53 protein-coding genes (2 of these 53 only partly in view) are annotated in these 56,118 nt (G+C 67.0%); 25 read left to right on the top strand and 28 right to left on the bottom strand.

Going from position 1 to position 56,118, the window contains the following annotated elements:
* Positions 1–962 carry the 5' portion of a zinc-binding dehydrogenase gene (locus tag AC5P5X_RS04355; RefSeq protein WP_111189336.1) on the bottom strand. It extends 16 nt beyond the left edge of the window, so the window shows 962 of its 978 coding nt (coding positions 1–962); it begins with the start codon at positions 960–962; its stop codon lies beyond the left edge, outside the window.
* 430 nt (positions 963–1,392) lie between these two features.
* Here AC5P5X_RS04355 and AC5P5X_RS04350 point away from each other — a divergent pair, with 430 nt between their 5' ends.
* The 4 genes from AC5P5X_RS04350 (at position 1,393) to AC5P5X_RS04335 (ending at position 5,697) form a co-directional block, all read left to right on the top strand.
* Positions 1,393–3,756, top strand: coding sequence for a ribonucleoside-diphosphate reductase subunit alpha (locus AC5P5X_RS04350; RefSeq protein ID WP_099527633.1), 2,364 nt, complete (start codon positions 1,393–1,395; stop codon positions 3,754–3,756).
* 109 nt (positions 3,757–3,865) lie between these two features.
* Positions 3,866–4,906: a ribonucleotide-diphosphate reductase subunit beta gene (locus AC5P5X_RS04345; protein WP_024957408.1), complete on the top strand. Its 1,041-nt coding sequence runs from the start codon at positions 3,866–3,868 to the stop codon at positions 4,904–4,906.
* A gap of 25 nt (positions 4,907–4,931) precedes the next feature.
* A complete protein-coding gene (locus tag AC5P5X_RS04340; protein WP_080334823.1) occupies positions 4,932–5,399 on the top strand; it encodes a flavodoxin in 468 nt (155 codons plus the stop codon).
* Positions 5,371–5,697, top strand: a complete 327-nt coding sequence (locus tag AC5P5X_RS04335) for a thioredoxin family protein (RefSeq protein WP_495215909.1) — start codon at positions 5,371–5,373, stop codon at positions 5,695–5,697. The genes AC5P5X_RS04340 and AC5P5X_RS04335 overlap by 29 nt, the downstream gene beginning before the upstream one ends.
* Before the next feature lie 112 nt (positions 5,698–5,809).
* Here the strand turns inward: AC5P5X_RS04335 and AC5P5X_RS04330 are convergent, their stop codons facing one another.
* A complete protein-coding gene (locus tag AC5P5X_RS04330; protein ID WP_043035263.1) occupies positions 5,810–7,141 on the bottom strand; it encodes an Nramp family divalent metal transporter in 1,332 nt (443 codons plus the stop codon).
* 117 nt (positions 7,142–7,258) lie between these two features.
* On the opposite strand from AC5P5X_RS04330, the gene mntR reads away from it, so the two are divergent.
* Positions 7,259–7,729, top strand: coding sequence for a manganese-binding transcriptional regulator MntR (gene mntR, locus AC5P5X_RS04325; protein WP_005413716.1), 471 nt, complete (start codon positions 7,259–7,261; stop codon positions 7,727–7,729).
* A 40-nt stretch (positions 7,730–7,769) separates the two neighbouring features.
* Here the strand turns inward: mntR and AC5P5X_RS04320 are convergent, their stop codons facing one another.
* The 4 genes from AC5P5X_RS04320 to fabR form a co-directional block, all read right to left on the bottom strand.
* Complete coding sequence (locus tag AC5P5X_RS04320; RefSeq protein ID WP_049396543.1) at positions 7,770–8,318, bottom strand: thioredoxin-like domain-containing protein; 549 nt, start codon at positions 8,316–8,318, stop codon at positions 7,770–7,772.
* On the bottom strand, positions 8,308–10,467 hold the full coding sequence (locus AC5P5X_RS04315) for a TonB-dependent receptor plug domain-containing protein (RefSeq protein WP_044570396.1): 2,160 nt from the start codon (positions 10,465–10,467) through the stop codon (positions 8,308–8,310). Before AC5P5X_RS04315 ends, AC5P5X_RS04320 begins: the two co-directional genes overlap by 11 nt.
* Before the next feature lie 260 nt (positions 10,468–10,727).
* Positions 10,728–13,061: an autotransporter family protein gene (locus tag AC5P5X_RS04310; RefSeq protein WP_111189335.1), complete on the bottom strand. Its 2,334-nt coding sequence runs from the start codon at positions 13,059–13,061 to the stop codon at positions 10,728–10,730.
* Positions 13,062–13,427: 366 nt separating this feature from the next.
* Positions 13,428–14,084: an HTH-type transcriptional repressor FabR gene (fabR, locus tag AC5P5X_RS04305; RefSeq protein WP_111189334.1), complete on the bottom strand. Its 657-nt coding sequence runs from the start codon at positions 14,082–14,084 to the stop codon at positions 13,428–13,430.
* A gap of 92 nt (positions 14,085–14,176) precedes the next feature.
* Here fabR and AC5P5X_RS04300 point away from each other — a divergent pair, with 92 nt between their 5' ends.
* Together AC5P5X_RS04300 and AC5P5X_RS04295 are read left to right on the top strand one after the other, a co-directional pair.
* The gene (locus AC5P5X_RS04300) at positions 14,177–15,247 is read left to right on the top strand and encodes a ferredoxin reductase (protein WP_329762681.1); all 1,071 of its coding nucleotides are present in this window, start codon (positions 14,177–14,179) and stop codon (positions 15,245–15,247) included.
* Between the two features lie 11 nt (positions 15,248–15,258).
* The gene (locus AC5P5X_RS04295) at positions 15,259–16,407 is read left to right on the top strand and encodes a fatty acid desaturase family protein (RefSeq protein ID WP_005413710.1); all 1,149 of its coding nucleotides are present in this window, start codon (positions 15,259–15,261) and stop codon (positions 16,405–16,407) included.
* A gap of 5 nt (positions 16,408–16,412) precedes the next feature.
* On the opposite strand, the gene AC5P5X_RS04290 is transcribed toward AC5P5X_RS04295, so the two are convergent.
* The 5 genes from AC5P5X_RS04290 to AC5P5X_RS04270 form a co-directional block, all read right to left on the bottom strand.
* On the bottom strand, positions 16,413–16,748 hold the full coding sequence (locus tag AC5P5X_RS04290) for a tetratricopeptide repeat protein (RefSeq protein ID WP_005409958.1): 336 nt from the start codon (positions 16,746–16,748) through the stop codon (positions 16,413–16,415).
* Positions 16,748–17,323, bottom strand: a complete 576-nt coding sequence (locus AC5P5X_RS04285; protein ID WP_060380633.1) for a flavin reductase family protein — start codon at positions 17,321–17,323, stop codon at positions 16,748–16,750. Before AC5P5X_RS04285 ends, AC5P5X_RS04290 begins: the two co-directional genes overlap by 1 nt.
* A complete protein-coding gene (locus AC5P5X_RS04280) occupies positions 17,320–17,949 on the bottom strand; it encodes a superoxide dismutase (protein WP_062606210.1) in 630 nt (209 codons plus the stop codon). The genes AC5P5X_RS04285 and AC5P5X_RS04280 overlap by 4 nt, the downstream gene beginning before the upstream one ends.
* A gap of 242 nt (positions 17,950–18,191) precedes the next feature.
* Positions 18,192–19,712 carry a thioredoxin family protein gene (locus tag AC5P5X_RS04275; RefSeq protein ID WP_032965899.1) on the bottom strand — a complete coding sequence of 507 codons (1,521 nt, stop codon included), beginning with the start codon at positions 19,710–19,712 and terminating at the stop codon, positions 18,192–18,194.
* Between the two features lie 129 nt (positions 19,713–19,841).
* Positions 19,842–20,291 (bottom strand): GNAT family N-acetyltransferase, encoded by a 450-nt coding sequence (locus tag AC5P5X_RS04270; RefSeq protein WP_005409954.1) that lies wholly within the window; start codon positions 20,289–20,291, stop codon positions 19,842–19,844.
* 66 nt (positions 20,292–20,357) lie between these two features.
* Here AC5P5X_RS04270 and AC5P5X_RS04265 point away from each other — a divergent pair, with 66 nt between their 5' ends.
* The 10 genes from AC5P5X_RS04265 (at position 20,358) to AC5P5X_RS04220 (ending at position 32,020) form a co-directional block, all read left to right on the top strand.
* Complete coding sequence (locus AC5P5X_RS04265; protein ID WP_111189332.1) at positions 20,358–21,293, top strand: TIGR03571 family LLM class oxidoreductase; 936 nt, start codon at positions 20,358–20,360, stop codon at positions 21,291–21,293.
* 121 nt (positions 21,294–21,414) lie between these two features.
* Complete coding sequence (locus AC5P5X_RS04260; RefSeq protein WP_005413704.1) at positions 21,415–21,726, top strand: DUF3817 domain-containing protein; 312 nt, start codon at positions 21,415–21,417, stop codon at positions 21,724–21,726.
* Between the two features lie 153 nt (positions 21,727–21,879).
* Positions 21,880–23,076 (top strand): MFS transporter, encoded by a 1,197-nt coding sequence (locus tag AC5P5X_RS04255; protein WP_111189331.1) that lies wholly within the window; start codon positions 21,880–21,882, stop codon positions 23,074–23,076.
* On the top strand, positions 23,073–24,266 hold the full coding sequence (locus AC5P5X_RS04250; RefSeq protein ID WP_111189330.1) for an isochorismate synthase: 1,194 nt from the start codon (positions 23,073–23,075) through the stop codon (positions 24,264–24,266). The genes AC5P5X_RS04255 and AC5P5X_RS04250 overlap by 4 nt, the downstream gene beginning before the upstream one ends.
* Complete coding sequence (locus AC5P5X_RS04245; protein WP_111189329.1) at positions 24,263–25,915, top strand: (2,3-dihydroxybenzoyl)adenylate synthase; 1,653 nt, start codon at positions 24,263–24,265, stop codon at positions 25,913–25,915. The genes AC5P5X_RS04250 and AC5P5X_RS04245 overlap by 4 nt, the downstream gene beginning before the upstream one ends.
* Entirely contained in the window at positions 25,915–26,547 is a 633-nt protein-coding gene (locus AC5P5X_RS04240) for an isochorismatase family protein (protein WP_111189328.1), read from the top strand. Before AC5P5X_RS04245 ends, AC5P5X_RS04240 begins: the two co-directional genes overlap by 1 nt.
* Entirely contained in the window at positions 26,547–26,804 is a 258-nt protein-coding gene (locus AC5P5X_RS04235) for a phosphopantetheine-binding protein (protein ID WP_111189327.1), read from the top strand. The genes AC5P5X_RS04240 and AC5P5X_RS04235 overlap by 1 nt, the downstream gene beginning before the upstream one ends.
* Positions 26,801–30,691, top strand: a complete 3,891-nt coding sequence (locus tag AC5P5X_RS04230) for an enterobactin synthase subunit F (protein WP_111189326.1) — start codon at positions 26,801–26,803, stop codon at positions 30,689–30,691. Before AC5P5X_RS04235 ends, AC5P5X_RS04230 begins: the two co-directional genes overlap by 4 nt.
* Positions 30,682–31,440, top strand: coding sequence for a 2,3-dihydro-2,3-dihydroxybenzoate dehydrogenase (locus AC5P5X_RS04225; RefSeq protein WP_111189325.1), 759 nt, complete (start codon positions 30,682–30,684; stop codon positions 31,438–31,440). Before AC5P5X_RS04230 ends, AC5P5X_RS04225 begins: the two co-directional genes overlap by 10 nt.
* Positions 31,441–31,573: 133 nt before the next feature.
* Entirely contained in the window at positions 31,574–32,020 is a 447-nt protein-coding gene (locus tag AC5P5X_RS04220; RefSeq protein WP_099523706.1) for an REP-associated tyrosine transposase, read from the top strand.
* Positions 32,021–32,752: 732 nt separating this feature from the next.
* Here the strand turns inward: AC5P5X_RS04220 and AC5P5X_RS04215 are convergent.
* The 4 genes from AC5P5X_RS04215 to AC5P5X_RS04200 are packed head-to-tail and all read right to left on the bottom strand — an operon-like array spanning position 32,753 to position 36,674.
* Positions 32,753–33,187, bottom strand: a complete 435-nt coding sequence (locus AC5P5X_RS04215) for a DUF2894 domain-containing protein (protein ID WP_414488583.1) — start codon at positions 33,185–33,187, stop codon at positions 32,753–32,755.
* Positions 33,111–33,749, bottom strand: coding sequence for an OmpA family protein (locus tag AC5P5X_RS04210; RefSeq protein WP_099481283.1), 639 nt, complete (start codon positions 33,747–33,749; stop codon positions 33,111–33,113). Before AC5P5X_RS04210 ends, AC5P5X_RS04215 begins: the two co-directional genes overlap by 77 nt.
* Positions 33,746–36,010, bottom strand: coding sequence for a DUF802 domain-containing protein (locus tag AC5P5X_RS04205; protein ID WP_111189324.1), 2,265 nt, complete (start codon positions 36,008–36,010; stop codon positions 33,746–33,748). Before AC5P5X_RS04205 ends, AC5P5X_RS04210 begins: the two co-directional genes overlap by 4 nt.
* A 10-nt stretch (positions 36,011–36,020) precedes the next feature.
* Entirely contained in the window at positions 36,021–36,674 is a 654-nt protein-coding gene (locus tag AC5P5X_RS04200; protein WP_049397965.1) for a DUF3348 family protein, read from the bottom strand.
* A gap of 145 nt (positions 36,675–36,819) precedes the next feature.
* On the opposite strand from AC5P5X_RS04200, the gene AC5P5X_RS04195 reads away from it, so the two are divergent.
* Positions 36,820–37,740, top strand: coding sequence for a M14 family metallopeptidase (locus tag AC5P5X_RS04195; RefSeq protein ID WP_005409936.1), 921 nt, complete (start codon positions 36,820–36,822; stop codon positions 37,738–37,740).
* On the opposite strand, the gene AC5P5X_RS04190 is transcribed toward AC5P5X_RS04195, so the two are convergent.
* From AC5P5X_RS04190 to AC5P5X_RS04145, 10 genes are all read right to left on the bottom strand, one after another.
* Positions 37,644–39,455: a phosphoethanolamine transferase gene (locus AC5P5X_RS04190; protein ID WP_111189323.1), complete on the bottom strand. Its 1,812-nt coding sequence runs from the start codon at positions 39,453–39,455 to the stop codon at positions 37,644–37,646. The two genes, AC5P5X_RS04195 and AC5P5X_RS04190, sit on opposite strands and share 97 nt — an antisense overlap.
* Positions 39,456–39,528: 73 nt before the next feature.
* Positions 39,529–39,915 carry a diacylglycerol kinase gene (locus AC5P5X_RS04185; RefSeq protein WP_012480499.1) on the bottom strand — a complete coding sequence of 129 codons (387 nt, stop codon included), beginning with the start codon at positions 39,913–39,915 and terminating at the stop codon, positions 39,529–39,531.
* 59 nt (positions 39,916–39,974) lie between these two features.
* Positions 39,975–41,207: a sensor histidine kinase gene (locus AC5P5X_RS04180; RefSeq protein ID WP_049397968.1), complete on the bottom strand. Its 1,233-nt coding sequence runs from the start codon at positions 41,205–41,207 to the stop codon at positions 39,975–39,977.
* Positions 41,204–41,878, bottom strand: a complete 675-nt coding sequence (locus tag AC5P5X_RS04175; protein WP_032962486.1) for a response regulator transcription factor — start codon at positions 41,876–41,878, stop codon at positions 41,204–41,206. The genes AC5P5X_RS04180 and AC5P5X_RS04175 overlap by 4 nt, the downstream gene beginning before the upstream one ends.
* 103 nt (positions 41,879–41,981) lie before the next feature.
* The gene (locus AC5P5X_RS04170; protein WP_111189322.1) at positions 41,982–42,512 is read right to left on the bottom strand and encodes a nuclear transport factor 2 family protein; all 531 of its coding nucleotides are present in this window, start codon (positions 42,510–42,512) and stop codon (positions 41,982–41,984) included.
* A 71-nt stretch (positions 42,513–42,583) separates the two neighbouring features.
* Positions 42,584–42,931 (bottom strand): RcnB family protein, encoded by a 348-nt coding sequence (locus tag AC5P5X_RS04165; protein WP_005409930.1) that lies wholly within the window; start codon positions 42,929–42,931, stop codon positions 42,584–42,586.
* Positions 42,932–43,065: 134 nt separating this feature from the next.
* Positions 43,066–44,502 (bottom strand): efflux transporter outer membrane subunit, encoded by a 1,437-nt coding sequence (locus AC5P5X_RS04160; protein ID WP_065183848.1) that lies wholly within the window; start codon positions 44,500–44,502, stop codon positions 43,066–43,068.
* On the bottom strand, positions 44,499–45,383 hold the full coding sequence (locus AC5P5X_RS04155; RefSeq protein WP_065183849.1) for an HlyD family secretion protein: 885 nt from the start codon (positions 45,381–45,383) through the stop codon (positions 44,499–44,501). The genes AC5P5X_RS04160 and AC5P5X_RS04155 overlap by 4 nt, the downstream gene beginning before the upstream one ends.
* Before the next feature lies 1 nt (position 45,384).
* On the bottom strand, positions 45,385–45,594 hold the full coding sequence (locus AC5P5X_RS04150) for a DUF1656 domain-containing protein (RefSeq protein ID WP_049471367.1): 210 nt from the start codon (positions 45,592–45,594) through the stop codon (positions 45,385–45,387).
* A 4-nt stretch (positions 45,595–45,598) separates the two neighbouring features.
* On the bottom strand, positions 45,599–47,473 hold the full coding sequence (locus tag AC5P5X_RS04145) for an FUSC family protein (RefSeq protein ID WP_111189321.1): 1,875 nt from the start codon (positions 47,471–47,473) through the stop codon (positions 45,599–45,601).
* Positions 47,474–47,639: 166 nt separating this feature from the next.
* Between AC5P5X_RS04145 and AC5P5X_RS04140 the strand changes: the two genes are divergently transcribed.
* Positions 47,640–48,434, top strand: coding sequence for an AraC family transcriptional regulator (locus tag AC5P5X_RS04140; RefSeq protein WP_012480491.1), 795 nt, complete (start codon positions 47,640–47,642; stop codon positions 48,432–48,434).
* Between the two features lie 35 nt (positions 48,435–48,469).
* Here the strand turns inward: AC5P5X_RS04140 and AC5P5X_RS04135 are convergent, their stop codons facing one another.
* On the bottom strand, positions 48,470–49,291 hold the full coding sequence (locus AC5P5X_RS04135) for an alpha/beta fold hydrolase (RefSeq protein WP_012480490.1): 822 nt from the start codon (positions 49,289–49,291) through the stop codon (positions 48,470–48,472).
* A 1,124-nt stretch (positions 49,292–50,415) separates the two neighbouring features.
* Here AC5P5X_RS04135 and AC5P5X_RS04130 point away from each other — a divergent pair.
* Entirely contained in the window at positions 50,416–50,805 is a 390-nt protein-coding gene (locus tag AC5P5X_RS04130) for a hypothetical protein (RefSeq protein WP_062606554.1), read from the top strand.
* A 10-nt stretch (positions 50,806–50,815) separates the two neighbouring features.
* On the top strand, positions 50,816–51,151 hold the full coding sequence (locus AC5P5X_RS04125; RefSeq protein WP_049403413.1) for a DUF6984 family protein: 336 nt from the start codon (positions 50,816–50,818) through the stop codon (positions 51,149–51,151).
* Between the two features lie 45 nt (positions 51,152–51,196).
* On the opposite strand, the gene AC5P5X_RS04120 is transcribed toward AC5P5X_RS04125, so the two are convergent.
* Complete coding sequence (locus AC5P5X_RS04120) at positions 51,197–51,571, bottom strand: hypothetical protein (protein WP_044570359.1); 375 nt, start codon at positions 51,569–51,571, stop codon at positions 51,197–51,199.
* A 572-nt stretch (positions 51,572–52,143) separates the two neighbouring features.
* Between AC5P5X_RS04120 and AC5P5X_RS04115 the strand changes: the two genes are divergently transcribed.
* Positions 52,144–52,473, top strand: coding sequence for a hypothetical protein (locus tag AC5P5X_RS04115; RefSeq protein ID WP_005416862.1), 330 nt, complete (start codon positions 52,144–52,146; stop codon positions 52,471–52,473).
* Here the strand turns inward: AC5P5X_RS04115 and AC5P5X_RS04110 are convergent.
* Complete coding sequence (locus AC5P5X_RS04110; RefSeq protein WP_012480480.1) at positions 52,467–52,871, bottom strand: hypothetical protein; 405 nt, start codon at positions 52,869–52,871, stop codon at positions 52,467–52,469. The genes AC5P5X_RS04115 and AC5P5X_RS04110 overlap by 7 nt on opposite strands.
* A 194-nt stretch (positions 52,872–53,065) precedes the next feature.
* Between AC5P5X_RS04110 and moaA the strand changes: the two genes are divergently transcribed.
* The 3 genes in view from moaA to AC5P5X_RS04095 are tightly spaced (at most 8 nt apart) and all read left to right on the top strand, a layout consistent with a single transcriptional unit that may run on beyond the window.
* Complete coding sequence (moaA, locus tag AC5P5X_RS04105) at positions 53,066–54,046, top strand: GTP 3',8-cyclase MoaA (RefSeq protein ID WP_012480479.1); 981 nt, start codon at positions 53,066–53,068, stop codon at positions 54,044–54,046.
* A gap of 8 nt (positions 54,047–54,054) precedes the next feature.
* The gene (gene moaCB / locus AC5P5X_RS04100; protein ID WP_043033279.1) at positions 54,055–55,050 is read left to right on the top strand and encodes a bifunctional molybdenum cofactor biosynthesis protein MoaC/MoaB; all 996 of its coding nucleotides are present in this window, start codon (positions 54,055–54,057) and stop codon (positions 55,048–55,050) included.
* Positions 55,050–56,118, top strand: the 5' portion of a protein-coding gene (locus AC5P5X_RS04095) for a molybdopterin molybdotransferase MoeA (protein ID WP_062606550.1). 185 nt of this gene lie beyond the right edge of the window; 1,069 of the gene's 1,254 nt are visible here — the first part of the coding sequence; it begins with the start codon at positions 55,050–55,052; its stop codon lies beyond the right edge, outside the window. Before moaCB ends, AC5P5X_RS04095 begins: the two co-directional genes overlap by 1 nt.

The raw sequence follows: 56,118 nt of genomic DNA, 5'->3' as shown, positions 1-56,118 counted from the left end.
ACCTTGCCATTGCGTCCCGACCCAGCGCCAGCCTTCACTGCCTCGGCGATATCATCCAGCGCGAAGATCTGCTCCACCGGCAGGGTCAGTTCGCCGCTCGCCGCACGCTTCAGCAGTTCGCCAACCAGCCGGCGCTTGTCCTCCACCGCCATCGCCTGGCTGACCTTGCTGCCCCAGAAGCCCTTCACCGTGGCCTCCTTGTAGATCAGGCCGCCGGACGGGATGCGCATCGGTTCGCCGCTCATCACACCGAACGACACCAGCGTGCCGTGGTGGCCGAGCAGGTCGACCAGGTCACCGCTGGCGTCGCCGCCGATGGAATCCACCGCGGCCGCGGCCTGTGCTTCGCCGGTCGCCTCACGCACGCGATCCTTCCAGCCGTCCAGCGAGGTGTCGAATACATGATCGATGCCCAGCGCCTGCAGCTGCGCGACCGCATCAGCATTGCGCACCAGGTTGGCCACATGCACGCCACGCGCCCGCGCCAGCATCGCCAGCGACTTGCCCACCGCGCCGTTGGCGGTGTTCTGCACGATCCACTGGCCCGGCTCGACGTGCAGGAACTCCAGCAGCATCAGCGCGCTCAGCGGCATGGCAATCAGCTGCGCGGCCATTTCGTCGGGGATCGCCTCCGGCATCGGAATCACCATGCGTGCCGGTGCGATGAACGCCTCGGCCCAGGTTCCGTGTACCGAGGCGGCGGCCACCCGCTGGCCGATCTGCAGGCCGTCGACGCCGTCGCCGAGTGCGTCGACCACACCCAGTGCTTCACTGCCACCGATTGCCGGCAGCGTCGGCTTGTAGCCGTAGAGGCCACGCACGGTCAGCAGGTCGTGGTTATGGATCGAGGCCAGCACGGTGCGGATGCGCACCTCGCCGGGGCCGGGCTCGGGCAGCGGCGCATCGGCAATGGCAAGGACGTCGGCCGGGTCGCCGAAGGAGGGGTACTGGGCAGCGCGCATGGGCGGTGTTCCGGGGAAAGTTGATGTTGTACCGAACTGGGGACGCAGGCGTTGTCGACAAGGCGCCGCAGGTGCAACACGGCATCCTGCGACTGATCGTCGCGACATGTGCTGATTACCGCATCTTGTGTTGACGACTCGAGGTATCCCCACTATGTTGTGGCCGTCACTCCCGGTCAGCCGCCGCCGCCGGACATGCAGCAAACGTCCCGCGGCCCGCCCCTGAGGCTTGCCGTGTCGACGCGGCCGCCATCGTGCGGACGCAGGTCGCCCCCACGGCCCGGATACCGGCCGCAGGCGCAGGCAGATGCCGACGACCTACGTTCCCGTGCCCTGGCAATCCACCCGTTCGCCCCGTGCGCCGGTATCGCGTGCAGGGCCGCCATGGCATCGACCGCCAACGCGCGTGCGAGCCTGGAGTTTCACCACCATGACCGACAGTACCTTCCGCGTGGCCGATCTGGCCGGCGCTGGCGACGCCTTGCGCGCCGGTGGCGAGCGCGTGCCGACCTGGATCACCAAGGAGGCCGGCAACCGTCGCCTGCCGTTCGAGGCCGAGCGCCTGCAGCGCAGCATCGACGCCGTGCATGCCGAGTTCCCGCAGCTGGACGTGAGCGACTATCGCCGTGTAGTGCAGTCGATGGTCGAACGCAAACCGAGCATCAGCGCCGATGACCTGGTCGATCTGCTGATCCGCGAGGCCGAGTCGCGGGTGGACCTGGTTGCACCCGAGTGGGAACAGTTTGCCGCGCGCATCTACCTGCGCCGCCTGTACAAGCGCGCCAGCCGCAACCGTTTCTATGACGTCGGCCTGAAGTACGGCTCCTACGTGGGTCTGCAGGAAAGCCTGGCTGACCGCGGCATCTACAGCAATGACATCCTGCGCTGCTATTCGAAGGAAGAGCTGCAGCAGGCCGGCGAGATGATCGATCCGGAACGCGACCGCCTGTTCGCCTACAACGGCCTGTACCTGCTGGCCACGCGCTATCTGGCCAGCGACCGCAGCCGCGAGGTCTACGAGCTGCCACAGGAGCGTTGGCTGACCATCGCGCTGTACCTCATGCAGGAGGAAAAGCCGCGTGAGCGGCGCATGCAGCTGGTCGGCGAGGCGTACTGGGCGCTGTCCAACCTGTACATGACCGTGGCCACACCGACCCTGGCCAATGCCGGCAAGGTGGGGGGGCAACTGTCCAGCTGCTTCATCGACACGGTGGACGACAGCCTGCAGGGCATCTATGACTCCAACACCGATATCGCCCGCGTGTCCAAGCATGGCGGCGGCGTTGGCGCCTACCTGGGCTATGTGCGCAGCAGCGGCGCACCGATCCGCGGCGTGGCCAATTCGTCCGGCGGCGTCGTGCCGTGGATCAAGCAGCTCAACAACACCGCGGTGTCGGTTGATCAGCTTGGCCAGCGCAAGGGCGCGGTGGCGGTTTACCTGGACATCTGGCACCGCGATATCGAAGCCTTCATGGACCTGCGCCTCAACAACGGCGACCAGCGCCTGCGCGCGCACGATGTGTTCACCTCGGTGTGCGTGCCCGACCTGTTCATGGAAGCGGTGGAGCGCCGCGCCGACTGGTACCTGTTCGACCCGCACGAGGTGAAGCAGGCCAAGGGCTGGTACCTGCAGGACTTCTACGACGAGAAGCGCGGCGCGGGCAGCTTCCGCCACCGCTACGCCGAACTGGTGGCCGACGAGCGCATCAGCCGCCGCACGGTGAAGGCCATCGATCTGTTCAAGCGGATCATGCTCAGCCAGCTGGAGACCGGCAACCCGTTCCTGTTCTACCGCGACGAGGTCAACCGCCGGAACCCGAACAAGCACGCGGGCATGATCTATTCCAGCAACCTGTGCACCGAGATCCTGCAGAACATGAGCCCGACGCGGATGATCCAGGAGATCGTCAGCGGCGACCAGATCGTCACCACACGCCGCGCCGGTGACTTCGTGGTCTGCAACCTGTCCTCGATCAACCTCGGCCGGGCGATCAGTGCGCCGGATGACCTGCTGGCCACCGACGTGCTGGAGCGCCTGATCCCGATCCAGGTGCGCATGCTCGACAACGTGATCGATCTCAATGCGCTGCCGGTGCCGCAGGCCACGATCACCAACCGCAAGTACCGCGCCATCGGCCTGGGCACGTTCGGTTGGCACCACCTGCTGGCGCAGCAGGCAATCCAGTGGGAATCACCGGATGCCGAAGAATTGGCCGACCGCCTCTACGAACGCATCAACTTCCTGACCATCCAGGCCAGCGCGCAACTGGCGAAGGAGAAGGGCAGCTACCCGATGTTCGCGGGCAGCGACTGGCACAACGGGCGTTACTTCCGTGACCGCGACTACAGTGGCGCCGCGTGGGACAGCCTGGCCCGCGAAGTGGCCACGCACGGCCTGCGCAACGGCTGGCTGCTGGCGGTGGCGCCGAACATGAGCACCGCGCAGATTGCAGGCTCCACGGCCTCGATCGACCCGATCTACAGCGCGTTCTACTACGAGGAAAAGAAGGACTTCCGGCGGCCGGTGGCGGCGCCGGGCCTGTCGCTGGAAACCTGGCCGTACTACGAGAAGGGTGCCTACAAGGTCGACCAGTTCGCCAGCGTGCGCCAGAACGCGCGCCGCCAGCGCCATGTCGACCAGTCGATCAGCTTCAACCTGTACGTGCCCAGCACCATCCGCGCCAGCACGTTGCTGGAGCTGCACCTGAGCGCCTGGCGCGAGGGCCTGAAGACCACCTACTACGTGCGCTCCAACGACATCGACATCAGCGAATGCGAATGGTGCTCCAGCTGATCGCCGGCGACCCACGGCAATGCCGGCCGCTGCCCGGCAACCCCGTGATCTTCGGTAGTGCCGGCCGCTGGCCGGCAACACGATAGAAAGAGAACGAAGGCAGAAAACCATGGCAACTCCCCTCGACCGCATCAAGATCCTCGAACCGCGCCATCCCAACCGCAGCACCGGCATCATCAACGGCCGCACCAGCGGCATCCTCAACTGGAACGACATACCGTACCCGTCGTTCTATCGGGCCTACAAGGAGCTGTCGACCAACTTCTGGATTCCCGACGAGGTCGACATGAAGCTGGACGCGCGCCAGTACGGCGAGCTCAACGCGCGCGAGAAGAACGCCTACGACTCGATCATCGGCCTGCTCGCCACGCTCGACTCACCGCAGACCCGCTTCATCTACAACGTGGCCGAGTACATCACCGACCCGGCCGCGCACGCCAATGCGGCGATCATCGGGCAGCAGGAAGTGATCCACAACGAGAGCTACAGCTACGTGCTGGCCTCGATCACCGACCTGCCGAACCAGAACCGCATCTTCGAGATCGCCCGCACCCACCCGACCATCATCAAGCGCAATGCACCGATCATGGGGGCGTATGACGATTTCATGCGCGAGAAGACCGCCGAGACTCTGCTCAAGTCGTTGATCCAGTCCTCGATCCTGGAGGGCATCAATTTCTATTCCGGGTTCGCGTACTTCTACAACATGGTGCGGCAGAACCGCATGAACGGCACCGGCAAGATCATCAGCTTCATCAACCGCGACGAGCTGGCGCATACCAAATTCATCAGCGAGCTGATCCGCGCCATCATCGGCGAGAACCCGGAGTTGCAGACCAATGAACTGACCGCCTACGTACACCAATCGTTCGAGCATGCCATCGAGCTGGAGACGCAGTGGTCGTCGGAGGTGCTGGATGGCATCGACGGCATCGACGTGGACGAGATGGTGCGCTACGTGAAGTACCGCGCCAACAAGATGGCCGGCATGCTCGGCATCGAACGCCTGTACAGCGATACCACCGACAACGTGATGCCGTGGATCAAGGCCTACGCCGACAACTTCACCGAAACCAAGACCGACTTCTTCGAGATGCGCAATGCAAGTTACAAGAAGACCAACGTCGACAACGGCTTCGACGACCTGTGAGTCCGGCGCCGCGCTGAGCATCCTGGTGGTGGTCGCCTCGTTGAGCGGCAATACCCGCGAACTTGGCCGGCAGATTGCCGAGCGCTGCCGCGCTGCCGGTCATGCGGTTCACTGGCAGGACGCTGACGACCTGCGCCAGGCGCCGCCGCTGGCGGCCGACGAGGCCGACCTGGTGCTGCTGGGCTGCTGGACCGACAACGCCGGCCGCACGCCGTCGGAGATGAAGGCATGGGTGGCCGGCATCGCCGAACGCGGCGAGCGGCCGCGGCAGCTGGCGGTGTTCGGCACCGGCGAAACGCAGTGGGGGCAGGAGTACTACTGCGGCGCCGTGCACCGCCTGATCCGCTACTTCCGCAGCGACTATCCGCCGCTGGAAATCGAACAGATGCCGCATGGGCAACGCCATGCGGGGGCCATCGAGGCCTGGACCGACGCGGTCCTGGCCCACTATTGGAGCAACACCGATGCAGATCATCGACGCCACCACGCCTGAGCAGTTCCAGCAGCTGCTGGCCGAGCACCCGCGGGTGCTGGTGGATTTCGACAAGGACCAGTGCCCGGGGTGCCGGATGCTGGAGATGTCGTTGCGCCGGGTGGCCAACAGCGCGGCGGGGCAGGGAACGACCCTGCTGCGCGTGCAGCTGGAAGTGCTGGGTGAGGCGTTCTTCAGGGAGCTGGGGCTGCGGCAGACGCCGACGCTGTCGCTGTTCCGTGACGGTGACGAACGTACGCGCCTGGCCGGATTCCAGTCGCCGCAACAGATCGAGGCCGCGATCGCGTTGCATCTGTAGCGTGGAGATGGTGGGTCGGATCCCTTGCCAGAGGCAAGGGCTCTGACCCCGCATCGTGTAAAGGCATCCACGCATGGCGTGGATCTACTGGGTCCAACCCCTGGATCTGGCATCACCCGCCGCTGAAGGTATCCACCAGCAGCTTCACGTTCAATACCACGATCACCAGCGCGATCACCCAGGCAATCGCACCCAGCAAGCGCGGTGCGACCAACGCGCCCATCGTCATCTTGTCGGTTACGATCCGCACCAGTGGGATGATCGCGAACGGCAGCTGCATCGACAGCACCACCTGGCTCAGCACCAGCAGCTTTACCGCGCCCTGGTCGCCGAACAGCATGATCACCACCACCACCGGAATGATTGCCAGTGCGCGCGTGATCAGCCGCCGCAGCCACGGCGGCAGGCGCAGGTGCAGGAAACCTTCCATCACGATCTGGCCGGCCAGCGTGGCGGTTACTGTCGAATTCAGGCCCGACGCCAGCAGGGCCACTGCGAACAACGTCGCCGCCGCGCCCACCCCCAGCATCGGCGCCAGCAGCTGGTGGGCTTGTTCGATGTCTTCCACATCAAATCGGCCATTGGCATGGAACACCGCCGCCGCCAGGATCAGGATGCTGGCGTTGATGAACAGTGCCAGGGTCAGCGCAAGGGTGCTGTCGGTCACCGCCCAGCGCAGCGCGCTGCGACGGCCCTCATCGGTGCGCGGGTAGGCACGGGTCTGCACGATCGACGAATGCAGGTACAGGTTGTGCGGCATCACCGTGGCACCAATGATGCCGATCGCGATGTACAGCGCGTGCGGATCGGTCACTACCTGCGCGCGCGGAATGAAGCCGCCCAGCACGTCCATCACCGGCGGTGCGGCCAGCGCGATCTGCACCATGAAGCAGCCGAAGATCACCATCAGCAGCGCGATCACGAAGGCTTCCAGCGCCCGGAAGCCGCGGTTCATCAGCAGCAGCACCAGCAGCGTGTCCAGGGCGGTGATCACCGCGCCCCACAGCAGCGGCAGGTCGAACAGCAGCTTCAATGCGATCGCGGTGCCGATCACTTCGGCCAGGTCGCAGGCGATGATCGCCGCCTCGCACAGCGCCCACAGCGCCAGGTTCACCGGCTTCGGGTAACGCGCGCGGCAGGCCTGGGCCAGGTCCATGCCGGTGGCGATACCGAGCCGCGCAGACAGCGCCTGCAGGATCACCGCCATCAGGTTGGAAATGAGGATGACCGACAACAACAGGTAGCCGAAGCGCGAACCGCCGGCGAGGTCGGTGGCCCAGTTGCCCGGGTCCATGTAGCCGACCGAGATCATGTAGCCCGGGCCGAGGAAGGCCAGCAGGCGGAACCACCAGTGACCCTTGTCGGGCACCGCCACCGAGGCGTTGAGCGCACCCAGGCTGGCCGCAGTGGAGGCCGAAGGGTCGCGGGGCGCCAGGGTGTTCATGGGTCCGAATATAGCTCCTGCTATAGTCATTAGCAATGTGAAACAATCGTCTTTATCGCGTTACTGGTCCAGAATTCAGGTTCAACACCGGATCACCCCGGAAGGACAGGCGCAGGCGTGGGCAAGACCGACGATTCGACATCGCTGAAAAGCACCCCCTTGATCGAGGCCGAGCGCCAGGTCGAGAGCTTCCGGCAAGTGCGCGAGGCGCACCGGATGGAGCTGGTGGAGGACTATGTCGAGCTGATCTCGGACCTGCTGGCCGACGGCGGCGAGGCCCGCCAAGTCGACATCGCCACCCGCCTGGGCGTGGCCCAGCCCACCGTGGCGAAGATGCTGCGGCGCCTGGCCCGTGATGGCTGGGTGGTGCAGCGGCCGTACCGCGGTGTGTTCCTGACCCCGGAAGGCGAGGCGCTGGCACATGCCAGCCGCCAGCGCCACCAGACCGTGGAGCGATTCCTGCTGGCGCTGGGCGTGGACGCGGATACCGCGCGGCGCGATGCCGAGGGCATCGAGCACCATGTGAGCGAGCAGACGCTGGCCTTGTTCGAAGCGTTCGTGCGCAAGGCCGAGGGCGGGGCGCCGTAGCGGTGGCGCCGGGCCATGCCCGGCGGCATTTCGCGCGACCCTACAATCCAGGCGGGCAGCGTGCCTGTTCCTGCGCGCACGCCCGTTTCGTCCATTCCTTCAACACCGGCTGCAGGCCTTCATAGCGCCGGCCTTGCCAGCCATTGGCCAACACCGCGCCGTCGGCATCGATCAGCACCAGATTCGGCGGTGCCAGCCCAGCCAACGCCTGCAGTGCCGGCATGCGCGCGGCGCGGCGCGGGTCCAATACCGGCCACGGCATGTCCTGTGCATGCATGTAGCGGCGCAGTGCGCTCTCGCTCTCATCCAGGCTGACGTACACCACTTCGGTATCGGCGCCGGCCTCGCGCAACGCGTCGCGCACGCTGCGCAGCGTGGGTACGAAGGCATGGCACGGTGCACACCAGTCGGCGCCGAAGTACAGCGCCACCAGTTTCGGCGGCGGCGTCCACTGCATCGGTCGCAGCGAGCGCTGTTCCGGCCGCATCAGCGAGGCCGAAACCTGTGCGTGCAGGTCCGCAGCCACCGCCGGTGCGGCCAGCAGCGCGGCACAGGCCAGCAACAGCGCTCGCAGTGCTTCAGAACGCATAGCGCAGGTTGACGTACCACGAGCGCGCGAAACGCGGCCCGTAGACATAGTCGCTGTCACGCAGCGCGCCCATCTCCAGATCCTTCTGGCGCTGATCGAACACGTTCTTGACGCCTGCGGCTACCGACACTTCCTGCTGCGCCTGCGCGCCCAGATGCCGGTGCCAGCGCGCACCAAGATCGGTGACCAGGAACGAGCGCGTACGGTGCAGCTCGCCCAGCCGGTTGTTCAGCACCGCCATCGGGCCGGTGTGGCGCAGCGCGACGAAGGTTTCCCACGGCTCGGCGGGCATCCAGCTGAGCTGGGCCAGGCCGGTCCAGCGCGGGGTCTTCAGGTAGTCGCGGCTTTCGATCACGGTGTCGCCGCCATCGCCGGTGTCGTCGAAGATGCGCTGCGGTTCGCGGAAGCGTGAGCGGTACCACGAGGCACCGGCGGTCAGGCGCCACTGCGGCGACGGCTGCCAGCCGAGGTTGGTTTCCGCGCCCAGCACGTTGGAGCCGGAGGCGTTGTAGCGCAGCTGGCTCAGCTGTCCGTCATCGCCACGCTGGATCTCGCCCAGCGCGAAGGTGTCGCGGATGCGTGCATAGGAGGCAGTGGCATCCCAGCTCCACACCGGATTGGCCGGGTCCGAGCGCCAGTCGAAGCCGAACAGGGTGGTCAACGCGCGCTCTTCCTTCAGGCCATCGGTGTTGCGCACGCGCACCTGTTCGCCACCCAGCGTGTCGACATGCACGTCCTCGACGAAGATCTCGGGAGCACGGAAGCCGGTGGCGATGCCGGCACGCCACTTCAGGTTGGGCGTGGCCTGCCAGGCCAGCGCGATGCGCGGCGAGAACACCGCGCTGTCCAGTTCCGAGCTCTTGTCCACGCGTGCACCCAACACCAGGTCGACGTTGTCGCGCAGGCTCCACTCGTCCTGGATGAAGGCGCCCAGGTTGTGGAAGGTCGCATCCTCCAGTACCGCAAGACGCTGGCCGTCACCGGTGCGGTTGTCGTCGCGCAGCGCCTCGTGCTTGTACTGCACGCCGAAGGCCAGCGCGTGCGCACCCAACCGCCAGTTCAACTGGCTGTCGATGTAGTGCAGCGGGTTGTGGGTGCGGCCGTACTGGCGCCACGAACGCGAGGCCGCGCTGCCGGCCACGTTCGGGTCCAGCTGCGACGGGTCATAGCCCGGCGCGGACGGATCGGTGACTACGTCGCCCAGACCGCCATAGAAGCTGTCGCGGTCAATGTCGGCGAAGGCGTAGGCCAGGCGGAAATCGACGTCGGCATTGATTTCCTGGTCCCACGACACGCTGCCGCGGCGGTATTTCGTATCCAGCGATTCGGCGATGTTGGCCAGGTATTCCGGCTGGTCCAGGCGGTTGCCGCCACGCCGGGTTTCATCGGTCACCTGCAGGTCCAGGCGCAGCCGCGTTCCCGGCGTCGGTGCGTACCAGGCCTGCAGCCCGCCGACCTTGAGGTTCTTGCGGGTGATTTCGGTGTAGCCGTCACCGTTGTAGTCGATGCCGCTGTTCCAGTTGCGCTGGGCAATCACCGACAGGCCGGCGTCTGCTTCCTTGGCCACCAGGTCCAGCCGCACGTCGGCGTTCTTCTGCGGCGTGCCTTTCAGGACATCCACGCCGGCCTGCACATGGCCACCGCTGCGCGCCGGCAGCGGCGGAATCAGGTTGATCACACCGGCAACCGCACCCGGGCCGTACAGCGCCGAGCCACCGCCCTTGACCACTTCGATGCGGTCGACGAACCCGGCCGGGATCTGTTCCAGGCCGTACACGCTGCCCAGCGTGGACAGCAGCGGGATGCCATCGAACAGCAGCTGGTTGTAGGCACCGGGCAGGCCCAGCAGCTGTACTTCGCTGGTGTTGCAGTTCTGGCAGTTGCTTTCCACGCGCAGGCCGTTGATCAGCTCGGCGGCACGGGAGAAGTCGGTGGCCGCGCGCAACGCGATGTCTTCCTTGCGCAGCACTTCGGTGCGGATCGGGACATCGGACAGCAGGCGTTCGCTGCGGGTGGCGGTGCTGACTTTCACCTGCACGCGGTCCAGCTCGGTCGGCTTCGGTGTGGCGGCCAGTGCGGGCAGCGGCAGGGTCAGGGCGATGGCGGCGGCCAGGGGCAGCCGATGGAAGAGGGGTGTGGCAACGGGCATGAAGGCGTCGTCCTTGGGAGAGGAAAGGCGGCGAGGGCGACCTGGCTGACGGATATGAAAGCAGAGGGTTATAAATATAGCAACGGCTATATAAATAAGTCAGTGCAATCACGAAGCCGAAAGCAGGATCAGAACATCGCGGACGACGATGTTATAACATTACAAATAAGCGCCAGAACCCTGCCGGATGTCATTCCCGGCAGGGTGCGAGGGGAGTTGAGGAACGCCGCCCCGGGCCTGGGCCCGGGGCGGCGTTGGCCTTACCAGGCGGCGCGCAGACCCACCTGGGCTCCATGGTTGCGGTAGCCGCTGTCGCCGCGCTGCACACGCAGGTCACCCCATGCGCTCCAACGCTGGCCCAGCTGCAGCTGGGCACCGGCCTGCACTTCGTAGCGGTTCTCCGGCGTCTTCGCGCTCAACGACTCGCTGTTGAAGCGCATGGCCTCATCGCGCTGGCCACGCAGCCAGTTCGCTGCCAGGAACGGCTGCACGCGGTTGCCCTGCAGCGTGCTCTGGCCAAACAGGCGCAGGCCGAGGCGGCTGTTGAGGCCGCCGCCGCGACCGTCTTCGACCGTGGTGCCATTGTTTTCAACCAGACTGTCGCCGTCGTAGTCGGTCCAGGTCAGCTGCGCCTGCGGCTGAAGGTACAGCGTGCTGGCCTCAGTGCTGCGGATGGCCCAGGCATAACCGGCTTCCAACGATGCACTGCGGGTCCTGGAGTCGTAGGTCTCACGGGCGATGCCTTCGCCCTGCACCTCGTTGTCGAAGCGCGCCGCCTGCAGCCAGCCGTCCACATACAGGCCGGCACTGCTCTGTGCATCCTGAACCCAGCCCAGGTAGACACCGGCCGACTTGCCCTTGACCTTGCCGCGGGTGCCATAACCGCTCAGCGTCGACACCGCCTGTGTGGTCGCCTCGCCGGTGCCGAGCATGACGCCGACCTGGCCACGGCCATCGCCCCAGCGCCAGACATCGCTGCCCAGCTGCAGGGTGTTGATGTGGGTACGGGCATCGACCTGGCCGGCCACGTTGGCTTGCAGCTGGTCACGCCCGGCGCGCACCCAGGTGCCGGTGCGGGCGCGGTCGAAACCGGGCTCGCCGCGATCATGGCGGCGCAGCTGGAACATCTGCACGGCCGCGGCCTGGTTGGCCAGGTACGCGCCCGGCTCCGGACGCAGCACGGGGACCGGATCGGTGGGATCGGTGGGATCGACCGGGTCCACGGGATCCACCGGCGTGCACTCCGGCAGCGATGGATTGATATCGCACGGATTGCCGGTGTAGACCGAGGTCAGGTACCAGTTGCCGTTGGCGGCGCCCGGCGAGCCTTTGTGCAGGAAGTACTCGTGCATGCCGCCGATGGCACGGCCCTGCAGAGTGAACTTGCCATTGCTGGTACCGTCCACCTGCACCAGCGGAATACCGTTGACGGTCTGCGCGCCAGCACCGGCAATGTTGTTGACGGTGACCTGGGTGGTGCCACTGGTATCGCCGGTGACATGCACGCGCGAGCTTGCTGCGTCGTCGCCGGCCAGCACCGTGTTGAAGTGCAGGGTGCCGCCATTGCCGGTGTAGTTGCCATTGACGGTCAGCTGCGGATACGCCGCAGTGCCCGCTGCACCAAGGAAGATGTTGCTGCCTGCACCCAGGGTGAGGTTGCCGGTGTTGCTGTCGCCGGACAGTGTCCAGCGGCCGCCCTGGTCGACGATGACGTCGGCCGGGCCGAGGATGCGGCCGGTGAGGTCGAGGCCGTCAAGGAAGCGCAGCGTGCCGCTGGCGGTATCGGCAATGGTGATATCGCCGTTTAGGTTGGAGGTCCGGGCGGTGACGTCAAATACTGAGCTGTCGCGCCCTTCGATCACGACATTATTGCTGCTGGAAAGCGTCGATCCGTTTTGGATTGCTACGCGGACAGGGTATCCCGTCGTGGTGCCGCCAATAAGAAGCGCCGGCCCGCTTGTTGCTGCAACATGCGAAGAATCGAGGAGCAGCCCCCAATCCTGCATGCCCGCCGAACCTGCGATTGCGGAGTTCGTGAGGCTGATGCCATAGGTACTTCCGACGACCTTGGTGTTGGCTTTCAGGTTGAGGATTGTGCCAAGGCTGCGAATTCCTTGCGCAAAGGTGCTTCCCTCCGAGTCCAGCCGGCCGCCGCCGCTGCCGGTGAAGGGCCCATTGAAGGTGCTGCCTGCCGTCGTAAGATGTGGCCGAGTAAGTCCAGAATTGCCTGAGCCGACGTTGATTGAGAGGGTGAATTGGCCATTCACAGTCGAGTTGTGCAGCGTGCCAACACTATTGAGCAGCCGCATGCTGGAAATACTTGCGCCATTCGCAATGACCCGTGCGGGTTGACCTCCAGAATAGTTGGTGTCGATTCGGTTGGTCGTGGCGCCTTCCACAATCAGCGTGCCACCGTTTACGTCGTAGGCTTGAGGTAGGGAGCCCGCATTCACCACAAGAGTCTGGCCTGGATTGACGGTTGCTGCGCCGGCTGCACCAGAAGTAGCGATCAGCAATGCCGTGGCAATAGCCCGAGCTAGATCGGATTGGTTCTTGGCGGAAGGAAACTTCGGCGTGAACTGCATCATGCGCATGGGTGTTTCTCCTTGAAGCTCATTGGGGTGGGACCTGCATCCGCAGGGCCGGAGGCGGCACTGTGCGGATCGGGTCTTGCCTGGGCCATGCAATTAATCTGAAACGACTGCAGCGGCACGTGCCGGATTCAAACCTCGTTCAATAACTCACCAAACTGAATGGAGCGCGCGGTCTGAATAATTCAGCGTGCGTGAGGGCGCAGTGAATGGCGCGTGGAAGATGCCCAAACTGCCCGTTCGCAATGCAGTTCTGTGATGGCGCCCGCAGTTCCCCTGCACGGCGGCGCCGTGGGAGGCTCCATGGAGTCGGGGGATGCGGACCAGGACCCCTTCCTGCGGAAGGGATCCGGCCCAGGGGGATCTCGATCAGCCGCAGCGGAATGCGGCGGGGGTGCGGGCGCCGACGATGATCATGCGGATCATCGTGGAGATCTGTTCGACCAGCTCCGGATCCTTCTCCGGTGGCAGGTCCATGGCGGTGGCGCCCATCGCGAACACCAGCCGGGTGATGGCCTTGGCCACCAGTTCCGGGGCATGCAGCACGGCGCCATCCAGTGCGGCCAGGCGCACCAGGTCGTGCTGCAGCTCTTCTTCGAAGTAGTGCAGCTCACGTTCGACCGCGTGCTTGAAGTCGTCCGAGCCGACCGCGCCTTCGCGCAGCAGCACGTGCAGCAGCTTGTCGTCGGCGCGCAGCTGCTCCATGAAGGTCTCCACGGAAACGCGCACCACGCTGGTGGCGGTGGAGGTGGCGCGCTGGCGGGCCTCGCCGATGATGGTGCGCAGCGAGCGGCCGGCGGCGTCGATCAGCGCCACGGCCAGTTCATCCATGTCGCGGAACTGACGGTAGAAGCTGTTCGGCGCGATGCCGGCCTCACGTGCCACTTCGCGCAGGCTGAGCGTCGACAGGCTGCGGTGCGGCCCGATCAGTTTCAGGGCGGCGGCCAGCAGATCCTCGCGGCTCACCGTACGGCGGGCCGGGCTGTTGGCATCTTCGGGCGTCGACAAGGCGGTGGCGGCGGCCATGGGGGTTCCGGTGGGGCGAGGCTGAATCATACCCAATCCGGTTCAATATACACATGTATACACAGGTGTATGTGCGCCCGTATAGTTCGCTCATGAGCGCTGTCGTCCGTCCGTCCCTGTTCTCTCCGTACCGCTGGGTCTCGCCGTCGCTGTTCGATTTCTGGGCGGGCCAGCTCAATCCCCTGTGGACCCTGCGCGAGCCGGTGGCCCGCCTGGTCCGGCGTGAGCCGGCCGGCGAGGGCGCGGCGACGCTGGTCCTGCGCACCAACCGTCACTGGGCCGGCATGCGCGCTGGCCAGCACGTCACCCTCGGCGTCGAGATTGAAGGACGCCTGTGGCAGCGCAGCTACAGCCCCACCGCACTGGGTCGGCGCGAGCTGGCGATCACCGTCAAGGCGATCGACGGCGGCCGGGTCAGCCAGCATCTGGTCAACCACGCGCAGCCGGGCGAACTGTTCCGCCTCGATGCCGCCTTCGGCGAGTTCCATATGCCGGCCGCGGCGCCGGTGCTGCTGCTGGCGGCTGGCAGTGGCATCACGCCGATGCGCAGCCTGCTACGCGAGTCCTGCCAGCGCCCGCTGGCAGCGCCGGTGGACCTGTTCTACTGGGAGCGCACCGCCGCCCATCTGCAGTTCCGTGATGAACTGCAGGCGCTGGCCGCGGCCCATCCGAACCTGCGCGTGCACCTGCTGACCACCCGCGAGGGTGAGGTGCCGGCCGCGCGAATCGATACCCATGATCTGCAGGTGGCCGGCGATGACACGCCGCTGGCGCAGCGCCATGTGCTGGCCTGCGGCCCGGACGGCTTCGTTGCTGCCGCGCGTGAGCGCCTGGCGCACCAGGTGGCTGGCTTCCAGGCCGAAGCCTTCACCCCGCCGGCGCCGCTGCGCGATGCCAGCAGCGAAGGCGAGGTGTCGCTGACGCTCGCGCGCAGTGGCCGCCAGCTGAGCGTGCCGCGTGGCCGCTCGCTGCTGGAAAGCCTGGAAGCCCATGGCATCAAGCCCAAGCATGGTTGCCGCATGGGCATCTGCAATACCTGCACCTGTGATCGCGTCAGTGGCGCCACCCGCCATCTGCGCACCGGCGACCTGCAGTCCGAATCGGCACAACCGGTGCGGATCTGCGTGAGCGCACCGACCACCGACCTGACTTTGGATCTCTGAGGACGCCTGCCATGACCCGCGCTACCGACCGTGCCCTGAGTACTGCCGAGATGCATGCCTTCGGTGAGGAACTCGACGCGATCCGCGACCGTGTGATCGGCAGCCTCGGCGCCTCCGATACCCGCTACATCCGTCGCGTGGCTGCCGCCGTGCGCTGGTTCGGCGTGGGCGGCCGTGGCCTGCTGTTCCTTGCGGCGTTCTCGCCACTGTTCTGGATGCCGCTGCTGTGGCCGGCCGCGATCACCGGCACGCTGCTGCTGGCGCTGTCGAAGATCCTGGAGAACATGGAGCTGGGCCACAACGTCATGCACGGCCAGTTCGACTGGACCGGCGACCCCAAGCTCAATGGCAACACCTACGAGTGGGATATCGTTGCCACCGCCGACAACTGGCGCAAGACCCACAATTTCCGCCACCACACCTACACCAACGTGCGTGGCATGGACGATGACATCGGCTACGGCCTGCTGCGCATCTTCCCGGAACAGCGCTGGAAGCCGTTCTACCTGCTGCAGCCGATCATCGCACCGATCTTCGCGCTGCTGTTCCAGTGGGGCGTGGCCGCGCAGGACCTGCGCCTGGGCCGTTGGCTGAAGGGCCGCATCAGCGGCCGTGCGATGTGGATGCAGACCCGCCCGGTGGCGCGGAAAATGGCCCGCCAGGTGCTGAAGGACTACGTGTTCTTCCCGCTGCTGGCCGGCCCGTTCTTCCTCACCGTGATGCTGGGCAACATGGTGGCCAACGGCCTGCGCAACATCTGGACCTACGTGATCATCTTCTGCGGCCACTTCACCGCCGAATCGGAAACCTTCCCGAAGGAATGCCTGCGCAATGAATCGCGCGGCCACTGGTACCTGCGCCAGCTGCGCGGGTCGTCCAACATCAGTGGCGGCTTCCTGATCAACGTGCTGTCGGGCAACCTCAGCCACCAGATCGAGCACCACTTCTACCCGGACCTGCCGGCCAACCGCTATGCGGCCATCGCCAAGGAAGTGAAGGACATCTGCCGCCGTTACGGCCAGCACTACAACAACGGCTCGCTGCCGCGCCAGTTCGGCCAGGTGGTCTGGCGCATCCTGCGTCACGCGTTCCCGAGCAAGCCGCGCCGCCTGCCGATGTCGGACATCATGTCCGCACCGGCATCGGCCAACGCGGGCTGATCGACTCAGCCCGCTTTCGCCAGGTCCGCCTGCTCGCGGTCCAGGCGTCGCAGGAACACCTGCATTTCCTTGCGTGCCTGCTGGTCGCCCTTGCTGCCGGCCACGCTCAGGCCGCGTTGCCATGCTTCGCGCGCCGCCTGCGGCTGGCCACTGGCCAGCCAGGCCTTGCCCAGCAGCTTCCACGCCGCCGAGTACTGCGGATCAAGCACCACGCAACGGCCCAGATGGGTCGCCGCGCGCACCGGGTTGCCGGCATCCAGCCAGCCCTTGCCCAGGCCGAAGCGCAGCAGCGCGCCGTCCTTGCCGGCGGCAAGCATGCATTCCAGAGCTTCAATGTTCATCAGCGCACCTCCACCAGCAGCTCGGCTGGGCCGGGCTGGAAGCGGCCCCGATGGAACAGCAGCGGCGCGCCGCCGTTCTCGTGCACGTCGATGATGCGGCCGGCCAGCAGCAGGTGATCGCCCACCGGCCACTGTGCGTGGCGGGTACAGGTGAGATGGGCGACCGCACCGGCGATGCGCGGTGGGGCGTCCTCGTCGTCATCCAGCAATGCCAGGCCATCGAAGCGGTTGCGCACCTGCGGATCGGCGAAGCGCCGGGCCAGCGCTTCCTGGTCGGCCGCCAGCACGCTGATCGCAAAGCGGGTGGCGCGCTGGAAGGTGGACAGGCTCTGCGCGTGCAATGCCAGGTTCCACAGCACCAGGGGCGGCTGCAATGACACCGGCACGAACGAATTGATGGTCAGGCCGATGGGCTTGCCCTGCGCATCGCGTGCGCAGACGATGGCCACGCCGGTAGGAAAGTGGCCGAGCAGCCGCCGCAGTGCGCGCGGCGGCATCTCGACCGACGGCACCGGGGCCGGGGCGGGGAATACCCCCGCCCACGGCCCGGCGTACGGCATTGTCTCGCCGCTCATGAGGCCCTGGCCTGGCGGTAGCGCCGGCCGACCTCGGCCCAGTTGATGATGTTGAAGAACGCACCGATGTAGTCCGGGCGACGGTTCTGGTAGTGCAGGTAGTAGGCGTGTTCCCAGACATCCAGTGCGAGGATCGGGGTGTTGCCGGACAGGCCCACGGCTGCACCCATCAGCGGGCTGTCCTGGTTGGCGCTGCTTTCCACCTGCAGGCGGCCATCGCGATCGCTGGTCAGCCAGGCCCAGCCGCTGCCGAAGCGGGTCTGCGCCGCCTTGGTGAAGGCATCCTTGAAGGCATCGAAGCCGCCAAGATCGCGGTCGATGGCGGCGGCCAGCTCATCATCGGGTGCACCACCGTTGGTGCTGAGTACGGTCCAGAACAGGCTGTGGTTGGCGTGGCCGCCACCGTTGTTGCGGACCGCGCCACGCTGCGCCTCGGGCACGGCATCGAGGTTGGCGATCAGCGCCTCGACCGGCTGCTCGGCGATGCCGGCCTGCTCGATGGCGGCGTTGAGGTTGTTGACGTAGGTCTGGTGGTGCTTGCTGTGGTGGATCTCCATCGTGCGCGCATCGAAATGCGGCTCAAGGGCGTCGTAGGCGTAGGGGAGCGGGGGAAGCGAGTACGACATCGAATCAGTCTCCGTGGGGAAGGCCAGGGGGCTGGCCGTGGGGAGACTGTTATCGCACCTCAACATTGGTTGAGGTCAAGGGGAAGGATTGAAATGCGTGAAAGGGAGCAGGAGCGGCATGGTAGTGCCGGCCGCTGGCCGGCAATCAGCGAAGGTCGGGTTGCCGGCCAGCGGCCGGCACTACCAGAACCCGCTTTTCGAACCTCACCGGCGCGCTGACGTGCCCGCTGCCAGCGTTATCATCAACTCAACCAGTCCTTGCACGCACCATCAACCTGTTCCCCGCACGCCTGCTGCATCCGCTGCTGCAGCCGCGCCAGCGTCTCCGCACCCTGGTGCTTGCCGCTCCACGTCTTCAACTGCCCGGCCAGGCGCTCGAAGCGCTGGCGGGTGCGCTGGTGGTAGCCCGACGGCTGTGCTTCCAGTTCGGCGATCAGCGACGCGGTGGCCTGCTCGATGCGCGGCGCGTCGTCCGGCGCCAGCTTCAGCAGGCCCTCCACGTACAGCACGCCCCACTGCACGCGGGTGGCCGGGCCCTGGGCACCGTCGTAGGCACGCTTCAGCCACTCCAGCGCACCGGCGGTGTCGCCGCGCTGCTCGGCCAGTTCGGCCAGTTCGGGCATGTAATAGTACGGCTGCTCGCTGCGCTTCAGCTCGGCCAGCAACAGCGCCTCGGCACCCGCGTCGTCGCCAACCTCGCGCAGCGCATGGACCGCGCTGCTGATCGTGGCCTGGCGCGCATGCGCATCCGTGGCGGCGGCATCGGCAGCGGCCACGCGCTGCTTGACCCGCTCAACGAGGGCCGCGGGCAGTGCGCCCTTCGGCTGCTGCTGGCGGGCCAGCGATACTTCGGTCAGCGCACGCGACAACGCGTCGTCGGCGCGATCACCGCGCTCGGCGTCTGCGCGCTCCAGTGCGACCAGCAGCTGCTGTCCCAGCGTGTTGCTGGTGGCCGGCCCGGCACTGGCCTGCTTGACCAGCTGCACGCCCGCATAGCCCAGCAGCTCACGGTTGCGGCGCACTTCCGCCGGTTGCGCCAGCACCGCCTGCAGCAGCTCGCGTACTTCGGTGGGTGAGGCATCGGGCTTTTCGGCCGTTGCCAAGGCAAGCAGAGCGAAGCGGCGCTGCAGGGCTGCATCCGGTGCCGCCTTGGACAACTGGCGCAGTACGTCCTGGCTCTTGCGCTCGCCGGCGAGGCGGTTGGCGTCCACTTCCCAGCCGTAGTCGCCCAGTACCTGCCAGTCTTCGGCGGCCAGGCGGTCCGGCGTCGCCAGCGCGGTGGCCAAGGTGGCGGCAACAGCACTGCGGCGGCCTGCGGCAACGGTCAGTGCCCGGGTCAGTTCGGCGGCGTCGTTGCCGCCGGCCACGCGGGTGATTTCGTTGCGCTGTGGGTCCAGCACGATCAGGGTCGGATAGCCGCGTACGCCGAAGCGCTCACCCCAGGCCTGCGCTCCTTCCTCGTCGCCATCCAGATAGACGGGCACGAATTTGCTGGTCAGCGCGATGAAGGTCGGGTCCTTGAACAGGCCCGCCTTGAGCTGGTTGCACGGCGGGCACCAGACCGCGCCCCAGTACAGCAGCACCGGCTTGCCGCTGTCGGCGGCTTCGGCGAAGGCATCGTCCACATCGCCCTGGCGCCAGGCGATGGCGGACGCCGGCGCGGGTGCCTCGGCGGAGTTGGCGGTGGAAACCGGGGCCGGGGTGCAGGCGCTCAGCGCCGAAGCCAGCAGCAACACGGAAAGCGCGACGCGCATCGGCAGCATCTCGAAGGGCAGGGTGACAGGCCATTGTAGGAACCGCCGGGGAGCCCGCTGATTCAGTTTGCTCATGACGGGCGTGCTGCAGGGCATGACGCCCACCGGGCATTGCCGGGCAACGCCGGGCGGATGCCTTCAGGCCGCTGCCCGCACCATCTGCTGATACACCAACCCATTGAACTCGCCGACGTCACCGTCCAGCGCAAAGCCATAGCGCAGGTAGGTCGGTACCGCATTGAGCGAGGCGCGCACGGTAAGGACCGGCTCGCGCACCTGTGGAAGCACCGCCTCGAACAAAGCATGGCCGATGCCCTGGCCCTGGCAGGCGGGATCGACGAACAGCATCGCAAGATGCCGGCCTTCCTTCAGTTCGATCACGCCGACGACGCGACCGTCCTGCTCGGCCACCAGGATGTGGTTGTCACCGTGCAGGCGCGCGCCGAACGCTTCGGCAGCGGCGACACTGCCGAAGGTGGCGATGCCGGCCGCGCTGAGCGAAGGCGCGACCGCCGCAGTGAACGCAGCCAGGCACACCGCACTGATCGCGGGCAGGTCATCGGCGTGGGCAGGGCGGATCGTCGGCATGCAGTGTTCTTCCGGTAGTGGGCGGCGCGTCATCGTTGCCGCAGGCCTGCACGCTAAGCTGGCGGCATGAGTGAGTTCAATCCTGCTTACGCTGCCTTGTTTCCGCAACAGGGTCTGAGCCTGGGCCTGATGACGCCGGTGGCGTCGCATGGGCTGGCCGATCCGCGTGAGGCGCGACGCATCGCGCGATTGGCCGATGACCTGGGCTTTGCCGCGCTGTGGACGCGTGATGTACCACTGATGGTGCCGCAGGGTCCGGACGCGACAGCAAGCGCGCTGGATGACCCGTTTCTGTGGCTGGGCATGCTGGCCGCTGCGACCGAGCGCATCGTGGTCGGCAGCGCGGCCATCGTGCTGCCATTGCGGCAGCCGCTGCAGGTGGCGAAGTCGGCCTTGAGCCTGGACCGGATCAGCGGCGGGCGCTTCGTGCTGGGCCTGGGTTCGGGTGACCGACCGGAAGAGTTCGCCGCCTTCGGCGAGGATCTGGAGGGCAGGGCGGCGACGTTCCGTGAGCGCTGGACGTTGCTGCGCGCGGCGCTGTCACCGGAGGCCGATGAGCGGACGGCCGTACTGCAGGCGACGGGTGGCTTCGACGTGCTGCCGGCGTCGGCAACCCGCATCCCGATGCTGGTGGTGGGTACCGCGCGGCAGAGCCTGCAGTGGATCGCGCGCGAGGCCGAAGGCTGGGCCACCTATCACCGCGAGGAGGCCGCGCAGGAAGGACGCATCGGCCTGTGGCAGCAGGCGCTGGTGCAGCGTGGTGGGCCAGCCAAGCCGTTCGTGCAGTCGATGCTGCTGGACCTGCAGGCCGATCCGCAGGCGCCAGCCGAGCCGCTGCCGCTGGGCCTGAAGGTCGGCCGCGATGGCCTGCGTGACTACCTGCTGCGCGTGCATGCGCAGGGCGTGGCGCACGTGATGTTCAACCTGGTCGACAACGGGCGGCCGATGGACGCGGTGCTGCGTGAGATCGGGGAGCACGTTCTGCCACACGCGCTCCGGTAGCTGTCCACCTCGGTGGGCTCCAGCGGTCGCGCACGGCTCGACTCTACATGGGGTTCGCATCTGCGTATCATTCGCATTTGATACCCCCATGCCGGAGCCCCACGTGACCCAACATTCCCCCATGCACCCGACCGGACGTCTGTTCGCCGCGGTCGCTTTCATCGAGGCCGTGACCTGGGCCGGCCTGCTCATCGGCATGTGGATGAAGTACGGCCCGATGGCCAACGTGGCGCTGGTGAAGCTGTTCGGGCCGCTGCACGGCGTGGCCTTCCTGGTCTATGTGGCAGTCACCCTGTTCGCGGCGGTGCGCCTGCGCTGGCCGTGGTGGGCCAGTGCGCTGGCGCTGCTGGCAGCCATCCCGCCGCTGGTGACGCTGCCGCTGGAGTGGTGGTTCAAGCGCCGTGGCCTGCTCGGCCTGCATGCAATGCGCTGAACCCACTGTTGCGCGCCCATTCAAGAGAATGGGTATCAAATGCAAATACGAGCCGTTATCATTTAAGGGTGGCGTCCGGTCCTGAGCAGGGCCGGTGCCGGGCGGGGTGCGCAGGCGTGCCCGGCCATCCTTTCCTGTTACGGCTGGTGTTCCATGCACGCACGTCCCGTCGTTCCCGGCTTGCCGGCGCTGGTGTTGGCTGCCCTGATCGGCACCATGGCGATGATGTCCTTCGTCGCCGTGATCGGCCCGGTGGTCCGCATGCTCGGCTTGTCCGAGTGGCATGCCGGCCTGTCGGTCACCGCCGCAGGCGTGTTGTGGATGCTGGCCGCGCGCCCCTGGGGCCAGCTCAGCGACCACATTGGGCGCAAGCGCGTGCTGATCCTGGCGATGAGTGCCTATACGGCGGTCTACATCGCACTGGCGGTGTTCATCGACGTCGCCCTGCAGGCGGTGCCGCCGGTACTGGTGTCGGTGCTGGTGCTGGTGGGCGCGCGCGGCTTGATCGGGCTGTTCTACGCGGCCGTGCCGCCCACGGCCGCTGCGCTGATTGCCGACAAGGCACCGACCGGGCAGCGCGCCAGTTTCCTCGCCCGGCTGGGCAGTGCCAACGCGCTGGGCATGGTACTGGGTCCGGCCGCTGCCGGCTGGCTGGCCTATACCAATCTTTCGCTGGCGCTGTACGTGGCCGCGTTGCTGCCGTTGCTGGCACTGGCATTGCTGGCCTGGCGGCTGCCGGCTACACCACCGGTGGTGGGCGCGTCCGCACAGCGCCGCACGCCGATGAGCCGCCTCGACTCGCGGTTGCGCCTGCCGCAGTTGGCGGCGTTCATCGCGATGGTCTCGGTGACCATCGCGCAGGTCACGGTCGGCTTCTTCGCGATTGATCGCCTGGGCCTGGATGCCGCTGCCGGTGCACGCATGGCAGGCATCGCCCTGACCGCGGTCGGTGTCGGCCTGATCCTGGCGCAGGCGCTGGTGATGAAGCTGGAGGTCCATCCACGCCGCTGGATCGTCCTTGGCGCCCTGATTTCCGGCATTGGCTTTGCTTCGGTGGCGGGCGTGCAGCAGGGCTGGCAGTTGCCGGCGGCGTACGCGTTGGCCGCGTTTGGCATGGGCTTCGTATTCCCCTCGTTCCAGGCGCTGGCCGCCGATGCGGTGGAGGCGCACGAGCAGGGCGCCGCCGCCGGCACCGTCGCTGCCGCGCAGGGGCTGGGCATGGTGGCCGGGCCGATGCTCGGCACGCTGTTGTATCGCGGCGGGCCGAGCCTGCCTTACCTGCTGGTCGGTGCGCTGCTGCTGTTGCTGTGCGCGCTGGCTGCAGCGCATCGGACGAAGGAGACCCCATGAACGATTCCCTGATGCAGGGCGCGTGGCCGGAGGCTGCGCCAGCGTCACTGGACAGCACCGACGACGCGTCGCTGTTCCTGCTGCAGCATGCCGGCCAGCACGTGCATGCACGCGGCTGCCGCGCCACGCTGCCGGCCGGTGCACTGGCGACATTGGCAGAACGCGTCTCGGCGTTCTTTGCCCGGCAGCGTGGCGGCCCGGGCCTGCTGGTTGGCGCAGTGCCGTTCGAACCGCGTGCGGACGATGCGCTATTCCAGCCCGAGCGCCTGCTGCCGGCACTGGCACTGCAGCCGCAGGCCGCACCGCCGCTGGACGGTTCCCTGAAGGCCGAGCCTGCGCCGCAGGACTATGCGTCAGCGGTTGCCGCGGCGGTGCAGGTACTGCGCGCGCCCGAACTGAACCTCCAGAAGGTGGTGCTGGCGCGCAGCCTGCTGGCACGCACGCGGCAGTCACTTTCCCCGGAGGTGCTGCTGGCACGCCTGGGCGCGGATCCTTCGGTGGCGACCTATGCGGTTCCGCTGCCGGTGGAGCTGGGCCAGGCGCCGGCCTGGCTGGTGGGGGCGACGCCGGAACTGCTGCTGCGCAAGCGCGGCGCCGAGCTGTTGTCGCATCCGCTGGCCGGTTCCGCGCGGCGCAGCGCTGATGCCGCCGAGGACGAGCGTGCGGCGCAGGCGCTGCTGGCCTCGACCAAGGACCACGACGAGCACCGCCACGTGGTCGAAGCCATCGTCGAGGGCCTGGCACCGTACTGCAGCCACATCGATGCGCAGCCGCGCCCGGTGCTGCATGCCACCGCCAGCATGTGGCACCTGGGCACCCGCATCCACGCCACCCTGAAGGATCCGCAGACGTCTGCCGCCGAACTGCTGGCGCAGCTGCACCCCACGCCGGCAGTCTGCGGTACGCCACGGTTGGCGGCGCTGCAGCGCATCCGCGAGCTGGAACCGGTGCCGCGCGGCTTCTACGCCGGTGCCGTGGGCTGGTTGGACGCGCAGGGTGACGGCGACTGGTACGTGGCGATCCGCTGCGCGCGCCTGCAGGGCACGCAGCTGCGCCTGTATGCCGGTGCCGGCATCGTCGCCGAGTCACACCCCGAGGCCGAGGTGGCCGAAACCGCAGCGAAGTTCGCTGCCCTGTTGAACGCGCTGGGTGTCCATGAATCCGCGCCCGCCATCGAGCCTGCCGCATGAGTACCTCCACTGACTCTTCCCGCCTGCCGCTGCAGCAGGTGTGGCCCGACACGCTGGTGGCGCGCTATCGCGACGCCGGTCACTGGCGTGGCGAGACCTTCCCGGGTTTCCTTCGCGAGCGTGCAGAACGCTATGCCGATGACATCGCGGTGGTCGCCGGCGACGTACGCCTGAGCTATGCGCAGCTGTGGCATGAGGCAGGCCGCATCGGTGCGGGCCTGCTGGCGCTCGGCCTGCAGCCTGGCGAACGGGTGCTGGTGCAGCTGGGCAATACCGCCGGGTTCATCACCACCGTCTGCGGCCTGTTCCGCGCCGGCCTGGTGCCGGTGTATGCGTTGCCGGCGCACCGCATCACCGAGCTGGTCCACTTCGCCAACAAGGCGGAAGCCAGTGCCTACATCACCACCACACTGCACGATGGCTTCGATCATCGCGGGTTGGCAAGGGCGCTGCAGGCCGAAGTGCCGGCGGTTAGCCATGTGGTGATCGACGGCGATGCGGCGGAATTCATCGCGCTGGAGGCACTGCAGGGCGATCGCAGCCAGCTGCCGTCCGATCCGGACCCGCAGTCGGTGGCGTTCCTGCAGATATCCGGAGGCAGCACCGGGCTGTCCAAGCTGATTCCGCGTACCCACGACGACTACATCTACTCGTTCCGCGCCAGCAATGACCTCTGCGGCATCGACCGCGACAGCGTCTATCTGGTCGCGCTGCCGGCCGCGCACAATTTCCCGATGAGTTCGCCGGGCTTCTTCGGCGCACTGTATGCCGGCGCCCGCGTGGTGCTCAGTCCCGGCCCCGGTCCGGATGCGGCCTTCCCGCTGATCGCCCGCGAGCAGGTGACCTGCTGCGGGCTGGTGCCGCCGCTGGCGTTGCTGTGGGCACAGGCCGCCGCCACCAGCAAGCATGACCTGTCCAGCCTGCAGGTACTGCAGGTAGGCGGCGCCAAACTGGTGCCGGAAGCCGCACGACGGGTGATCGATGGCCTTGGCTGCACGCTGCAGCAGGTGTTCGGCATGGCCGAAGGCCTGGTCAACTACACACGGCTGGATGACCCGGAGGAACTGATCGTGGCCTGCCAGGGCAGGCCGATCAGTCCGGATGATGAAGTGCGCGTGGTCGATGATCACGACCAGCCGGTGGCCGAAGGCGAGGTAGGGCATCTGCTCACCCGTGGGCCGTACACCATCCGCGGCTACCACAACGACGCGGTGGCCAATGCGCGCTCGTTCACCGATGACGGCTTCTATCGTACCGGTGACCGTGTGCAGCAGCTGCCCGGAGGCTACCTGGTGGTGCAGGGCCGCGCCGGTGACCACATCAACCGTGCCGGCGAGAAGATCTCCGCCGAAGAGATCGAAGATCACCTGCTGGCCCACCCCGGTGTGTTCGATGCGGCCGTGGTCTCCATTCCCGACGAGTACCTGGGCGAGCGCAGCTGTGCCTTCGTGATTCCGCAGGGCGAGCCGATCAAGGCGCCGGCGCTGAAGTCCTGGATGCGCGGGCGCGGCCTGGCGGCGTTCAAGGTGCCCGACCAGGTCGTGTTCGTCGACAGTTTCGATACCACCGCGGTCGGCAAGATCAGCCGCCGCGAACTGCGCGCGCAGTTGCGTGCGCGTCATCTGCAACAGACAGGAGGAACGCGCTGATGGCGCTGCCCCGTATCACCGATTACCCCTTGCCGACCGCCGCCGAACTGCCGCAGGCACGCGGCCCGTGGCGCCCGCAGCGCGATCGTGTCGCCTTGCTGGTGCACGACATGCAGCGCTACTTCCTGGCCGCATTCGACGCCGGCAATGTACCGCTGCGGCCGGCCGTGGACAACATCGCACGCCTGCTGGCGCATTGCCGCGCGCACGGTATTCCGGTGTTCTACACCGCCCAGCATGGCGACCAGGACCGCCGTGACCGTGGCCTGCAGGCCGACCTGTGGGGACCGGGCATGCGCCGCAGTGCCGACCACGAACCGATCATCGAAGCACTGGCACCGCAGCCGGGCGAGCACGTGCTGGTGAAGCATCGCTACAGCGCATTCCAGCGCAGCAACCTGGAAACGCTGATGCGGGTGCGTGGACGCGACCAGCTGCTGGTGACCGGCGTTTACGCCCATATCGGCTGCACCGCGACCGTGGTCGAAGCCTTCCAGCGTGATATCGAGGCCTTCATCGCCGCCGATGCGGTGGCGGACTTCTCGCGCGCCGACCACGATCAGGCGCTGCACTGGATTGCGCGCACCTGTGGTGTGCCGATGACCACCGACCAGCTGCTGGAGGTGCTGTGATGGCAGCCACCGGTGAGGTGCTGGATCTGGAGCGGATGCGTGCCGATGTGGCGCGCGTGCTGGAGTGCACGCCGGCCGAGATCGGTGACGACGACAACCTGATCGACCTGGATCTGGATTCGATGCGCATGCTCGGCCTGGTCCTGGCCTGGGGCAACACCGGCCTGCCGCTGGAGTTCTCGCAGTTGGCCGAATACACCACGCTGCGCCAGTGGTGGAACGTGGTGCAGACGCTGCAGGCCGCGCAGAACGCATGAACGCCGTCGCGCTGGCCACGCCGGTGGCATTGACCGAGGCCCAGGCTGGACTGTGGTTCGCACAGCGGTTGGCACCGGACAACCCGTCATTCAATACCGCGCACGCGGTGTGGATCGACGGCCCGCTGGACGTGACCGCGTTCGTCGCAGCGGCAGACCAGGCTGCGGGCGAGGCCGAGGCCTTTGCACTGCGCTTTGCCGAAGGGGCCGATGGCCAGCCGCTGCAGTGGCATGACCCGGCACACGTGCCGCTGCTTTCGGTGCGTGATGTTTCCGCCGAGGCGGACGCTGCTGCTGCGGCACGCAGCCTGATGCACGCCGACCGGATGAGCCCGGTCGACCCCACCCGCGACCGGATCAGCCAGCAGGTGCTGCTTGAGCTGGGCGGGCAGCGCTGGGTCTGGTACCTGCGGGTGCATCATCTGGCGGCTGATGGCTATGGCATGGCGCTGTTCACCGATCGCGTGTGCGCGTTGTACGCCGGCCGCATGGGTGAGCCACTGCCGGGGCTGGCGGGCGTGCTGGCCGATGATGCCGCTTATCGTGCCGATCCGCGCCGCGCGCTGGCCGGGCAGTGGTGGCGTGAGCACATGCAGGGCGCACCGGCAGGCGTGGGCCTGGCCGGCACGCTCGCGGCCAGTGACGACGCGCTGCGCTGGGTGCAGCCGCTCGATGCGGCCTTCCGTGAGCAGCTGCTGCAGGCCTCGGTGCGTTGGCTGCAGCCCTGGCCGGATGTGCTGGCCGCGTTGTCGGCCGAGTACCTGCGGCGGATGAGCGCGGCCGATGAAGTGGTGCTGGGCGTGCCCTACATGGGGCGGCTCGGCAACGCGTCGGCGCGGGTGCCGGCGATGGTGATGAATGTGTTGCCGCTGCGCGTAGCGGCCGGCGAGGGCAGCGTCGAGGCCTTCACCCGCGGCCTGGGCCGGAAGCTCAGCCAGGGGCGCAAGCACGGCCGTTACCGCGGTGAGCAGCTGCGCCGGGACCTGGGCCTGGTCGGCGCGCAGCAGCGCCTGCACGGTCCGCTGGTGAATGTGCAGCCGTTCTACAAGGCGTTGACGCTGGCCGACGTGCAGGCGACGCTGCAGGTGCTGTGCACCGGGCCGGTGGATGACCTGACGCTGGGCTTCCGTGGCGATGGCCAGGCGCTGCTGGATGTGGAGATCGAGGCCAATCCCGCGCTGTACAGTCGCGAGGATGTCGAGGCGCACGCGGCGCGGCTGCTGCATTTCGTATCGGCGGCGCTGCAGGCTGACGATATCGCAGCCGTGCCCCTGGCGACGCCCAAGGAGGCGCAGCAGGTGCTGCAGGAATTCAATGCCACCGCGCACGCGCTGCCGGAGACGACCCTGGTCGAGCTGCTGCAGCAGGGCATGGATCGGGACCCACACGCGCCTGCGCTGGTGTTCGGCGACGCTGCTTTGGATTACGCAACGCTGGAAGCGCGCAGTTTCGCGCTGGCGGCGCAGCTGCGGGCGATGGATGTCGGCCCGGGCCGCGTGGTGGCGGTGGCATTGCCGCGCTCGCTGGAGCTGGTGATCGCGCTGGTCGCAGTGCTGCGTGCAGGCGCGGCCTACCTGCCGCTGGACCTTGCCCATCCCGACGAGCGCCTTGCGCGTATTCTCGCCTCGGCGCAGCCGGTGTGCGTACTGGCTGCGTCCGAGGTTTCGGCGCGCATGGCTGGCGTACCGATGCTCGCGCCGGAACAGTGGACCGCGCTGAGCTTCGCCGCGCCGTGGGCCGATCCGGCGCCCAGCGATGCGGCCTATGTGATCTACACCTCCGGTTCGACCGGCGAGCCGAAGGGCGTGGTCATCGAACACCGTGCCATCGTCAACCGCCTGCTGTGGATGCGCGAGCACTACGGCATCCGCACCGATGACCGCGTGCTGCAGAAGACCCCGGCAACCTTCGATGTCTCGGTCTGGGAGTTCTTCCTGCCGCTGCTGTGTGGAGCCACGCTGGTGGTCGCCGGGCCGGACGCGCATCGTGATCCTACCGAACTGGCGCGCTTGATCCGTGGGCATGGCATCACCACGGCGCATTTCGTGCCGTCGATGCTCGATGCCTTCCTCGCCTCACCAGCCTCCGAGGGCCTGCAGCTGCGCCGCGTGTTCACCAGTGGCGAAGCGCTGGATGCCGCGTTGCGCGACCGCTTCCACGCGCGTGTGCACGCAGAACTGCATAACCTGTATGGCCCGACCGAAGCTGCGGTGGATGTCAGCTACTGGCCGGCGTCGGCGCAGGATCGCTCGCGGCCGGTGCCGATCGGGTTCCCGGTCTGGAACACCCGCCTGTACGTGCTGGACGCCCGGATGCAGCCGGTGCCGGTCGGTGTGGCCGGTGACCTGTACCTGGGTGGCGTACAACTGGCACGTGGCTATCTGGGTCGCGATGACCTGACCGCCGAACGCTTCCTGGCCGATCCTTTCCTGGCGGGCGAGCGCATCTACCGCACCGGCGACGTGGCGCGCTGGCGCCGCGATGGTGCGGTGGAGTATCTGGGCCGCAGCGACCATCAGGTGAAACTGCGCGGCCTGCGCATCGAGCTGGGCGAGATCGAGGCGGCACTGCGCGAGCTGCCTGGCATGGAGCGGGTGGAAGTGCTGCTGCGCCAGGACGCGCCGGGTGATGCCCGGCTGGTGGCCTATGTGCCAGCGGCGCTTGCCGATGCCGTGACGCTGCGCAGCCACCTGGCCACGCGCGTGCCGGACTATATGGTGCCCTCGGCATTCGTCGGCGTGGACCACTGGCCGGTGACCGCCAACGGCAAGCTCGACCGCAACGCGTTGCCGAAACCAACACAATTTGAAATTGCCGGCTTGGCGCCGCGCACTCCGTTGGAACAGGAACTGGCGTTGCTGTTTGCCCAGGCACTCGGGCGTGAAGTGCCAGTTGCGGTGGATGCGGATTTCTTCAGTCTCGGCGGTGACTCGCTGTCGGCGGTGCACCTGCTGCTGGCCATCGAGCAGCGCTGGCGCTGCGATCTGGGTCTGGGTGCCTTGTTCGCGCAGCCCACCGTGGCCGCGCTGGCGGTTCGCATTGCCGAGCCGCCCGCGCTGGCCGATCACGCGTTGGGGCCAGTGATCGCGCTGGCCGCGACCGACGCTGCCGGGCCCACGCCGCTGTTCGTGCTGCATCCGGCCGGTGGCATCGCCTGGAACTACCGCACCCTGGCCCGGGCACTGCAGCCGGCACGCCCGGTGTATGGCCTGCAGTCGCCGGCACTGGATGCGCGGCAGCCGCTGCCGAGCAGCATCGAGGCGATGGCCAACGACTACGTGCAGCGCGTGGTCGCATTGCAGCCGAAGGGGCCGGTGCATCTGCTGGGCTGGTCGGTGGGTGGCATCCTCGCCCAGGCGATGGCGGTGCGCCTGCATGAGATCGGCCGCGAGGTCGGCGAGCTGGTGCTTCTGGACGCTTATCCCAGCGAGTGCTGGCGGGCCGAGCCGGAACCCGATGCCATCGCTGCATTGCGGGCACTGCTGGCGATTGCCGGCCACGATCCGGATGCGCATCCGGAACTGGACAGCCGTGAACGCATTCTGGCGTTCCTGCGACGTGGCGGTAGTGCACTCGGCAGCCTGCCGGATGTGGTGCTCGATGGCGTGGTGCGCGCGGTGACCGGCACCAATCGACTGATCCGCGAACACATCCACCAACCGTTCGATGGCACGCTGGTGCACGTCCGCGCGGGCCGGGATCACCAGGCGCGACCACAGCTGCAGTCGGCGTTGTGGCGGACCCACGCGCGCAAGGTGCAGGCCTTGGAACTGCCGTTCCTGCACGCCGAGCTGACCGGCCGCGATGCGGTGGCGCAGCTGGCGCCGTGGTTGTCGGCGCGGTTGCGCCAATGGGACGAGCAACAGGAGATCGCAACATGCAGTTGACCGGTTTTGAAGGCCGCGTGGCGTTGGTGACCGGTGCCGCCGGCGGCATCGGCGAGGCACTGGTACGGCTGTTGGTCGAGGCCGGCTGCACGGTGGTGGCGACCGATCGTGAGGCGCCACACGTGGCCGATACGCGGGTCAGGTCGTTCGCACTCGACGTGACCGACAGCGCAGCGGTGGACGCCCTGGTGGATCGTGTGGAAGCCGGCATCGGGCCCATTGGCCTTGCCTCCAACGTGGCGGGTGTTCTGCATGTGGGAGCTGTTGCGGAGACCACCGATACCGATTGGCGCCGGGTGTTCGCGGTCAACGCCGATGGCGTGTTCCACGTTGGGCGTGCGCTGGCGCGGGTGATGTCACCGCGTGGCCAGGGCGCGATCGTCACCGTCAGCTCGAATGCGGCCGGTGTGCCGCGGCATGGCATGGCGGCGTATGCCGCGTCCAAGGCCGCCGCCACCATGTTCACCCGCTGCCTCGGGCTGGAGCTGGCGCCGCTGGGCATCCGCTGCAACATCGTCGCCCCGGGGTCCACGTTGACCCCGATGCAGACCGGCATGTGGCAGGACGAGCGCGGTGCCGAGCGGGTAATCGCCGGCAGCCTGGAGACCTACAAGGCCGGCATTCCACTGCGCAAGCTGGCCACCCCCGAGGACATTGCGCACTCAGTGATGTTCCTGCTCTCGGAACAGGCCGGGCACGTGGCGATGAGCGACCTGTACGTGGACGGCGGCGCCACCCTGCGCGCCTGAGCCCCGACCGCCGCCTGCCGGCAATGGTAGTGCCGGCCGCTGGCCGGCAACCTCATTCAACTTCAGACATCTCCCAACCTCCATCGAGGCATGGCCCGACAGCCAACGCCCAATGATCGACCCACCATGGCGCATGAGCAGCCATCGCCTCCGCCTGGGCCGTCACTCGATCATCGGCCAGTCCTACGTTCTGACAACCACGACACACCAGCGCCGCCGGCTCTTTGAAAGCGAAGCTGCAGCAGCATGTGTAATCGACCAGTTCCACTACATCGAACAGCGCGGGCTCGTAAAGTCACACGCATGGGTCGTCATGCCGGATCACGTCCACTGGATGTTCGAGCTGCGCGCAGCTCACCTTCCCGACATCGCGCGCCGGATGAAATCGTCGAGCGCGCTTGCGCTGAATCGCCTGGTGGGGCGTCGATGTACGGTCTGGCAGTCTGGCTACTTTGATCATGCCGTGAGGGCCGAGGAGTCGCTGGCGCAGCAAGCGCTGTACACCCTGGGGAATCCGGTGCGCGCCGGTCTTGCTGGGCAGATTGGCGAGTATCCGTATGCATGGTCGGTCTGGTTGTGATGCCGGCCAGCGGCCGGCACTACCAGTGAATGTTCAGCGCAGCCATTCGCTGTTCAGCGCCGCTTGCGCGCGCCTCGGCCGTGGTCGGCCTGGTTGTGATGCAGGCCAGCGGCCGGCACTACCACAGCAAAGGCGAAGCGCAGCGCAGCTCAGATTGCGTTCCGGCGCACAGAGCACCCTCGACGGTAGTGCCGGCCGCTGGCCGGCAACCCCATGACCCACGCGGAGATGCATAGCTGCCGGCCAGCGGCCGGCGCTACCACAGCAAAGGCGAAGCGCAGCGCAGATTGCGTTCCGGCGCACAGAGCAGCCTCGATGGTAGTGCCGGCCGCTGGCCGGCAACCCCATGACACGCGCGAAGATGCATAACTGCCGGCCAGCGGCCGGCACTACCAGTCAATGTTCAGCACGGCCATTCGCTGTTCAGCGCCGCTTGCGCGCGCCTCGGCCGTGGTCGGTCCGGTTTGATGTCGGCCAGCGGCCGGCACTACCACAGCAGAGGCGAAGCGCAGCGCAGATTGCGTTCCGGCGCACAGAGCACCCTCGATGGTAGTGCCGGCCGCTGGCCGGCAACCCCATGACCCGCGCGAAGATGCATAGCTGCCGGCCAGCGGCCGGCACTACCAGTCAATGTTCAGCGCGGCCATTCGCTGTTCAGCGCCGCTTGCGCGCGCTTCGGCCGTGGTCGGTCCGGTTTGATGCCGGCCAGCGGCCGGCATTACCAATTGGTGTTCAGCGCGGCTTGCGTGTCCGCTTCGGCTTCGCGGTATCTGCACCGCTGGCGGCGCCGTCCTGCAGCGCCTGCAGCCACGACAACGTATCCACATAGTCGATGAAGTGCCGCAGGTAGCCGGGGCTGGTGGCCTGCATCGTGTCCAGCATGCGCTGCACCAGCACCGCCGAGTTCAGCGGGCCGCCGTCGGCCGGGGCCTCGGTGCGCAGTGAGCGGCGCACCTGCAGTTCGCTGCGCAGCTCCGACCACTCGCGCTGCACCTGCTGCAGCATCGGCACCTGCGGGTAATGCGGCAGCGAGCGCGACCCCGCATCGAGGTCGCGCACCAGTGCGCGCAGGCCTTCCAGCGCTGGCGGCTTACTTGGCATGCGGGGCCTTGGGCTTGGGAATCGGCGCGATTTCCACGCGGCGGTTGCGTGCGCGGCCTTCCTCATTGGCATTGGAACTGACCGGCTGCTCGCTGCCGAACGCGGCGGCGAACACGGCGTCAGCCGGTACGCCATCGGCGATCAGGGTGCGGGTCACGGTCAGCGAGCGCTGCGCGGACAGCTCCCAGTTGTCGGCGAAACGCCGGTTGCCTTCGCGTACCGGCGCGTCATCGGTGAAGCCGCTGACCATCAGGATTTCTTCGCGGCTGCCCAGGTAGGCGGCCAGCGGCGCGGCCAGGCTGCGCAGCAGCTCCTGGCCTTCCGGCTGCAGCTGGTCGGAGTTCAGCGCGAACAGCACGCTGCCGCTGATGCCGATGCGTCCATCGACCAGGGTCACGCGACCGGCGGCCAGCGGGCCAGCCAGTGCCTGCTCCAGTGTCTGCAGGCGCTTGGCTTCGGCCTGGCGCTGCTTCACTTCCTGGTCCAGCCGCTGCGACAGCTCCAGCTGCACCGCGACCACACCGACCAGTATCAGCACGAACGCGCCCAGCAGCACCGACATCAGGTCGCCGAAGGCGGCCCAGATCGGGGCATGCGAGCCGCCATCGACCTCCAGCTCGTCGCTCATGCGCTGCCGGCCTTGCCGCGGCGCGCGGCCAGCTGCTGCAGTTCTTCCATCACCTGCTTCTGCGACAGCAGGCTGAGGTCGACCACCTCGCGCGCCTGCGCCACGTAGTAGGCCAGCTGCTCGTCGCTGCGGGCCAGCGAGGCGTCCAGTGCGCCGCCAATCTGTTCCAGGCGGCCGGACAGCTCGGTGGAGGCGCTGCCGAACTGCGCGACCGCTTCGCCGAAGCTGCTGGCCAGCTGTCCGACGTCGCCCGCGCTGCCGTGGAGCGCTGCGGCAATGCCATCCAGCTTGCCGGTCTCGGCGGCGATATGGTCGGTGAAGCGGTTGCCGACGCGTTCCAGTAGCTCGGCCGAGCCACCGACCAGTGCGTCCACAGCGGTGCGCTGTTCGTGCGAGGCGTGGTTGATCGCATCCAGCAGGGTCTGCACGGTGGCCAGCAGGCGTCCGCGTTCCTCCAGCATCGCGTTGTCACGCACCAGGCTCTCGGACAGCGTACTGCGCAGCTCGTTGATGACGTCGGCAGCGGCCTTGGGCGCGGCGGCGGCGGTCTGCAGCAGGGTGGACACTTCGGCCAGCGTGGCGCTGGCCTGTGCGCGACCGTTCTCGCCGATCTGCTGTGCGGTCTCCGCCAGCGTGTCGCAGACGCGCTGCTGCTGCGCGGCCAGGCGTTCGCCATTGGCCTGCAGGCGCTCGGCCAGCTCGGTGGAAACGTGCTGCAGAGCATCGCTCCAGCGCTGCAGGCGCTGTTCGTCGCCGGCCTGCAACTGCGCCTGCAGGGCGGCGTGGGCCTGCTGCAACTCGGCGCTGACCGCGTCCCAGCGCGCCTGGCGCTGCTGCTCGCGGCTGTCCAGGCTGGCCTGCAGTTCGGCGTGCGCGGTCGCGGCGGTGGCCTGCGCTGCCTGCCACTGCTGCGAACGCTGCAGTTCGTGGTCCTGCAGCAGCGACTGGCTGGCGCTGTGCTGCTGCTCCAGTGCCTGCAGCAGCGCCTGCGCACGCGCGTCCAGATGCTCGCTGGCGGCGATCAACGCCTGCTGCTGGCGCTCGACCAGCGCGCTGTTCAGGGCCTGCTGCTGTTCGGCGGCAGCACGCAAGGCCTCCGCATTGTCCTGTGCATCGGCCTGCAGGCGCTCGCCGATACGTGTGACCAGCGCTTCGGCATGCGTGGCCTGGCCATCGCTGAAGGCCTGCAGGTGCTGGCGCAGGTCGCTCACCAGTGCCTGCTGTGCCTGGGTCTGTTCACTCACCACCTTGGCCCAGCTGGCCTCGGTTGCGACGCGGCTGCGCTCGAAACCGTCGCTCAGGCCGGTCAGCTGCTGCTGCACGGCCTGCTCGACGCGGGCATGCAGTGCTTCGCCGTGATGGGCCAGGCCAGCCAGGGTGGTCTCGGCCATCGGCTGCAGCGCGCCACCGATGGCGGCGGCGCTGGCTTCAGCCCCTTCGCGCAGCGACTGCTGCAGCGAGACCGCCAGGCGTTCCTGCAGTGCCTGGCTCTGGGTCAGGAACTCGGCCTGGCCGGCCAGCAGGCGCTCATTGGCGGCCGCACTGTGCTGTTCAAAGGTGCTGGTCATCGCCTGCAGGCGGTCGACCAGCGCCGGCAGCGCCGCGGACTGTGCCTGCAGCAGGCGCAGCGACTCGGCGCGCTGCCAGGCCTGCGAGTACGGATGCAGGTCGCCGGAAATGGCGCGATCCAGCTGCTGCACGGCCTGCAGGCGGTCACGACGCAGCAGCGCCGCCAGCAGGCCGAGCATGGCCGAGCTGGCCACACCGGCGATCGAGGTGCCGAATGCCACCGCCAGGCCCTGCACCGGCGAAGCCAGCGAGCCGCGGATCGCGGCCATGTCGGTCGCGCTCTGCAGGGCCAGTCCGGTGCCACGCAGCGTGTCCATCATGCCCAGCAGGGTGCCGAGCATGCCCAGCAGCACCAGCAGGCCGACCAGGTAAGGGGTCAGCACCGGAGCGGGCAGGGCGGTACGCTCGCCTTCCACGCGCAGGCGCACGGCGTTGCGCAGGCCTGCCGGTACGCGCTCCAGCCAGGGAGCGAGGCTCTCCTTCGCGCTGGACAGGTCGTTCAGTGCGCTGCGCAGGCCGTTGCTGGCCTGGCGGTAGCGGTACAGCTCCACGCCACCGGCGATGTAGCAGGCCGCGATGATCGCCGCCACCGCTGCACCCAGCGGATGCACCGAAACATAGCCAATGCCGATCCAGCACACGGCCAGCAGGCCGACAAGGAAAACAACGACATGGAAAGCAGTTCTGGACATGGTGTTCCGGTCAGTGGGAGCGCAGGGCGTCTTGCAGCCCTTCGATCGGGTGGAAGCGCAGCTGCAGCTCGGCGAGCAGCAGGGTGCGCATGTCATGGCGGAAGGCCGCGCGCCAGCCGGGCTGGCCGTGCACGCGTTCAAAACGGGCGCCGAGCACGGCCGGCGCAGTGGCCAGCAGGCTGTGCTCGCGCGGGGTGAGGGTCTGTTCCATCACCGCATCGACCTCGGCCAGCCGCGCCAGCTCGGGCGAAACCTGCACCAGCTGGTCGCGCAGGCGGCCGCGCAGGCGCCCGGTGGCGGTCTGGATGGCCTGCTGCAGTACCCGGTAGCGCTGGCGCAGCGAGGCGAAGTTGGGTGCAGCGGCGGCTTCGGCCAGGTCCAGCAGGCGCTCGGCCTCGGCGTCCTCACTGATCGAGGCCAGCAGGCTGGTGTGCGCCTGGACGCAGTCGGCCAGCACATCCTCGACGGCTTCGGCGGCTTCACCGGGCTCGGGCAGGCGTCCGCCGAGCGCCCCGGACAGGGCCACGGCACGGCTCCAGTCCACCCACTGGCCGAGCCGATCGGTCAGGGCGGGACTGCTGGCCGGCATCGCGCCGTCGCTGAGACGGGCGAGCAGGCGGAGGAACTCCGGTCCACCCAGGACCGGCTGCGCTGCGTTCGCCATCAAGGGGTGAGGGGCCAAAAACCGTTGATTTTACAACCAGATGACCCGGCCTGGATGAAGGCGGGGCCGGGGGAGGGGACCCGCAGGCGCGACAAGGCTTAGAATGACCGGCTGCACCCATCCCGTTCGACCCCTGGAGTACCCAATGACTGTTGCGCAGTTCTACCCGATCGGCACCCCCGGACAGCCCTGGGGCGACGCGGAACGCGCACAGTGGCGGGCCCGCCAGCAGCGCCAGCGCAGCTATCACGACGACGTGGTGGCCGCGCTCGAGCGCCTGGACGACAGCTTCGATGTGATCCAGTACGGCCAGTTGGACTATGCGCCGGACCATTACCCGCTGTTCGCCGTGGTCAACCACGACTGGAACCCGGCGCTGCCGACCGCACTGATCACTGGTGGTGTGCATGGCTACGAGACCAGCGGCGTGCATGGCGCCCTGCAGTTCCTGGAACAGCAGGCTGAGCGTTACCTGGGCCGGCTGAACCTGATCGTGGCACCGTGCGTCAGCCCGTGGGGCTACGAGCGCATCCAGCGCTGGAACCCGGATGCCATCGACCCCAACCGCAGCTTCCGTGACGGCGGCCAGATCGAGGAAGCGGCCGCGCTGATGGCCTGGGTGGCCGAGCGCAAACCGAACCTGCTGGTGCACCTGGACCTGCACGAGACCACCGACAGCGACCTGCACGAGTTCGATCCGGCGCGCTGCGCCCGCGATGGCAAGCCGTTCGAGCGCGACACCATTCCGGATGGCTTCTACGTGATCGGCAACAGCGAAGACCCGCAGGCCGAGTTCCAGAAGGCCCTGATCGCTGCGGTCGCGCCAGTCACCCATATCGCCCCGGCCGACGCCGAGGGCAACCTGGTCGGCCTGCCGCTGCAGTCGCCGGGCGTGGTGTGGGGTGAGTCGCGCTCGATCGGCGCCTGCGCCGGCTTCACCGACGCGCGCTTTGCCACCACCACCGAGGTCTACCCGGACAGCCCGCGCACCAACCCGCAGGAATGCAACGACGCCCAGGTGGCGGCGGTGTGTGCGGGCCTGGATTTCGCCCTGGCGGCGCAGTAACGCGCCACTTTGCGGGCAGCGACCGGCATCAACCGGCGCCGTTTTCTGACCGGTAAGGCGACCACCGATGGCGTGGCCGCCGTCCGGCAACCGGCGAAGACATCCAGATCGCGTTGGTACACCGCGCTGCTGACGCCAAACAGGCCCAGCAGCGAGTGGAAAACGTTGTCGTGGCTGTATGCCCTGTGCAGGGCGTTGTCGCGCTGGCATGCCCCATCAAGGCCTGCGTTGCGGCCGAAGTCCGGTGAGAACCACATCACCATCGGCACCTGGGTCTGCTCGCGCGGGGCGATGAAGTAGGGCGTGCCGTGCAGGTACATTCCGCGTTCGCCCAGCGACTCACCATGGTCTGACACATAGATCAGTGCGACATCACGCTGGTCCGCATAACCCTGCAGCAGGTCGATGGTCTTGCCAAGCATGCGGTCGGTATGGACCAGGGTGTTGTCGTAGGTGTTGATCAGCGCCTCGTTGCTGCAACGCTGGATCTGGTTGCTGTCGCAGGTCGGACTGAATACCCGCGACTGTGCCGGGTAGCGTTCGAAGTAGGTCGGGCCGTGGCTGCCAAGCTGGTGCAGCACGACCAGGGCGTCACCGTTCATGGCGTCAATGCGTGTACCGAGCTGATGCAGCAGCACCTCGTCATAGCAGGTGCCGTCGGCATTGACACATTGGCCGGCCACCTTCAGCGCGGGCATGTCCTCGGTCGGCACGCGTTCGCACACGCCTTTGCAGCCACCGTTGTTGTTGTTGCGCCAGAGCACGCTGATGCCGGTGCGCTGCAGGATGTCGAGCACGTTCTCCTCGGTCGCTGCGCGTACATCGTCATACTGGCGGCGGGTCATCTGCGAGAACATGCACGGCACCGAGATCGCCGTTGCGGTTCCGCATGAGGAAACATCACTGAAGCTGATGACGCCTTCCTTGCGCGAGAGCCGGGGATTGGTCGCGCGTGGGTAGCCGTTGAGCTGGAAGTTCTGTGATCGCGCGGTCTCGCCGACGACCATGACCACCAGCTTCGGACGCGGGCCCGGTACGCGCCGTGCGTCCATGCCGATCGGGCGCAAGGGTTGCTGGCGGGCGCTGTAGAGGCCTTTCAGATAACCGTGGGTATGGCGCACGACATTCAACGGCAGCACCTGGTCACGGAGATAGCGGTTGTTGCGCAGCAGCGAGGAGTAGTCCTTGTAGAACGCGAAGCCGATTGCCAGCAGTACCAGCAATGACGCCAGAGCGCTGGCCGGCCACACCAGCAGCGAACGTATCGAACCGGCCCCGCTGGTGGTGCGCACCAGGGCGAGCCCGGCAGCAGGTAGCACGCCCAGCGCCAGCAGGGTCAACAGTAGTGGCAGCGACAGATAGGCGTTCAGTTCGGCCTGGTTGGTCTCGAACACGTTCTGCACCATGCTGCGATCGATCAGCACGTTGTAGTGCAGCATGAAGTAGCTGCAGGCGGCGCTGACGACAACGAGCAGCACCAGCAGCGGCCTGCGCAGGAATGGCAGTGCCAGCAGTGGCGTCAGCAACAGGTTGAACAGGCAGAACAGCACCACCGGCAGGCTGGCCAGGAACAGCACGCTGCGCACGCTGTTGAGGTCGACCAGCCCCCACAGCGTCTTCCAGAGGGCGATGTTTCCAATCGTGGTGAAGAACAGTGCGACGGCCCAGACCAGAACGATCGGATGGGGCCGTGGAAAACGGCGGCATTGACGCACGAGCAGGTTCCGTGGAGCGGGAGTGCGCGCAGTATCGAAACCGCTTTATCAGGAAGTTGTCAGGTTGGGCGGACTAGCCCAGCAGGATGAGGCCCCACACAGCACCCACCATCAACAGTGCGGTGGTCTGCGCGGCGCTGCCCATATCCTTGGCGTTCTTTGACAGCGGATGCTGTTCAAGGGAGATGCGATCAACCACCGCTTCGATCGCCGAGTTGAGCAGTTCCACCAGCAGGCTGATGAAGCAGACCGCCAGCACTATCGCGCGCTCGACCGCGCTGATGTCCAGTACGAACGCTGCAATGATCAACAGCGCGTGCAGAAGCAGCAGCTGGCGAAAGGCAGCCTCGCCGCGGAAGGTGGCGACGAAGCCATCACGCGAATGGATGAGGGTGTGGAAGATGCGGCTCAGGCCGGTCTTCCCGTGCGGGTACTTGCCGCTGTCCTTGGGGTGCTGCATGCGGTTTCCGCCGTGAAGTGAGCAATCCCCAGCATGTGCACGCGTGCGTCAGGAAATCGTCAGAGGGGCCACTCCAGGCTGAACCGGCATCCCTGCTGCGATGAATGCACCGTCATCCTCCAACCCAGGTGCTCCACGATGCGCTGCACGATCGACAACCCCAGCCCCTCGCCGCTGTGCACGCTAGCGGGTACGAAGCGCTGGAACAGCTGTGGATCGATACTGGAGGGCAGGCCGGGCCCCGTGTCGGCGACGATGAGTGCGGCGTCGTGGAGGGAGATCCGGACTTCGCCGCTTTCGGTGTACTGGCAGGCGTTGCGCAGAAGGTTCCAGATCACGCTGCGCGCAAGATCCGCGTTGGTGTGCAGCACGGTGTCATGCAGGGCATCAAACGCAACGATCACCGGCTTGCCGGAAAGCCAGGGCTGGCAGCGATCCATGCAGCATTCAATCAGCGCACGCAGGGCCACCTCGTTGCGTGGCACGGTGCTGGGGGCGCGAGAGAGCAGCAGCAGGCAGGTCAGCTGGCGCTGCATCTCCTGGGTGGTGCGCAGGATGCGCTCGGCACTGGGAACCAGGTGGCTGTCGGCCGGAAGCTGGCAGGCCAGCGTCTCGGCAGCACCACCGATGATGGCCAAGGGCGTGCGCAGCTCGTGGCTGGCATCGCCGCTGAAGCACTGTTCGCGATGCAGGAACCGTTCGAGCTCGTCACTATGGCGGGCAAAGGCGCGCGCGAGCACGCCGATCTCATCGCGTGCGTCCTGGTAGGGAAAGGGCTTGTGGCCGTCCTGCACCGCATCGGCCAATCGTGTGATGGGCGCGATGACGTGGGTCGCTACCTTGCGACCGATCAGGAAGGCGCCAAGCACGCAGATCGAAATGACCAGTGCCGCAAAGGCATTGATCAGGTATTCCAGATAGCCATAGGGCGCTGCGTCCTGCAGCAGGTAGTAACGTTGGCCGGCACTGTCGAACACGCGCAGGTGCCACTCGTTGGGTGCTGCTTCGCCGTGATATCCCGGGCCATATTGGCGCAGCACGACAGGCACGTCCTGGGCATCGAACAGTGCGCTGCCGGAGGGCAGGTCGGGACGCCGACCACGGGCGAGTTCGTCCTGCAGGCGGCGTACTTCATTGTCCTGGGTCCGCGCGACGACAGCGGCCCGGACCTGGTCGTAGTCCACCTGTTCGGCCAGTACGATGAAGCCCATGGCACCGGCCATCAACAGCACGAACGAGATCGTGATGCGGGTGCGCAGGCTCAGGCGGCGGTAGAGGGAGGCACGGGTCACGCCTGCATGCGCCAGCCGACGCTGTGCACCGTGGTGATCAGCGCGGTGTCGAAGCTGCGGTCCACCTGCAGGCGCAGCTCATGGATGTGGGTTCGCAGCGCGCCGCTGTCGGGTGGCTCGTCGCCCCAGACCAGGTATTCCATTTCCTGCTTGCGCACCACGGCCGGCGCCGCACGCACCAGGCACATCAGCAGCTTGTGCGACGTGGGCGTCAGCGCAATGCAGCGGCCTTGCCGCCAGGCTTGCGGCGAGCGCGTGTCCACCTGCAGGTCCTTCCACGCCAGCACGCTCTGGACCTGGCGACCCTGCGCCCGTCGTACCAGGGCCTTGATCCGCGCATCCAGTTCCGTCAGCGAGAACGGTTTGACCAGGTAGTCATCCGCGCCCAGTGCCAGGCCCTGCACGCGGTCTTCGACCGGATCGCGCGCGGTCAGCATCAGGATCGGCACCGGGTTCTGGAACTCCTGGCGCAGCTTCTGGCACAGCGTCATGCCGTCCAGCCGCGGCAGCATCAGGTCCAGCAGGATGGCGTCGTAGTCGTGCTGCGTGGCCCGGCGCAGGCCGCTGGCGCCGTCGCGGGCGTCGTCCAGTACGTAACCCAGCGGTTCAAAGAAGGCATACAGGTTGGCAACCAGCTCGGGGTTGTCTTCGATGATCAGCAGGCGGGTCATGGCATGCGTCCTTGCGCGTGGCCGAACTCTGCCCGATCGCTGGCCGAATGCCAATGCCCTTGCTGAATGGATCGCGGGTGAGGGCGCCCGCATCAAGCCCTGCTCAATCGGCCGGGCTGCGTGAATCGCGGACCGAGTAGATCACCGAGAAGATCTTCCAGCCCTGCTCGGTGCGGATCAGCTGCCACATTTCCTTGCCCCAGTTGGTCTTCACCCCATCGTCGTGGAAGCTGTAGTCAAACGAGACCGAAGCCACATCACCATCCGTCTCGATCTTCGTGTTGTAGAACTTCTCCTCCTTCGGCTTCGGCGAGGCCACCGCCCCGTCGATCAGCGCGATGAAGTTGTTTGCAGGAATCTGCCGCGCCTTGATTGCATCGGGCTTGGCCTTGCGGATCTCCTGCAGGCGCACGTCTTCGGAAACGAACTGCCAGCCGATGTCTTCTGGTTTGTCCGAGAAGAACAGGCCCATGTAGGTCGGCTTGTCCTTGTTGATCAGCGAAGTACGGAACGATTCGACCACCTGTTCGATCGCTTTTACATCCGCCGCTGATGGCTGCTGGCTAGCGTGGGCCGGCTGGCCTGCGATGAGGCCAACAATGAGAAACGCGCTCTGGAATCCGGTGGTTCGCATCATTCATGTCGGCCGCAGTGTGGTGGGAGCGCGCCAGGGCCACGGCTACAGGGCCCCGGCGCGCTCCGCATTCAACGATGCAGCGCGTCAACAATCAAGCCGGTGGCGATCTCCACCAGCAGATACTCGTTATCGGACTGGCGCACCCAGCGCCGGTCGCGGCCCGGTTCGCGCAGGTCATAGCGCGCGTAATCGTCTACCCAATAGCGGCGGTCCACTTCGGCCCACGGCAGGCGCTCGCCACGTCGCCAGGCCTTCTTCTGCCAGCCCGGCGGCGGCGCGTCGCGGTGGTGCGGGCCGCCTGCGTGCGGCGGCGGGCCGTTGCCTCGGGCGTGGTGCGGCGGATCGGCGAAGGCGGGGGCCGCGGCCAACGCGGTGGCTGCGCTCAATGCGATGGCAAGCAAACGTGTGGTCTTCATGGGGATGCCTCCGTCATGGCCGCAGCATGCGGCGCTGTGGCGGGAATATAGGGCAATCCATGTGAATGAATGCGGGTGTAGGCGGTAATTTCCTGAACAGACGGCGCGGCCTGCAGTCGTTGCCAGACAACGGGTCATTGGACCCCGCCCGGGGCCGAATCCGTTGCAGCCCAGCCTCCGCCCAACGACACGAAAAGATCCATCTGCCGGTCAATGCGTTCCGCGCGCGAGGCGGCCAATGCGGACTCCGCATCTGCCAGCTCCGCCTGGGCCGAAAGCACGTCTAGAAAATCGATCCTGCCGAAGCGGTAGAGGTGCTGTGCCTGTTCGGTGGCCCGGGCTGCGTCCCGACGCGCGTGCGCTAGGCTGCGCTCGCGTTCAAGCTCCTGCGTGCAGGCAGAAAGCGCGGTCTCGGTCTGGCGCAGTGCCTGCAGCACGATGCCGTCAAAGGAAGCGAGAGCGGTCTCCGCATTGGCACCGGCCGCTGCGATGCGGGCCTTCGCCGCGCGGTGGTTGGGCCAGTGCCATGACAGCACGGGGCCGATGCTCGCACCGAAGCCGTCGGCCGACAGCAGATGCGCCGGTGTGCCGGCGACGCCCGAAGAGGCGCCCAGGGTGATCTGCGGATAGAGAGCCGCCGTCTCGACACCGATCATTGCAGTCGCGGCGGCCAGGCTGCGTTCGGCTGCGCGTACGTCAGGGCGCCGCTGGAGCAGCTGCCAGCCGTCACCGATCGGCAATGCTTGCTGCAGCTCAGGGGGCTGTGGGCACCCTTCTGCTTCCCTGGGATAGTCTGCCGGGACTTTGCCCATCAGTGCGGCCAGTTCGAACAGTGAGGCCTGCCGTTCCGCCAGCAGGTGCGGTATCGCCGCCGCGCTGCGATTGACGGCTGCACCGGCACGGCTGACATCGAAGTCCGTTCCGCGCCCGCCGGCAGCAAGGCGTCGGGTTGCCTCCAGCGTAGCGCGCTGTATCGCCAGCACCTGCCGGGTTGCAGTGAGCGTGTGATTGCTTGTGCACACCTGGAGATAGGCACGGGTGACGGCCGCAGCGACGACCACGCGGACCTGGTCGCGTGCCGCAGCGACAGCCTCCGTGTCCGCGTTGGCGGCTTCGATGCCGCGGCGGATGCCGCCTGCGAGATCCAGCGGATAGGAGAGGTGGAGGCCCAGCGCATAGGATTGCGGTGCGGCCGACGCCTGGGTGTAGCCACCGGCATGGGTGAGCGTGCCCGATGCATCCACGTCCCCTTGTACGGCACCGCGCGCGCGGTACTCCAGCACGGTCGCGCTGGCGCGCCGAAGGTTGGCATCGGCGGCGCGCAGGTCGGTATTGGCCGCCAGTGCTTCGCGTACGTAGGCGTCAAGCTGGGGGTCGCCATACAGTTGCCACCATCGATCCGGTGGCGCGTCGTGGCTGAACGATGCCTCCTGGCCCGAGACGAACGCCCGCGCCGCCCGTGGGGAGGCTGCGACAGCGCTCGCCGGCAGGTGATAGTCGGGGCCGGACACGCAGGCCGTCATCGGCAGCAGCAGGGCAAGCAGCCCGCCACGTACTGTCCGCACGCTCACTTGCAGGCTCCCTGCGCCGAGGGGGTGATGGTCACACTCGCAGTGCGACCTACGATCAGCCGGGTATCCGGCGACGCATCATCGATACGGATGCGTACCGGGATGCGCTGTGCCAGCCTCACCCAGGTATAGGTCGGCGCCACGGCCGGCAGCAGGTTGTGCGTGCTTGAGCGCTGATCGTCGGCAATGCCGGCGGCGATGCTGTCAACGTGTCCGCGGACATCGCGGGTGTCGCCCATCAGCCGGGCCACGGCGGCATCGCCCTCGGTGATGCAGGTCAGTTTGGTTTCCTCGAAGTAGCCTTCGATACGCAGGCTGTGGGTGTCGATCAGCGCCAGTGCCTGCGCACCGGGTTGCAGGTAGTCGCCCGCGTGCAGGTCCAGGTTGGTGACGATGCCGTCGGTGGTTGCGCGCACCTCGGTGCGTTGCACGTTGAGCTGGGCGACGCGCTGTTCGGCCCGTGCCTGCGCCAGCGCTGCCAACTCGGTATCGACCTTGGCGGCATTGCGTTCGCGTGTCTCCGAGGCGACCAGGTTGCCAAGTGCGTTGTCCCGTGTCGATTCGCGGCGGGCCAGCGCCAGCGTGGCGCGAGCGCTGCTGACCGCTGCATCGGCCTTCTCAAGCGCGGCAGCGAAGCGCGGTTGATCCAGCACCAGAAGCAGCTGTCCGGCGCTGACCCGCTGGTTGTCGTGCACCAGCACCTGGGTGACCAGCCCCCCCATGTCCGATGCAACGCGCACCACATCGGCGCGCACCCGCCCATCCCGCGTCCACGGGCGCATTTCGTAACGCTTCCAGATGGACAGTGCGGCGACGACAGCAATCGCGAATACAACCAGCGTAGCGCTCCAGCGCCCGATGACGGCAAGCAGGTGTTTCATTTCATTTCTCGAGCAGGGGCGAGAGCCGGATCATCAGCTCCGCCAGGATCACGAACAGGGACAGGCCCACCAAGGGCCGCGCGGCGAACAGCCGGTACAGGCCGAGGCTGGCGAGCAGGCGCGAGGTCAGCATCGACAGCGCCAGCGCGGCGGCGGCCACGGCGAGCAGGCCGGGGATCAGCACGCCATCAATGGAAAGATCAGAAAGCATGAGGTCAGTGCCGATGAGTGAGAGCAGGCGCCAGCAGGTCGCGGCGCAATCCGCAGAGCAGGTGCGACAGATGCTCACGATCACCCCCGCTGCTGGCCACTGCGGCCTCGCGCATGCGGTCGAGCAGTTCCAGAAGATGGGCATCGACACTGCGTGGCGCATGGCCGCGGATCCTGAAATGTGCGGCGATGCGTTCGACCAGCGCCGCATGAAGCGCCCGAACCTGCGGGTTGTGCAGCCGCCTTTCCAGCGCGCGGAGTTGGCTGGATGCACGTGCCGCACGAACGTCCGCAAACAATTCCCGCAGATCGTGTGCGGCACTGGAACGGCCCTGCAACCTGGGAGCGAGCAGCCCGATTCGATCCAGCATGCGGCTGAGCCAGGCGCGGGTCACGCCACCTTGTTCGGCGGCATGTCGTGCGATATCCCGACGGATCGAACGCTCCAGCCGTGCGCGGTTGCGGCCCGCATCGGCGGTCTGGAACAGCTGCATGCTGCACAGTGCCACCGTCGTACCGATGAACAACGCAACGCTGTTGTTGAGCGCGCCGGCGATGTTGGTCGAATTGGTCGCGCCCAGGCCGGCGATGAGCGGAAACGTCAGCACCACGCCCAGCGCAGCCATGATGAAGGGCGGCCGGGCCAGGAACGATCCGCATAGCAGCAGCGCAGGCGCCAGCGCGGCCATCAGGCCGACGAAATCGGACAGCGCGGGGAAGATCAGCAGACCGTAGAGCAGGCCGACGGCAACGCCGATGCAAGATCCCACCAGGTAGCGCATGACATGCGGTGCCGGCGCTTCGATCGTGCCGAACAGCACGCACGCCGTGCCGATGATGGACACCGCCGTGGCGCCGTCCGACCAGCCGGTAACGATCCACAGAACGCAGCTCAGCAGGATGCCGACGAACGCGCCCAGCGCGCTGCGCAGGGCAAGCCGATGATCCCGGTGAAGTGCCGCACCCTGCGTATGTCGCGCAAGGCGGGCAGGTACATGCCGGCGCCAGTCGGGCCGGGCAGTGTGCAGCTCCGCCTGCAGTACGCGGCAATCGGCGTGGGCAAGGTCGATCTCGGCCTGTTGCGCGACCAGGCCGGCCCGCAGCAGATCGCGCCAGTCTGTTGCATCCATCGCGCTGGCCTGTGGTGAGCGCAGCCGGGCGATGGAATCTTCCACCGCGCTGGACAGCATCAGTACGTCCAGCATCCGGTCATGCAGGGCACGCAGGATCTGCACCTGGGCGACGCCGTGGGCGCTGTCGAAGGGCAGGTGGATCGACAGCACATGCAGCTCGAGCAGGTCGGCGGCCACTTTCGAGCGGTCCGTCGCCAGTACCGTGTCCGATGCACTGGCGCGCATGTCGCGTGTCCATCGTTCCGCATCCTCCAGCACGGCAGCAACCCGTGCGTGCACGCGCATCGAGACCCGGCGCGGCAGCACCAACCCATGTACCAGCGTGGCGGCCAGGATGCCGATGGCGATTTCCTGCACCCGCGTGATGGCAATGGTGAACACCTCTCCCGGCACCATCACCGCAGGAAACCCGATCAGGCTGGTGGTATAGCCGGCCAGCAGGAACGCGTACGCACGTGGCGTGCGGTCGAGCATCGCCAGGTACAGGCACAGCGCCATCCAGGTGGCGAGTGTGGCGCTCAGCACCAAGGGTGCATTGGCGAAACGTGGCACCAGCGCGACGGTGGCGACGGCCCCGCCCACGGTACCCAGCAGGCGGAACAGGCCGCGGCTGAGTGTCGCCCCGGAAAGGGGCTGCGACACCAGATAGACCGTGCCGACCACCCAGAACGGGCGGTTCAGGCCGATCCGCAGAGAGACATACAGCCCCAACGACGCGGCGAGCAGGCATTTGAGCGAGAACAGCACCGCCTCCTGGTCGGTCCTGAGGGCAGGGCTTTTAAACCGGGCAAATGCCTGGAGCAGGTGGGGGCGGAGCGGGGTGGGGGAGTGCATGCAGCTCATGCTAGTGACCGGCCGCACTGGCGAATTTCGCTACAATGACAATCAATCGCTAAAACCGGTCAATGTGAGAATGGCTCGCATTTCGCTCCCCGGCTTTGACCTGGACCCGGACGAGACCGATCGCCCGGCGGTTGCCAGCCGCCTGCAGGTGGCCGAGCACGACGCGGAAATTCCGGTGCATGAGCATCGAAAGGGTCAGCTCATTCTTGCGCTGCATGGGGCGGTGACCTGCGAAGTGGCCAATGCGCTGTGGATCGTGCCGCCCCAGTGTGGCGTCTGGATTCCGGGCGGCATGCCGCACAGCAACCGCGCCACCGCCAACGCGCGCCTGTGCTACCTGTTCGTCGAGCCCGGCATCGTCGACCTGCCGGCGCAGTGCGTGACGCTGGCCATCTCGCCGATGCTGCGCGAGATGATCCTGCACCTGGCCGACGCGCCGCTGGACTATCCGCATGGCAGCCACACCGACCGGCTGGCGCGGGTGCTGCTGGACGAACTGGTGCAGACGCCGGCTGAGCATCTGTCGCTGCCGGTCAGCCATCACCCGAAGGTGCGCGCGCTGGCTGCGGCGCTGTCGGCGGATCCGGCAGACCGCAGCACCATCGGCCAGTGGGCCGTGCGCCTGGCCCTGGGCGAGCGCACGTTGACCCGCCTCATCGAACGGGAAACGGGACTGTCCTTCGGGCGCTGGCGGCAGCAACTGCACCTGCTCATCGCCATTCGGGAACTCGCCGCCGGTGCACCCGTACAACGCGTTTCCGAGACGCTGGGCTATGAGTCGGTGACGGCCTTCATCACGATGTTCAAGAAAGCGCTTGGCCTTTCCCCGGCGCGGTACTTTGCGGTGCGCCTGCGTGGGCAGTAGCCGGGGACAGCCCGGGAAGCCCCTGCCTGGAACAGCTACTTCGAGGTGCCGGAGACCGATTGAATCGCTGCCACCACCGCAGCGGGTTCCTCGCGCTGGAGGGTGTGGCCGGTTGCCAGGTAGCGGTGCGAGCCGCGCGTGAATCCCGAGAAGAGCAGGGCGTGCTGTGCTTTCCAGAGCGCCTTGCCCGCTGCGGTTTCCTCGAAGAACAGCGGTTCGGCAGCCAGCTGGGTTGCAGTCAGCAGCGCTACCGGCACGTCCGGCATCGTGCGCGGGGTTTCCGCACCGGGTGCATCCAGCTGTTCGGTCAGCACGGCGTAGTCGGCGGCCATGGCTGGCGGCAGCATCGCCCGCAGCTGGGCATCATCTGCCTGCACGCGGGCACTGTCGGCCTGCTTGAACGCATGGCGCTGCCCCATTGTGGCCGGGTCCACCAGCACCAGGCCCTGCAGGCGCTCCGGATGGCGGCGTGCAAACTCCGTGGCCAGCAGGCCGCCATAGGAGTGACCCACCAGCACAACGCGGCGACCGGGAGCGAGCGTATCGATCACGGCCGTGAGGTCGGCCAGATGCGCATCGATGCGCTTGGGATGACCGTCGCTGCCGGACTTGCCGAGTCCCGCACGGGCGTAGGTGATGCTGTGGTAGTCGCGCCCCAGACCGGCAACCACCTCCTTCCAGGCCCCCGCGCCCTGCCCGAAACCGGATTCAAAGACCACGGTGATCGGGCCGGCCCCCATCTCTTCGGCCTGCAGTGTGTAAGCGCCTCGATCCACCTGGATTTCCCCTGCGTGCGCGGTGCCCACTGCGGCCATCATGGCGGCCAGCGCCCACAACGTCACTCGGCTGATCTTCATTGCCATTCTCCTGGGCCGTGACGCGTGCCAGCCCTTCCGATGGGTCAGGTCTGCAGCGGAGTGCCACAGCCTGCCGACCTCGCGACAGGTCGTGTTGGTAATGTAGTGAGGTATAACACCGACTCCCCGTGCAGGAAGTCATGGTGTATGAGGTCGCTGCGCCTGCGCTGCGGGTTCTTCCGCCCGCCTATCAACGTGGCTGACCTTGTCGGCATCTGGTGCGTCGGATCTGGCGCTGCTTTTGCCCTTTGTCGCCGGCGTTGCAGCAGTTGGAAGAAGGGACGCCGGCAATCTATTAGGTTGCATTGGCTATCGTCTGCGCTATGGTTGGAATTCAACCTGTGTACTGAGCCCTATGAAGCTGACGCGCGGATGGCTTCTTGCACTATCTGTAATGTGGCTCGCCATTTTCGCTTTGATGCTGTGGATGGGCCGAATCTGGGATGCGTGTGGTGCCTTCCTGGCTGCGACAGCCTTCGTTCTCGTTGCCTTTAGGAGAAAGCGGCATTTTGCAGATGGGTCCCCGGAGTAGCGGGCCTTCTCAACCACCTCTTTGCAAGGGGGCTTGAGATCATGACGTCATAGGTAATCGCATCGCGCTGGTCACCTCGGCAGGTACCGCCAGCTACACCATCCGGCAACTGTTGACCGTGGTGAATGCGAACGTCAGTGCGTTCAACAGGTGCATTAACAATGCGGAGAAGGGGCGAAGGTGAGGTATGCCGCAGCTGTCATTGCCGGTCTGGTTCTGGCCGGCTGTGCAACATCGGGTGGCGATATGATCGTGCGCGTCTCGGGAAGCGTGCCGCCAGGTCAGGGTGACGTTCGCGCTCTCGATTGTGAGCTGAGCATGCTCGGGGAGGGCGGAGGTGTGGTTTCGTCGAAACCGGTTGGAAGCACATTCTCGGTACCCATGATGGTCGTTGCAGGGCCGGAACCCCAGAGCTACCAATTCGCCGTTGAATGCAGGGACGGTCGGAGGTTCGCATCCAAGCCGGTACAGATCAGTAGTCGGCGGTCCTATGCTCGGGATCTCAATCTTGGGGAGCTTCAGGAGCGGGGAGAGAGAGGAAGGGGCGGATGAGGTCGCACCACCGTCGTATGAATCTGGCGGATTCCAGTAGATGAACCAAGATTTCAACTCCCTTGAATGGTGTGACGCCACGTTGCTGGCTATCAACATTGACAGAAGCAATCCTGGCGAGTCCGACGAGGTAAAGGTCCAGGTGCGCTGGCCGGACTGCCGGCAGGCAACCGTCTGCTTCTCGGAAGCGTACGGGTGCTCGGCTCTCATGAACTTCGGCGTACTGGGTGACGAGGGAATTGAGTTCGCCATGGTGGACGATGACGAGCCGGGACTCGCTGATCTTCTTGATCGTTGGAAGGCGGTCGGCTATCCGCTGTCCGGTCTGAAGTGTTTTCGTATCGAGACCAGCTCGACCGGAAGCGTCATTCTGATCTACGCCAGGACATGGCGGATCGAGAATCAGCCGATGGCGGATGCAGTGCCCTGAAGGACATTCCGTGCCCAGATTCCTCACCCCCGACGAGGTCTCCCTCATCCATAGGCTGCTGCCGGAGACGACCGAGCTGTCCGAACGGTTGTTGAAGGATCTGGCGCTCGCCCAGGTGGAGGACGTGGAAGTCGTCGGATTCGGGGGCGTGGTGTTCCTGTCCAGCACGACCCAGGTTTTCGGAAGCGACATTGCCACGGCCATGCTTGCCGATGCCGACGGCGTACCGGTGAGGGTCACCTTGTGCCTGGACAATCACGATCAGCTCTTCGAGCTGGAGCTGTGCAAGGTGGACTTCTCGCCGATCATCGGCGTCGATCTGAGGAGCGCTTTCAGCGAGTACTGACGCCTGCTGAAAGCGATCCAAGCTGAAGGGCGTTGCGCATCGCCTTCACCCTTCGGGCTGCAAGCGCCCCACCGCCTGCGCGCACAACGACTGGCAGGCCATGACCAACCCCTCCATCACCCGGTCGCCCACGTACTCTTCGGGTTCGCCATTCTGCCGGGTGCGTTCGGCCGCCAGCAGCATTTCCAGCACCACCCGCAACCCGCTCAACGCGCAATCGGCATCGGCCAGGGCCAGGCAGCGCCCGGGCAGCTGATGCCGCTCCGGCCACGGCTGCCCATCAGCCGCCGCACCGGAGCCGATGCGGTGGAGATTGGCAATGAAGGTGTTCCTGTCCACTGTTGGCGCAGCCTGTGGCGAACCGTCGTCGCCGGCGGTGCTGCGGTAGGCGTGCAGATGCGGGAAGTCCGATTCGTTCATGGCAAGGCTCCGTGCAGGGCAATCGGTAGCCGCCACCCATAAAAGTGGCGGGCGGTACGTGGTTCGAATCCGGGTTGGTCCCAAGCCGGTGGGCGCGAACGCCCCCACGCACCGCCCGCCATAGCCGGCAGACGGATTGCCAGCCGGCGCCACGGAATGTGGACGCCGACTGGCAAGCGCAATCACTCAGGACCAACTCGGGATTCGAAACCCGGCCACCCTTTTCCGGTGGCACGCCATCTGAGCCCGTGGCGCTGTGCAATGCCAATCAGAAGAGTTGCAAACATCACTCGATTGGAGACGCTTTCGGCATTCTCCCACGCTGTTAAGCACCGCCAGCGCTAGCTGGCGCGGCGGTCCGCCCGCACCGTGCAATCTGCGACAGGTGTCGAGGTTGGGGGGCGTTAGGGAACAAGGGGGGAGGGGCGATGACGACAGGCTCTGAAGGGAAGGGCCTGAGTCGAGCATGGCCCGCCTCTACAAGCGTCAAAGCGTGACGTGCGACTCGGGTTGACGTTCCCAGCCACCAAGCGCAGGCTTGTTCAGCACGTTTCCTAAACAGAAGGAGACTTATGACCGCGACCGCTTCGCTGCACCCCACCCCCGACACCCAGGGCCGTTCCCGCCTGTGGAGTGTGTTCTGGCTGCAGGGCGTCATTCCCAGCAACATTCTGTGGGCGGTGGCCCTCTGGGCCCTGGCCAACCAGCGCACCACGCTGCTGCTGGGGGTATTTGCCGTGCTGCTGCTTTATACCGGCTGGATCATCCCGGCGGTCTGGCGGGCGGCGCCCACCGCGCACAACCCCAACCTGGGTGTGGCGGCGCGCGGGTTGACCGTCGCCTGGGGGCTGAACACCGTGCTGGTGATCTTCTTCCTGACCCTGCAGCTGGTGGCTCAATAGAACTGAACGGGCTCGCCGCCACGGTCGAAGGCGGCGAAGCGGCCGATCTGACCGTCATGGATGGCGTTGACCATCAGCTTCAGCGGGCGCGCGGCTTCGTCGCTGTTGGGTGCGAAACCGCCTCTGCCATCCAGCGCCGCCACGAACACCAGGTCCCAGTCGATGCCGGTGGTGGTCGATTCGGTCGCCAGCGCCTGGAAGCTGGGCACCTCGGCTGGCAGCTTGTCCACGCACAGCACCGGCGACAGGGTGCCGCCCTCGCGGCGGTCATGCCGGTCGCGCTGGTCACCGGTGGGCGATTCGGGCAGCTCGGCGCGCACGAATACGAACAGCAGGCGTTGCGGTTCAGCCTGCTCGCCGGCGGCATGCAGCAGTTGCTGGAAATCGTTCATCATCATGAGGGTTGTCACACGCCCGCTGCACGGAAAGCCGCATGCTGCCACAACGCCTGCCGCGCGGGGCCGAACGCGATTGATTTAAGTCATGCCCATGGAACTGAAGGCCGCGTACTCTGGCAATCGTTCCAGCAGGCGAGGGTATCCGGGCCGTTCCGGGCACAGGCAAGACGGTGGAGCAACAAGGTGGACCAGCCATGAGCCAACTCACCGACGGTTTCGGACGCAGCTTTCCGTACCTGCGCCTGTCGTTGACCGAAGCCTGCAACTTCCGTTGCAGCTACTGCCTGCCCGACGGTTACCAGGCCGATGGCCGCCCGCGCTTCCTGCAGGTGGATGAAATCGCGAGGCTGGTGCGTGCGTTTGCCGCGCTGGGTATGAGCAAGATCCGCCTGACCGGCGGCGAGCCCAGCCTGCGCAAGGATCTGGACGAGATCATCGCCACCGTGGCGGCGGTGCCGGGCATCCGCAAGGTGGCCATCACCACCAATGGCACGTTGCTGCCGCGGCGCCTGCCGGGGTGGCACCGGGCCGGCCTGACTGCGCTGAACGTGAGCATGGACAGCCTGCAGCGCGAACGCTTCAAGACCATCACCGGGCACGACCGCCTGCCGGAGATCGAACAGGGCCTGGCCCTGGCGCAGGCGTTGGGCCTGCCGGCGATCAAGCTCAACGCGGTGCTGCTGCGTGGCCTGAACGATGACGAGTTGCCGCAGTGGATGGACTACCTGCGTGGCCGCCCCTTCAGCGTGCGCTTCATCGAACTGATGCGCACCGGCGACAACGAAGCCTATTTCCAGCGCCACCACCTGCGCGCCGACGTGGTGATCGAGCAGCTGCTGGCCGCTGGCTGGCACGAGCGTCCGCGCGCCGCCGACGCCGGCCCGGCGCGCGAGTTCGGCCACCCCGACCATCGCGGCAGCATCGGCATCATTGCCCCGTATTCGCGTGACTTCTGCAAGGGCTGCAACCGCCTGCGGGTGACCGCCAAGGGCGACTTGCGGCTGTGCCTGTTCGGCGAGTTCGGCGTACCGCTGCGCCCGCTGCTGCAGCGCGATGAGGACCACGACGCGCTGCTGGCACGCATCACCACACAGCTTGGCCTGAAAGCGGCCGGGCATGGACTGCACCAGGGCCAGACCGGGCTGACCCCGCACCTGGCCTCCATCGGAGGATGAGCAACACGATGAGTGGGGAATTGAATGCGGCCTTCCACATGGCCGATGTCCGTAACAAGCGCATCAGCCGCCGCCGTGCGGTGGCGGTGGGCGAGCTGCATGCCGGTCCAGTGGCCTATCCGCTGATCGTCGAGCGCCGCCTGCCCAAAGGCGATGCGCTGGTGATGGCCGAGATTGCCGGCCTGCAGGGCGCCAAGATGGCGTCGATGCTGATGCCGCTGTGCCATCCGCTGCCGCTGGAACTGGTGCAGGTGTTCTGCGCACCGGTGCCGGAGCGGCAGGCGATCCGCGTGTGGTGCGAGTGCGCCAGCGAGGCACGCACCGGCGTCGAGATGGAGGCGCTGGCTGGTGTCAACGCGGCGTTGCTGACCCTGTACGACCTGAGCAAGCCAGTGGAACCGGCACTGCGCATCGAAGGCATCCGCCTGCTGTTCAAGGAAGGCGGCAAGCGCGGGGTCTGGCTGCACCCGGATGGCATGGACGAGGCCGAGCGCGTGCGTTTCAACCCACGTGCACCTAAGGGGTTGGAGGGTGCGGCCTGCGCGGTGATTACGCTGAGCGATCGCGCCAGCGAAGGCACTTATGAGGATGTGTCCGGCCCGACCCTGGTGACCGGCCTGAGAAAGCTGGGTGGCGACGTAGTGGCCGCCGAAGTGCTGCCCGATGGCATCGAGCCGTTGGCGGGCCGCCTGCAGGCCTTGGCTGCCGAGGGCGTGCGCCTGTGCCTGTGTACCGGTGGTACCGGGCTGGGCCCGCGTGACCTGACCCCGGAGGCGCTGCGTTCCTTGAACGCGCGGCCCGTGCATGGCCTGGCGCAGATGGTGCGGGCCCTGAGTGCGCAGCACACGCCGATGGCCTGGCTGAGCCGCGCCGAGGTGGTACAGCTGGGCAACATGCTGGTGTTCGCATTGCCCGGCAGCCCGAAGGCGGCGGCGCAGTGCCTGGATATCCTGGCGCCGGTACTGGGCCATGCCCTGGCGATGGTCGAGGGGGATGGCCACTGATGATTGCCTACAGCGATGCCTTGCAGCACCTGCTGGACGCGGCCAAGCCGCTGCCGGCCGAGCATCTGCCGCTGCATGAGGCCGCGGGCCGCACGCTGGCCCGTGACATCCACAGCGCGCAGTCGCTGCCGCCGTTCGACAATTCGGCGATGGACGGCTTCGCGCTGCGCGCCAACGGCACGGCGTTCGAGGCCGGTACCGAATTTGCCGTGCAGGGTTGGCAGGCGGCCGGCGATGCTGGCGCCGAAGGCGGCGAGGGTGCCTGGGAAATCATGACCGGTGCGCGCATGCCGGTTGGGCTGGATACGGTGGTGCCGGTCGAGAATGTGGAGATCCTCGCCAGCGAGGACGGCCGCCCGGCCCGCATCGCCCTGAAGACATCGGTGAAGCCGGGCCAGAACGTGCGCCTGCGCGGCGAGGATGTGAGCGACGGCGAGCGCGTGCTGCGGGCCGGGCAGTTGCTGGACATCAACGCGCGCACCCTGCTGCATGCCATCGGCGTGGGCGAGGTGGCGGTGGTGGCACGGCCGAAGGCGGCGGTGATCGCCACCGGCAAGGAACTGGTGACCGAGGCGGCGCAGACGCTGGAATCCGGTCAGATCCGTGACAGCAACCGGCCGTACCTGGTCGGCCGCCTGCAGGCCGCCGGTGCCGAGGTGGTCTGGCAGGGCACGGTGGGCGACGACGTGGCCGCGTTCAACGCGGTACTGGATGCAGCGCTGGACGCGGGTGCGCAGCTGTTGATCAGCACCGGCGCGGTGTCGGCCGGCCGCTACGATTTCATTCCCGACGCGCTGCGCGGCCGGGGTGCGCGCATCGTGTTCCACAAGGTGGCGATCCGCCCCGGCAAGCCGCTGCTGTTTGCGGTGCTGCCCAATGGCGCGCTGTATTTCGGCCTGCCCGGCAACCCGGTGTCGGCTGCGGTGGGCCAGCGCTTCTTCGTTGAGCCGGTACTGCGCCGCCTGCTGGGGCTGGCGCCGGAGCTCATGTTGCAGCTGCCGCTGCAGGCCGACGTGCGCAAGCCGCCGGGCCTGCGCTTCCACGCGCGTGCGCGGGTGGAAATGGACG

The sequence above is a fragment of the Stenotrophomonas sp. YJH_SMC_91 genome, from assembly GCF_059368495.1.
This window is presented reverse-complemented; position numbering and strand designations above follow the sequence as displayed.

Excerpts from the sequence above, each read along its gene's own strand:
- AC5P5X_RS04350 (WP_099527633.1), top strand. The coding sequence starts at position 1,393 with ATGACCGACAGTACCTTCCGCGTGGCCGATCTGGCCGGCGCTGGCGAC.
- AC5P5X_RS04345 (WP_024957408.1), top strand. The coding sequence starts at position 3,866 with ATGGCAACTCCCCTCGACCGCATCAAGATCCTCGAACCGCGCCATCCC.
- AC5P5X_RS04335 (WP_495215909.1), top strand. The coding sequence starts at position 5,371 with ATGCAGATCATCGACGCCACCACGCCTGAGCAGTTCCAGCAGCTGCTG.
- AC5P5X_RS04330 (WP_043035263.1), bottom strand. The coding sequence starts at position 7,141 with ATGAACACCCTGGCGCCCCGCGACCCTTCGGCCTCCACTGCGGCCAGC.
- AC5P5X_RS04320 (WP_049396543.1), bottom strand. The coding sequence starts at position 8,318 with ATGCGTTCTGAAGCACTGCGAGCGCTGTTGCTGGCCTGTGCCGCGCTG.
- AC5P5X_RS04315 (WP_044570396.1), bottom strand. The coding sequence starts at position 10,467 with ATGCCCGTTGCCACACCCCTCTTCCATCGGCTGCCCCTGGCCGCCGCC.
- AC5P5X_RS04310 (WP_111189335.1), bottom strand. The coding sequence starts at position 13,061 with ATGCGCATGATGCAGTTCACGCCGAAGTTTCCTTCCGCCAAGAACCAA.
- fabR (WP_111189334.1), bottom strand. The coding sequence starts at position 14,084 with ATGGCCGCCGCCACCGCCTTGTCGACGCCCGAAGATGCCAACAGCCCG.
- AC5P5X_RS04300 (WP_329762681.1), top strand. The coding sequence starts at position 14,177 with ATGAGCGCTGTCGTCCGTCCGTCCCTGTTCTCTCCGTACCGCTGGGTC.
- AC5P5X_RS04295 (WP_005413710.1), top strand. The coding sequence starts at position 15,259 with ATGACCCGCGCTACCGACCGTGCCCTGAGTACTGCCGAGATGCATGCC.
- AC5P5X_RS04290 (WP_005409958.1), bottom strand. The coding sequence starts at position 16,748 with ATGAACATTGAAGCTCTGGAATGCATGCTTGCCGCCGGCAAGGACGGC.
- AC5P5X_RS04285 (WP_060380633.1), bottom strand. The coding sequence starts at position 17,323 with ATGAGCGGCGAGACAATGCCGTACGCCGGGCCGTGGGCGGGGGTATTC.
- AC5P5X_RS04280 (WP_062606210.1), bottom strand. The coding sequence starts at position 17,949 with ATGTCGTACTCGCTTCCCCCGCTCCCCTACGCCTACGACGCCCTTGAG.
- AC5P5X_RS04275 (WP_032965899.1), bottom strand. The coding sequence starts at position 19,712 with ATGCTGCCGATGCGCGTCGCGCTTTCCGTGTTGCTGCTGGCTTCGGCG.
- AC5P5X_RS04270 (WP_005409954.1), bottom strand. The coding sequence starts at position 20,291 with ATGCCGACGATCCGCCCTGCCCACGCCGATGACCTGCCCGCGATCAGT.
- AC5P5X_RS04265 (WP_111189332.1), top strand. The coding sequence starts at position 20,358 with ATGAGTGAGTTCAATCCTGCTTACGCTGCCTTGTTTCCGCAACAGGGT.
- AC5P5X_RS04260 (WP_005413704.1), top strand. The coding sequence starts at position 21,415 with ATGCACCCGACCGGACGTCTGTTCGCCGCGGTCGCTTTCATCGAGGCC.
- AC5P5X_RS04255 (WP_111189331.1), top strand. The coding sequence starts at position 21,880 with ATGCACGCACGTCCCGTCGTTCCCGGCTTGCCGGCGCTGGTGTTGGCT.
- AC5P5X_RS04250 (WP_111189330.1), top strand. The coding sequence starts at position 23,073 with ATGAACGATTCCCTGATGCAGGGCGCGTGGCCGGAGGCTGCGCCAGCG.
- AC5P5X_RS04245 (WP_111189329.1), top strand. The coding sequence starts at position 24,263 with ATGAGTACCTCCACTGACTCTTCCCGCCTGCCGCTGCAGCAGGTGTGG.
- AC5P5X_RS04240 (WP_111189328.1), top strand. The coding sequence starts at position 25,915 with ATGGCGCTGCCCCGTATCACCGATTACCCCTTGCCGACCGCCGCCGAA.
- AC5P5X_RS04235 (WP_111189327.1), top strand. The coding sequence starts at position 26,547 with ATGGCAGCCACCGGTGAGGTGCTGGATCTGGAGCGGATGCGTGCCGAT.
- AC5P5X_RS04230 (WP_111189326.1), top strand. The coding sequence starts at position 26,801 with ATGAACGCCGTCGCGCTGGCCACGCCGGTGGCATTGACCGAGGCCCAG.
- AC5P5X_RS04225 (WP_111189325.1), top strand. The coding sequence starts at position 30,682 with ATGCAGTTGACCGGTTTTGAAGGCCGCGTGGCGTTGGTGACCGGTGCC.
- AC5P5X_RS04220 (WP_099523706.1), top strand. The coding sequence starts at position 31,574 with ATGAGCAGCCATCGCCTCCGCCTGGGCCGTCACTCGATCATCGGCCAG.
- AC5P5X_RS04215 (WP_414488583.1), bottom strand. The coding sequence starts at position 33,187 with ATGAGGAAGGCCGCGCACGCAACCGCCGCGTGGAAATCGCGCCGATTC.
- AC5P5X_RS04210 (WP_099481283.1), bottom strand. The coding sequence starts at position 33,749 with ATGAGCGACGAGCTGGAGGTCGATGGCGGCTCGCATGCCCCGATCTGG.
- AC5P5X_RS04205 (WP_111189324.1), bottom strand. The coding sequence starts at position 36,010 with ATGTCCAGAACTGCTTTCCATGTCGTTGTTTTCCTTGTCGGCCTGCTG.
- AC5P5X_RS04200 (WP_049397965.1), bottom strand. The coding sequence starts at position 36,674 with ATGGCGAACGCAGCGCAGCCGGTCCTGGGTGGACCGGAGTTCCTCCGC.
- AC5P5X_RS04195 (WP_005409936.1), top strand. The coding sequence starts at position 36,820 with ATGACTGTTGCGCAGTTCTACCCGATCGGCACCCCCGGACAGCCCTGG.
- AC5P5X_RS04185 (WP_012480499.1), bottom strand. The coding sequence starts at position 39,915 with ATGCAGCACCCCAAGGACAGCGGCAAGTACCCGCACGGGAAGACCGGC.
- AC5P5X_RS04175 (WP_032962486.1), bottom strand. The coding sequence starts at position 41,878 with ATGACCCGCCTGCTGATCATCGAAGACAACCCCGAGCTGGTTGCCAAC.
- AC5P5X_RS04170 (WP_111189322.1), bottom strand. The coding sequence starts at position 42,512 with ATGCGAACCACCGGATTCCAGAGCGCGTTTCTCATTGTTGGCCTCATC.
- AC5P5X_RS04165 (WP_005409930.1), bottom strand. The coding sequence starts at position 42,931 with ATGAAGACCACACGTTTGCTTGCCATCGCATTGAGCGCAGCCACCGCG.
- AC5P5X_RS04155 (WP_065183849.1), bottom strand. The coding sequence starts at position 45,383 with ATGAAACACCTGCTTGCCGTCATCGGGCGCTGGAGCGCTACGCTGGTT.
- AC5P5X_RS04150 (WP_049471367.1), bottom strand. The coding sequence starts at position 45,594 with ATGCTTTCTGATCTTTCCATTGATGGCGTGCTGATCCCCGGCCTGCTC.
- AC5P5X_RS04140 (WP_012480491.1), top strand. The coding sequence starts at position 47,640 with ATGGCTCGCATTTCGCTCCCCGGCTTTGACCTGGACCCGGACGAGACC.
- AC5P5X_RS04135 (WP_012480490.1), bottom strand. The coding sequence starts at position 49,291 with ATGAAGATCAGCCGAGTGACGTTGTGGGCGCTGGCCGCCATGATGGCC.
- AC5P5X_RS04130 (WP_062606554.1), top strand. The coding sequence starts at position 50,416 with ATGAACCAAGATTTCAACTCCCTTGAATGGTGTGACGCCACGTTGCTG.
- AC5P5X_RS04120 (WP_044570359.1), bottom strand. The coding sequence starts at position 51,571 with ATGAACGAATCGGACTTCCCGCATCTGCACGCCTACCGCAGCACCGCC.
- AC5P5X_RS04115 (WP_005416862.1), top strand. The coding sequence starts at position 52,144 with ATGACCGCGACCGCTTCGCTGCACCCCACCCCCGACACCCAGGGCCGT.
- AC5P5X_RS04110 (WP_012480480.1), bottom strand. The coding sequence starts at position 52,871 with ATGATGATGAACGATTTCCAGCAACTGCTGCATGCCGCCGGCGAGCAG.
- moaA (WP_012480479.1), top strand. The coding sequence starts at position 53,066 with ATGAGCCAACTCACCGACGGTTTCGGACGCAGCTTTCCGTACCTGCGC.
- moaCB (WP_043033279.1), top strand. The coding sequence starts at position 54,055 with ATGAGTGGGGAATTGAATGCGGCCTTCCACATGGCCGATGTCCGTAAC.